Raw genomic sequence first — 57,671 nt, forward strand, 5'->3', positions numbered from 1 at the left:
ATAATTAATCACTACCTGCCCTTCTGGCTTCGCGTCTGGTAGCGAGAAATCCTGCAACTGACCTCCATACGTCGGTTCTGGGATCAGGCCATTGATGATAGCGTCTTGTTTTTGTTTCTCAGTTTCTGGCGGAACACTTAACCTGACAAGCATAGATACAGCATGATCATCTTTTGATTCAGGAGGATGTCCGCGTCCATCTTTGATATGGCAATTCTGGCATCCGTTGGTATTAAATAGCGGACCTAAGCCATCACGAGCATCTGTAGATGCCGGAGCCTGTACCCATGGATTGCGAAAAAAACTGTTCCCTACACTAAAATCCAGCCTTTTACTCAGGGGAAGGTTGCCAGCCGGTTGCGAGAACGCATTTACACCATCTTTCTTGATACTGGTTCCACCACCAGATCTCGTCTCATACCCGTTCACGTAGAAAGCCAGACTGAGAAGAGAGAAAAATAAGATACTGTTATTTTTCATATTATTTCCAATGCTAGTTAGCCCCTCAATAATTATATTGAGAGGCTTTTTATTATTGTGGTTAGCTAGGGCGTGTTGACCTTTCGTGGTTAAAGTTTGTTCGAGTCAAAAACGTTTTAATCGCGGCGAGGAGAGTGACGCCTAGTCATTCTAAGCAAACTCTCTTCAACAAAGAGTAAAACGTTTTTGGCCGAACCCTTCGGGCAGCGTTTGTTGGGTATTTTTACTGCGTTATCGGCTTCTCATGTAGGCTAGCTACACATCAAAACCTCTGCCTTGTTTAAATACCCAACAACTCGCTGCAAAAATCATCACGAAAGGTCAACACGCCCTAGGTTTGATTAAAACTCGTGATCGGCGGTATCAGGATTCAGACTGCTGATACCAACAATGCCTGCCGCTTTTTCAATGGCAGTAGTTTGCTTGACCAATGCAACAATAGATTCATTTACAAGAGCGTTACCTTCCGCATTATTTGCAGCAATCAACTGGTCAAAGTAAACACCAGATTCAGCTGAAGTAACTAGTGTACCCACCTGCGCTCGTGCCACATCCACAGCTTTCTGAATCTCTTTCGCAGCCAACTTGTCTTTCTGTGCAACAAGGACATGAATACTAGGGCCAGTTAGCAAAGTACCATCCGCTTTCAGATAGATACCTGTGTAGACATTGTAGATTCCCTGCTCATTGTAGTAATGAGAGTTGTGCGTGTTGTCAGAGAAGCAATCGTGCTCATCTTCAGTAGAGTTTGCTTCAAGAGCCACCTTCATACGCTCACCGGCAAGTTCACCAAGAGAAAGTGACCCCATACCGAACAGCATTTTTCTCAGGCTGTTCTCTGTTTTATCTGCAAGGAACTCTGTACGGTAGTTGTTAGCCACTCCTGGAGCCCACTGCTTTACTATCCACTCAAGATCTTGTATCAACAACTCTGATGCTGCCTTGAGGAACTCACGACGACGCTCACAGTTACCATTGGTACAGGCTGAACCTGTCGCAAAGTCAGTGTAAGGACGAGTACCTGCACCAGCATCGGTACCATTTAGATCCTGGCCCCACAATAGGAATTCAATTGCGTGGTAACCAGAAGCAACGTTGGCTTCTGAACCGCCCACTTCGTTAAGGTTTGCGATTAATTCAGGCGTGATTTCAGATGCATCGATTTTCTCTGCACCGACCTGAATCGTCTCATTGGCCACGATATTTGCGTTCGCGCCTTCGTTGCCAAGCTCGTATTGATAATCTTTTGATACGTAATCGATAAGGCCTTCATCAAGTGGCCATGCATTTAACTGACCTTCCCAGTCATCAACGATTGCGTTACCGAAACGAAAAACTTCAGACTGTTGGTACGGAACCCGGGAATCAAACCACGCTTGCTTTGCTTGTTGAAGTGTCTGTTGGGAAGGAGATTGAAGAAACTTTTCGAGCGACTTATCCAGCTCTTTTGCAGTGAAGAGTGCATCACTATAAACCGAGTGAGCGATATCCGTATAGTGTTCAACTACTTGTTGTTGAGTGACGGTAGAAGCGGCGAACGCCACACCACTGTTTAGCGCAATCGCCACGGTAAATGGCATTATCGCCTTGCGATAGATTGTCATTGGCTTGTCCTTGTTGAGCAAATTTATTATTTGTATATGCGTATCATTATCAATACGATTTGCAAATAATATCCATTTACATTTATTTTTCAAGCCATATACAAAAAAACCTCACATGAGTGAGGTTTTCTTAAACAGGTCGTAACAACTTATTCTATATCGAGCTTGTGCTTGCCGTGAGAGACTTTCGCTTTCAGATAATTTTCGTTACCGTGTTTAACATGAGCGGAAGTATTAACAACTTCTTCGATTTCAATACCTAAATCAGTTAAGTCATTAATCTTTTTAGGGTTGTTTGTTATTAATTTTATTTTATCCAGCCCCAGCGCTTTAAGCATAAGCGCAGCATCAGTAAAGTCACGAAGGTCGTCACCAAAACCAAGGTGGTTGTTTGCTTCATAGGTGTTCATACCTTCACTCTGCAATCGGTAGGCGTCTATCTTGTTATATAAGCCGATCCCTCTGCCTTCCTGTCGAAGGTAAAGTATGATCCCACCCTGCTCACCCATCTTGTTGATAGTTTCTTCCAACTGTTCACCACAGTCACAACGAGATGAATGAAAAACATCCCCTGTCAGACACTCAGAGTGCATACGTACCAATGGGGTTTTGTCTGACTTATCAGCAGATTGGAAGATTAAAGCAACATGTTCTTTGTCACTTTCTAGATCGGTAAATGAGAGGATTTCTGCATCTATGTTGCTTTTAGATCCAACTTTTAACCCTACTCTGGCACGTACTTCAGCCATAACTTAGCTCACTTTCTAATGTCGTACTGAGTTAGCATCTCAGTAACTTCTGAATTTATTTTAGAGAATACAACGTAGATTGGGACACAACGATAAGAATTCAATGTATCGCATAGATGAATTACTTATATAAAACATCCTGCTTGTATATCGACTGATATAGCCAACCCACATTTTGTTATAGTATAACAATAACGCTATATTTCAACCCTGCAACTCCGAGGGTTATTTAAATATCAGTAAGTTACTTTGATTTTTTCTTGACTGCTCTTGCAGCAATCAAAATACCACCCACAAGGATTAAAATGGGGAGAAACCAAAGAATATAAGTCTTAGGGGAAACAACGGGATCATACAAAACAAAATCACCAAAACGATGAGTCATATAGTCTACGACTTCTTCTTCACTTGCTCCCTCTTTCATCATCTCAAAAACCTTGAGACGAAGGTCTTTCGCGATAGGAGAGTTAGATTCAATAAGGTTTTGGTTCTGACACTGAGGACAACGCAACTGTCTTGCTAAATCAATTGAACGCTTGCGCTGATCTTCACTTTCAAACTCAAAAAGGTCTGCTTTGATTGAGATTTCTTTATTGCTGTCATAAAAAATACTGTTGTCATTGTTGTTTGTATCAGCGCTGACCAATACAGGCAAAAGCAGGAAAAAAGAGAGAACAAACTTACACATGTTAATCATTACTTCTCTCCCTGAATAAACGGCTCAAACTTTGACTCCCAGATACTCTGGTCTATAACACCACTATATCGTGTTACTATTCGCCCTTCAGGGTTTACAAGAAACGTTTCTGGTGCACCGATAACACCTAAATCCAGAGCCAACGTTCCTCTGTGATCGAACAATACGTGCTTATAGGGATTTCCAAGCTCATCCAACATCTTCAAAGCAGCTTTTCTATCGTCTCGATAATTAAGCCCTGTGATCTCAAACCCTTGGTTTTTTAAAGCCATCAGATACCCATGTTCTGATTTACACGCTGCACACCACTCTGCCCATACGTTGATTAGGGAATAATCTTCTGATTTTATGGATTCATTATCCAACGTTACGCTTTCATCTTGCAGAGACTGAAGAGAAAACACAGGAATATTCTCTCCAACCATAGTCTGGTTAGAGCTTTCCGTACCCCCTTCAAGGGCATATATAAACGCACCAAACACGACAACAATCGCAATCAAAAATCCGATTACTTTAACTTTGGAGCCTGACTTATTTTTTTGTTCTGACATTACTACTTCTGCCTTGCTGCCTGATTAGGCCTTTGCATTTGAAACAATCTTTTTCCTGATAAATAGTGAAAGTACACCACCCAACGTCATCAAAATACCACCAAGCCAAATCCATATTACATATGCTTTATATTGAATTCTTACTGCGTAACTTCCGTCAATGAGCTTTTCACCCAATGTAATATAGAGATCACCGTGCCAGTAGTTACGAATTCCGGGCTCTGTCATGTTCATCACCCGAACTTGATAATGCCTTCTCTCAGGCACAATACTCTGTTCTTCGTTAATCAGAAAATGAGCCTTCTCGGACGTATAGTTGGGTCCAACAAAAAGTTCCAGCTGGTCAAAATTCAGTTCAAAACGTCCAAACGAGACGATGCTTTCTTCACTCATCTTGGCACTGGTCTCGATGGAGTGATACGCGTTCATTCCCGCACCAATGGCTGCGACCGCCACACCAAAGTGAGCCAGCATCATTGGTGCTGCTTTTATCCATACTTTAGTGGGAAGTTTTACCAGTTGTAAAACAAGCGTCAGAACCACCAAGATAGATAACGTCCAGGTTAACCAAGGCATAAAGTGAATATCACTATACTGAGCACGATACACCGCAAATCCAAGAACGGCTGAAACTAGCGATATAATGCTCAGACCACGAATCCGGCCAGCGACATTCTTTTCATCTTTCCAACTAAACCAAGGAGCGACGGCCATTAATGCAAGTGCGACAAAAGTCAGTGGTGCAAACAAGGTATTAAAGTAAGGAGCACCTACAGAAATATTACCCAGACCAAACAACTGGAAAACCATTGGATAGAAGGTACCAAGAATGACCGTAAGCATCGCAACGGTAAAGATGATGTTTCCTAACAGAAATAGAAATTCTTTACTGGCCAGTGACTCGATATTCGCTGACTTAACTGAAGCTGATTTGTATAACAGAGAACCAAAACCGCCAATAACTAACGCAAACAGAAGCACCAGTAAAATAATGCCTCTTGTCGGATCAATGGCAAATGCATGAACAGAGGTAAGAATACCGGAACGAACAACAAAAGTGCCTAGCAAGCTTAGGGTAAAGGTGGCGAATGAAAGTGTTAACGTCCAGCGAACCAGCGTTCCTCGCTGAATCCCTGCAATAAGACTATGTAATAGAGCTGTACCTGTAAGCCATGGAAGTAACGATGCATTTTCTACCGGGTCCCAGAACCACCAACCACCCCAACCTAGTTCGTTGTATGCCCACCATGCACCAAGAACAATGCCCGCTGTAAGAAATGCCCAGGCAAACAGAGCAAACTTACGGGCATAGATAAGCCATTCAATCCTATCTTCCGAATCCCACAGCGCGGCCATCGCTAATGCAAAACTGGACGCAAATCCGATATAACCGATATAAAGCAGAGGTGGATGGAAGATTAAACCGACATCCTGAAGCATTGGGTTAAGATCTCTTCCCTCTTCAGGAATTACGCTGTTGATTTCAAATGGGTTAGAAGCGTACAGCGTGAAAAAAGCGAAAGCACAGACAAACAGCAATGCTGTCATCAATGCGTAATTCATAAATCTGACAGGCAGGCTGTTTTTCATAAAGGCGATCGCAGACGCCCAACAAGCCAACATCACTACCCAGAAAAGAAGTGAACCCTCGTGTCCGCCCCATACAGCAGCTGCCTTAAAAAAATCGGGCAGATGTGAGTTTGAATGATGCGACACATAGCTCAAGGTAAAATCATCGTAGATAAATGCCGCAGCAAGTACCCCGATAGAAACCAGTGAAAAGAGCGCACAAAAATGCGCAACACTCAATTGCACGGATATTGTTTCAGCGCGATTTCGTGAAATATCGTATACAGAAGTAATAACGGCAATAAGAGAAGAGACTGCGACAAGCAGTAGAGAAAAGTGACCGAATTCAGCTAGCATAATACCCGTTAAATTAGGGCCTTACCCGACTCTGCGAGTAAGGCCCGGTTAAATGTTTAAACTACAGTCAACTGACCAGCGTATAGGATAAACGTACGGAACATTAGTACGCCGATCAAGCCTAAACTGGTAACCAGCATGATAAATCCGGTCTTATGTCTAACTTCTGAAGGAGTGAAGGCATTTAAGGCAAGCGGAAGTAGCATACCCACACCAATTACACCTATCCAGAACCAGCTAGCCCAGAACCCTCCACCGAGCGCATTAATCGCAGCGGCTTGAGCCTGACCACCACCGAAAATCATACCGGTGAAGAAAGCGATCATGACAAACAGTTCGAACAGGACCACTGGTCGCTCGAAGCTGTGTACCCACTTCGCTGTTGCACTCTCTGCTGGCTGTTTGAAGCCAACAATGCCGAACAGCATACAAGCTGCTGCACCGGATGAAAGGCTTGAGAACAGGAACAGAATCGGCAGAATCGGGTTGTTAAGCATTGGAAAACTCTTAAGCGCGGACAACAGGAAGCCCGTGTATGCGGCAAGAGCAAATGCCTGAATCGCTAATAGCCATTCAATGCTGTTTTCATACTTCTGAAGCAGCTTAATGATGTTATCGACAAAGTTAAACTTGCCTTTTGCAATCATGTTCAGGAAATCCATGATGGTCTTTCTGAAGATGATAGCGATCCACATAAACAGGAAGATCATATAAGTCTGGAACAGAACAACACCCATAGACATTACCGAAGTAACGTTAAAGTGAATCATGATTTTCCAGAACATTAGTGGCTTAGTCAGGTGGAATACCAAGATCGTAAGACCACCAATAATACCAAATGGAGCAAGCCACGCTGTTGCTTTTAAAATACCATCTCTGGCTGGGTCACCCTCTATTACCTTGCGCTTAAGGTAGATAGAGATCATTACACAACCTGCTGACATACCCGCTAAGAACAGGTAAACCGCGATAGTCCAGTCCCATACCAAAGGGACGTCAAATGCACTCATCATGATTAAATCTCCCCTTTCTCATGTGGAACTTTGTAAAGCTTAGGATTGGTACCTAAATACGCTTTGTCACGGTAAACAACTTTGTCTTTTAGCACCGCGTTAATTTTTGATTCTGGGTCGTTTAAATCACCAAATGTCAGTGCTTTCGTCGGACAAGCTTCCACACAGCCAGGAAGTTTACCAGCAGCAAGGTTTGTATCACGACAGAAGTTACACTTATCAGCAGAGCCTTCAATAGGATGGAAGAATCGAACCTGGTAAGGACAAGCAACAATACAGTAACCACAACCTACACACTTATCTTTGTGTACGTCAACAATGCCCGTCTTTTCATCTTTGTACGCAGCACCAGTCGGACACACCATTACACAAGGGGCATTTTCACAGTGCTGACATGAGATACGATTAAATTTGTAATCTACGTTCGGAAACTCGCCCTGCGGTTCACTTCGAGTAATTTCCAATCGAGTAACACCTTCAGGCACACTGTTTACGTCACGACAAGCATCCATACAGGCTGTACAGCCAATACATTTGTTCTCGTCGTAGACCATGCCGTAGCGTTTAGCTTTTTCTTCAGGCTCATCAGCATTAACTTTAGAGCTAATAGCACAGGTAGTCGCGACACCGGTCGTAAAAATAACCGCTCCGGCACCGGTTAGAAAATTTCGTCTTGAACAGCTCATTTCTCTTCCTCCTGCTTCTCAAGTAGCTGGTTGAAGTCTGAGTGACAGTCAACACACATCTTAATTAGCGTCTTACGGTCTTCGAACTGAAGCACGTTCAAGCCAGGATCTTTAGGCTTTCTCTTTTTAACCAGGCGAGCTTGTTTGCCCCCTTTCAAGTGAACATCATGACAGTTAGAACAGGTGAGATTCAAAGCGTGTACATCATGGGTCCAGCTTGCTTCCTGAAGTTTGGTTGGTTCATGACAATCAAGGCACTCTTTATTTGCTTTGAGTACTTCATCATGACTTAGCACTTTTTTCTTCGTGCCCGGTTGAGATTGTGCAGATGCATATTTGGTAACGACATCTGCTTTACGGCGGTGTTTCGGACCAATCTTATTGTGACAATCCACACAACCAACAGATTTACCTAGAACGTTGGCAGCATCTTGTCCATGCGTTTCATGTTGAGTCTTATCTGCGCCTTTATGACACTGGAGACATTTCTTGTCTTGTCTGGAAGTTTTTAACTTGACTGTCTTTGTAGCTGGTTCCGCTTGACTGGTTGTATCACCAGCAGCAACAGCATTATTAACTGAGAAACCATAGAGACATAATATAAGAAGTGACTTCAGCATTATGGCTATGGTCAATTTATTATTGGCCATCTTTCTTTCCTACATATCAGAATAATATTTGTACTAAATAAATACTCAAATACAAATATTCGTTGGAGTTAAAATTAATTAACTCCAAACGATAATGATTCTTATTTTAGAAAGCCACAACGCTAATGAGGTCATTATATATGTCTTAGCAAATAAGCTAATGAATTAATGGCAAAATAGTGACGTATTTCACCTAATTAAAAAATGTTACTAAATATTAACTTCTTAGTCATCAATAGCCTACATGACTGTAAACACAAGACTTTTAGCTAACCCTTAAGGGGTATTTGAAATTTTTCGTGTACCAGATCACCTGTTTAAATTGATCTAAAACAATTTCCCAAATTTGATGTAATGAAAGGTTAAAAATATTAGCTAATATAAAGGGGTATCTCAAAAACTCTTATATTTGGAACTAGTCCACAACGCTAGTAAAAATAAACGGAGTAACGTGGGAATAAACAATACAAACATGGAGAAAACACCATGAAAAAACACTGGATGACGAAATCTATAGCGGTTTTGGCAGCTAGCATGATGTTTGGCGCAGCTACTAGCGTTGTTGCAGCAGATAAAATCGGCGACCCTAGGAACGAACAGTACCAGGCTAGCCACACAGATCAGTATGAAAGCTGGAAAGCGACTTCTGAAAGTTCTGAAATCGAAGATGCACTTGCACACGATCCTAATATGGTAATCATGTGGGCTGGTTACGGCTTCGCTAAGGACTATAACAAAGCTCGCGGTCACTTCTACGCAGTTGAAGATTTAAGAAACACTTTGCGTACAGGTGGTCCGGTTGATGAAAAAACAGGTCCTATGCCTATGGCATGTTGGAGCTGTAAGAGCCCAGACGTAGCACGTCTTATCGACGAGAATGGTGAAGATGGTTACTTCCAGGGTAAATGGGCACGTCTAGGTCACGAAGTGACTAATGCGATTGGTTGTGCTGACTGTCACGATACTCGTAGCGAAGAGTTCAAGAATGGTGAGCCTGCTCTAATGCTGACTCGTCCATACGTTGAGCGTGCATTCACTACTATTGGTATGCCATTTGAGGACATGGACGATGCTGACAAGGCTGGCGCAGTATGTGCTCAGTGTCACGTAGAGTACTACTTCACAGGTCCTAACAAGACTGTTAAGTTCCCTTGGGATATGGGTACTAACGTTGACGAAATGGAAAAATACTACGACGCACTTAACTTCAAAGACTGGACTCACAAAGTGTCTAAAGCGCCAATGCTTAAAGCACAGCACCCAGGCTGGGAAACATGGCGTCTTGGTATCCACGGTAAGAACGGCGTAGTTTGTGCTGACTGTCACATGCCTAAAGTTGAAAAAGCAGACGGCACTCTTTACACAGACCACAAAGTTGGCAACCCACTTGATTCGTTCGACGTAACTTGTGCACAGTGTCACTCTCAAGAGAAAGAATTCCTACAAGGCGTTGTTTCTACTCGTAAAGCTCAGGTTACTAACATGAAGCTTACTGCTGAGAAACACATCGTTGCTGCTCACTTTGAAGCAGGCGCTGCATGGGAAGCTGGTGCAACTGAAGCTGAAATGAAAGACATCCTAATGGATATCCGTCATGCTCAGTGGCGTTGGGACTACGCAATTGCATCTCACGGTGTACATATGCACGCTCCTGAAGTTGCTCTAGAAATCCTAGGTACTGCTGTAGATAAAGCAACTGACGCTCGTACTAAGCTTGTTCGTCTTCTAGCTAAGAAAGGTATTACTGAGCCAGTTCAAATTCCAGACATCTCTACTAAAGAGAAAGCACAAGCTGCTCTAGGTATGGATATGGATAAGATGAATGCAGACAAGAAGAAGTTCTTGGAAACATTAGTACCAGAGTGGGATAAGAAAGCTGACGCACGCGAAGCTACTTACAAATACTAAGCTACTATTAATTAAACTATAAAGCTTACTTACTCCGTAATCCCAAAAGCCAGCGACCCTCCCCCGCTGGCTTTTTCTCGTTTTTAATCCTGAAAATTTACAAAGTTTTGTCTTTTTTTACCTCAAACGTATTTTGAAGTTGATCTACATCACATTTTCAATTTATTCCAAGATTACCATTAAAAACACCGTTCAATTACCGAGATAACACCAATGCGTCTATTCAACCGCACTCAAATGAACCTGTTTATTAGTGAAAGTAACTCTAAACCTCACAATAAAACGAGCCACAATCCTATTGTTGCGAATCTCATTTTTTGCGCTGATGTTATCTTTGTTTGCTTTCTGGTTTTACTTACCCTTTATTTGGATGTCATCTACTTCCATAACCCTCTTGGTGAAACCTCACTAACCGAAATAAGTGAGCAACTTCTTTTGCTCTCCATTTCCATCAGATTCTTTATACACAGCCGTTCAGAGTTAAATCGTCAAGGTAGTAAGACTTGCAATCATTCATTTATCCTAGCGGGTGCATTCTTTCTGGTTTTACTTATGAGAGAACTGGATCATTGGTTTGACTTTATCAGTCATGGAGCGTGGGTATACCCCGCTCTGACCGTTGCTTTCTTAGGTATCTACAACTTCTTTAAGCATAAATCAGTGAGCTTTTATCAGTTAAATGAACTTCTTAGACACCGCTATGCGCCCGTCCTGACGCTAGGAGTGATATTTTTGCTGGTATTGAGCCGTATAGCAGGTATGAGCGCATTCTGGCATGAAGTAATGGGTGAGGATTATGTGCGGCAGGTTAAAAATATTGTTGAAGAGGGCTCAGAGCTACTAGCGTATTACATTATTGCGGTCGGAGCTTTTAAAGTGACGAAGAGTGAGCAAGTTTAAGCTCACTCACCTTTTTGTTTCTATTTCATCATATCTTTGGCACGGTTGATTGAATTAATCACCGTGCTTCTGTCTAGTCCCTGCCTTTCTGAATCCAGTATTTTTTGCCAGGTTTCAATCGCCTCTTGGTATCGAAAACTAATAAAATGATCATTTCCTATCAACATTAGCGCAGGATAATTGTACTCATCCATAGATAGGGCTTCATCCAGTAACAACTGAATGTTTTTGCTAATTCTCTGAGAATTAGCATAGTAATCCGCTGTTGCTTTAGCCGAGAAAACTGAAGCAGTTGGGCTCTCTTCTAAACGCAATACATAACTAAAACACTGGGAAGCCTCTTCAAAACGATTAGAAGAGAGATAGCCATGGCCAAGTTCATACCACAGCTCAGAGTTGTTCCTGTCTTCTCTTAGCTTGTTTTCTATCTGCTCAATCAGCTCTTTCACTGTTTTGGGCTCTGCTGCGATCTTCTCTTCCGCTTTGCTTTGAGCCTGAGCTAGCTCCTGTGACTGATCAAGGGTTGAATACCAAACAGCACAAGACAAACCTGCGACAGCAACGCCAAGTGTTAAAGGCTTTACCAGTTTATGATTTTTACTAAAATAGATATAGAAGACTGCCAATAAAACAACAGCAGAAAGAGAGAGAACTAGAATAGGCATATATCGATTAACTTTATGAAATTACTAGGCTAACAATATCATTTTAGGCAATAAAAAACCGGGCAAATTGCCCGGTTTGAGATACGTGTAAGTTATCAGAAAGAGGTATTATTCTTCTTCCGGAGTCTCACCTGAATCTGTTTCAGAATCTGCTGCTGGTGCAGAGTCGTTTGAAGCAACTTCGTCGTTGCCTTCAGTGCCTTCAACACCCTCTTCCAACTCTTCTTCTTCAACTTCTTCGATGCGCTGCAAGCCTACAACGTTTTCGTCTTCTGCTGTACGAATCAGCGTAACACCCTGGGTATTACGACCAACCTGGCTTACTTCAGAAACGCGTGTACGTACCAGAGTACCTGCATCGGTGATCATCATGAACTCATCACCTTCTTCAGTCTGGATAGCACCGACTACTTCACCGTTACGCTCAGAAACCTTGATAGACACAACGCCCTGAGTTGCACGGCCCTTAGTTGGGTATTCAGCAATCTCTGTACGCTTACCGTAACCGTTTTGAGTCACTGTCAGAATATCACCTTCGTTAGAAGGAACAATCAGAGAAACGACCTGATCATTATCTGCCAGTTTCATACCGCGAACACCTGCCGCTGTACGACCCATTGCGCGAACTAACTCTTCTTTAAAGCGAACCACTTTGCCCTGCTTCGAGAACAGCATAATGTCGCTTTCACCATCAGTGATATCAACACCGATCAGTGAATCATCATCACGCAGGTTAACCGCAATCAGACCGTTAGAACGTACGTTTGCGAACTGATCCAGTGAGGTCTTCTTAACCGTACCGTCACCAGTTGCCATAAAGATGTACTTATCTGCAGAATATTCAGATACTGGCAGAATTGCAGTAATGCGCTCATTCTCTTCCAGAGGAAGAATGTTAACGATAGGCTTACCGCGTGCTGTGCGTGTCGCTTGCGGTAATTGATATACCTTCAGACGGTATGTCTTACCACGAGTCGAGAAACAAAGAATATTGTCGTGCGTATTAGCAACTAGCAGACGTTCGATGTAATCCTCATCTTTCATCTTAGTTGCGCTCTTACCTTTACCACCACGACGCTGTGCCTCGTACTCGCTTAGTAGCTGGTACTTAACGTAGCCTTCGTGAGACAGGGTAACAACAACATCTTCCTGAGCGATAAGCTCTTCCATGTCGATATCATGAACGGCAGCCGTGATTTCAGAGCGACGCTCATCACCAAAGCCCTCGCGAACCGCTTCTAGCTCTTCACGAATCACTTCCATCAAGCGTTCTGTGCTTTCAAGAATATGCATCAACTCAGCAATTTCTTCCAGAAGTGCTTTGTATTCGTCAAGAATCTTCTCGTGTTCCAGACCAGTCAGCTTCTGTAGACGAAGATCAAGGATTGCCTGTGCCTGCTGCTCAGTCAGGAAGTACTGGCCATCACGGATACCATACTGCGCTTCCAGCCACTCTGGACGAGCTGCATCAGTGCCAGCACGCTCAAGCATTGCTGCAACATTACCCAGATCCCAGCCACGAGAAGTCAAACCTTCTTTCGCTTCTGCCGGAGTTGGAGCACGACGGATAAGTTCAATGATTTCGTCAATGTTAGCCAGAGCAAGCGCAAGACCTTCGAGGATATGTGCACGATCACGAGCTTTGCGGAGTTCAAAGATAGTACGACGAGTAACAACCTCACGACGGTGGTCAACGAAGCACTTCAGCATCTCTTTTAGGTTAAACAGTTTTGGCTGACCGTTATCCAGTGCAACCATGTTGATACCGAAAGTCGTTTGTAGCTGAGTTTGTGAATAAAGGTTGTTAAGTACAACTTCACCCACAGCATCACGCTTACACTCGATAACAATACGCATACCGTCTTTGTCAGACTCATCACGTAGCGCACTGATACCTTCTACTTTCTTATCTTTAACCAGCTCAGCAATTTTCTCGATCAAACGAGCTTTGTTCACCTGGTAAGGGATCTCAGTAACAATAATGGTCTCTTTACCATTCTTGTCCGCTTCAACCTCAGCCTTAGAACGCATGTAAATCTTACCGCGACCTGTCTTATAAGCATCAATGATGCCCTTACGGCCACTGATCAGTGCTGCCGTCGGGAAGTCAGGACCAGGGATATATTGCATCAGCTCATCAATAGTGATCTCTTCATTATTGATATAAGCCAGACAGCCATCAATCACCTCTGTCAGGTTGTGAGGTGGAATGTTGGTTGCCATACCTACTGCGATACCGGAAGAACCGTTAACCAGCAAGTTAGGAATCTTAGTAGGAAGAACCGCAGGGATTTGTTCTGTACCATCATAGTTTGGTACGTAATCCACGGTTTCTTTATCAAGGTCAGCCAGAAGTTCATGGGCAATTTTCGCCATGCGAACTTCGGTATAACGCATCGCAGCTGCCGAGTCACCATCGATAGAACCGAAGTTACCCTGGCCATCAACCAGCATATAGCGTAGTGAGAATGGCTGAGCCATACGAACGATAGTGTCGTATACAGCACTATCACCATGCGGGTGATATTTACCGATTACGTCGCCCACAACACGGGCAGATTTTTTATATGGTTTATTCCAATCATTACCTAGTACATTCATCGCGAACAAAACGCGGCGGTGTACAGGCTTTAGGCCATCACGCACATCAGGAAGAGCACGACCCACGATAACTGACATCGCATAGTCGAGATACGAGCCACGGAGCTCGTCTTCAATATTTACTGGCGTGATCTCTTTAGCTAGATCGCTCATAGAGCCATTATCCCTCTATAGTTTGATCGTAATTTCGGGAGTTACTTCCCTTTACGTACAAGGTCGAAAAATATAACACAAATTTGTCGGGTTCGGCATTACTTTCCCTCACCTTTTATCAGCTTGTGACCTCTGTGGCGCGCAAAACGCTCACAAAACATACAAACATAGTTATCCTGTTGAAAAGTGTTTACTTATTAAACATGTTTTTCTCAAACTAATTGGATGCAGCCTTCTACCTATGTGTTTATAATCGTCGAATCTAAAGGAATACAAGAAGCAAGAAAATGAGCTCAAACGCATACTCCCAAAATGTCGATCCTGCCGAAATCAAGAAGTTTGAAGAGATGGCTTCCCGTTGGTGGGATTTAGATGGTGAATTTAAACCCCTGCACCAAATTAACCCTCCTCGTCTTCAGTATGTTAAAGACTGCGTAGAGGGCCTATTTGGAAAGAAAGTACTCGATGTTGGTTGCGGCGGAGGAATACTTTCCGAAAGTATGGCGCGTGAAGGGGCTAACGTTACCGGTTTAGATATGGGTAAAGAGCCTCTTGAAGTCGCTAGACTCCATTCTTTAGAAACAGGGATTAAAGTAAATTATATTCAGATGACCATTGAGCAACATGCTTCTGAAAACCCTGAAGATTACGACGTCGTGACATGTATGGAGATGCTGGAGCACGTCCCCGATCCACTCTCTGTCATTCAATCCTGTGCAAAACTGGTGAAGCCAGGCGGACATGTTCTGTTTTCGACGTTAAACAGAAATATTCCCTCCTATTTATTCGCTATTCTTGGAGCCGAATACATTACAGGAATAGTTCCTAAAGGAACTCATGACCACAGCAAATTCATCAAGCCATCAGAATTACTAAAGCTGATTGATCACACCGAACTTACCGATAGAGGTATTACCGGAATCAACTACAATCCTCTCACCGACTCTTTCTTCCTCGGGAAACGTGTGGATGTAAACTATATCGTAAACTGCGTTAAGCCCTGCCCGCTCTAAGTTCATCATAGCCCGTTGAATAGGTAAAAGTATTATTTTTCAAACACTCGGTTTTCTAAACCCAAACAAGCGCTCTTGTATACATTGTTAGGTTTTAATTTTACAAAATGCATTATGCTGGGTGTGTGCCTAACCCAGCTTTTGGCAAATAGCCTATTAAGTAAGTAAAAGCCTGTGGGCTTATAAATCTGGCTCTCTCGGGTAGACGGATCACAAAGTACTTTTTTGGCGTGAGTCGTAGTAATCATCAACGAGCCCTCTTCCGGTACATACGCGACGGGAGAAATATTCATAATTCCAAGAGCAGTACCTATAAATGGTTCATCCGCTATTTGCTCCTCCCTTCTGTGGCTGCAACTCAGTAAATCTCTTTGTTCAACAACCATTTCGTTACAGAGCTTGAAAAAATGATCTGAAACAGCGCCTTTCTTAAAATAAATAACACCACTATTCATTTTAACGATGTAATCAATATTGAGCCGTTTTAACACATCTTCTACATCAAAATTATACCAATGACCACTTGTGACTTTGTCTCCCGCTAAATTGACATCGTACTGCTCAAAACGTTTCCAATGCCTATCCATATCGTTTTTTACTATTAAGCAATCAGAGTCTATGAACATATTCTGTTCAAATGGGGTAAATTCATTAATTCGAAGTTTATTTAAACAACCGTTATACCCTTCTATCTCGGGCATGATTATTACGTGAGAAAAGAGACATTTTACGTCGTCCGGAATAGTCGTTTTTTCATCTGTGATTAGGGCAATAGGTCTTGTTGGGTCATTCTTATGTACAGAAAGGGCAAGGTACTTCGCCATTTCGATGTATTCTTTTGCGCCAGTAGCGATTGTAATGTATCCCTGCAAATTATCTTTATCCATATTTCTTCCCTAAATATAGTTTTTCAATCAGGTATAGCCCACTGTTCTTAATTATAAACTAAACTCCATAATCCATATAATATTGTAGCTATAACGTGCAGTTTACCTAACTCCTGCCTGTCCTAGTTTTGAGAATCGAATATGGAAAATGCGTATAATAGAACACTACATCAAGTAACTGCCTAAAATTGGCACTCAACTTGTGTCTACCTATCGTTCATCTCCGCAATTAATTCAACATCTTTATCAGAGCGCCTTTCATTGCTTAAATCCAGAAGCATTAGTTGAAATCTCACAGAAAACCCACTATCTTGTACCCGCTCAACATTAAAACCCAATATGTAGTAAACTAAATGCATTGGGTAACACTATAGAATTCGAAAAAGCAACATTTATCTCTATTGAAAGTATTAAAAATGTGGCTTTAGTCAGTCTTGTAAGGGAAAGCAATAATAATGCATCGACAACTCACCGTTACAAAGCGTGATGGACGCAAAGAACATATAGATCTTGAAAAGATCCACCGAGTAATTACATGGGCAGCTGAAGGGCTGGATAACGTTTCCGTTTCTCAGGTAGAAATCAAATCTCATATCCAGTTTTACGAGGGTATGAAAACCTCTGATATCCATGAAACCATTATCAAATCAGCCGCTGATCTTATCTCTGAAGAAACTCCAGATTACCAATATCTGGCAGCCCGCCTTTCTATCTTCCATCTACGTAAGAAAGCTTATGGTCAATATGAGCCACCTGCACTTTTTGATCACGTATCAAAAATGGTAGAAACCGGTAAGTACGACAAACACCTTCTTGAAGATTACACGAAAGAAGAACTCGAGATGATGGATTCGTTTATTGATCATACTCGTGATTTAGACTTTTCGTATGCTGCTGTTAAGCAATTAGAAGGCAAATATTTCGTACAAAACCGCGTAACTAAAGAGATCTACGAGAGTGCTCAGTTCTTGTATATCATGGTTGCAGCTTGTCTGTTTGCGAGATATCCCGCGGAAACTCGCCTGGATTATATTCGCCGTTTCTATGATGCAGTATCTACCTTCAAGATTTCTCTACCAACACCAATTATGTCTGGTGTCCGTACGCCTACTCGCCAGTTTAGTTCTTGTGTTCTGATAGAATGTGACGATAGTTTAGACTCAATCAATGCGACAGCAAGCTCAATTGTGCGCTACGTATCTCAACGTGCGGGTATTGGTATTAATGCAGGTCGAATTCGTGCATTAGGTTCGGAAATTCGTGGCGGTGAAGCATTTCATACCGGCTGTATTCCTTTCTACAAGTATTTCCAGACGGCAGTTAAATGTTGCTCTCAAGGTGGTGTTCGCGGTGGTGCTGCAACTGTGTTCTATCCGATGTGGCACGGCGAAGTTCAGAACTTAATGGTACTGAAAAACAACCGAGGTGTAGAAGAGAACCGTGTCCGACATATGGATTACGGTGTACAGATCAACAAAACTATGTACTCTCGCCTGATCACTGGTGGCAATATAAGCTTATTCTCTCCTTCAGATGTTCCGGGGTTATACGACGCCTTCTTTGAAGATCAAGAGAAGTTCGAAAAACTCTATAACCAGTATGAAGCTGATGGATCCATCAAGCGTGAAACAGTGAAAGCCGTTGAGTTGTTCTCATTATTAATGCAAGAGCGCGCGTCAACTGGCCGTATCTACGTACAAAACGTTGATCACTGCAATACTCACAGCCCATTCGACCCAAGTGTTGCACCGATTCGCCAGTCTAACCTGTGTCTGGAAATCGCTCTTCCAACCTCACCACTAAACAATGTAGAAGATGACCAAGGTGAAATCGCCTTGTGCACACTATCAGCGTTCAACTTGGGTGCGATTAAATCTCTGGATGACTTTGAAGAGTTATCAGAATTGGTTGTTCGCGCATTAGATGCATTGCTTGATTATCAAGACTACCCACTACCGGCCGCGAAAAAATCATCGATGAACCGTCGTACACTGGGTGTTGGTGTGATCAACTACGCATATTATCTAGCGAAAAACGGAGTGAAATACTCTGATGGCAGTGCAAATGGCCTGACTCACCAAACCTTTGAAGCAATGCAGTACTACCTGCTCAAAGCTTCAATGGAGCTGGCGAAAGAACAAGGTGCTTGTCCTTCCTTTAACGAAACCCGTTATGCTGAAGGTATTCTGCCAATCGACACATACAAAAAAGATGTTGATCTGATTTGTAACGAAAAACTTCACTACGATTGGGAAACACTACGAGAAGAAATCAAATCTCACGGTTTGAGAAACTCGACACTAACAGCGCTTATGCCTTCTGAAACTTCGTCTCAGATCTCGAACGCGACAAACGGTATTGAGCCCCCTCGTGGCTATGTTTCTGTAAAAGCTTCTAAAGACGGTATCCTAAAACAAGTCGTTCCTGATTTTGTAAATCTAAAGGATAACTACGAGCTACTTTGGAACATTCAAGGCAACGATGGTTATCTACACCTTGTAGGTATCATGCAGAAGTTTGTTGACCAGGCGATATCTGCAAATACCAACTATGATCCAGCGGTCTATGAAACCGGTAAAGTTCCAATGAAAGTGCTGCTCAAAGATCTGCTAACCGCTTATAAGTTTGGTGTAAAGACGCTTTACTACCATAACACCCGAGATGGGGCGAGCGATGAGCAAACCGCAGCATCTGCCGATGATGATTGCAATGGCGGTGGATGTAAGATCTAGGTTACAGAGTTAAAGGTTTATATCTCGTTCCCAAGCTAATACAAGGGAGCGAGAGGACAGATTAAGGTAAATACAATGGCATATAGCACTTTCACACAAACAAAAAACGACCAGTTAAAAGAACCGATGTTCTTCGGGCAGCCAGTTAACGTTGCACGCTACGACCAACAGAAGTTCGAAATCTTTGAGAAACTGATTGAAAAGCAGCTTTCCTTCTTCTGGCGCCCGGAAGAAGTTGATGTGTCCAGTGACAGAATTGACTACAACAACTTGCCGGATCATGAAAAACATATTTTTATCAGCAATCTGAAGTATCAGACATTGCTGGATTCTATTCAAGGCCGTAGCCCAAACGTAGCACTGCTACCTCTGGTTTCGCTACCTGAGGTAGAGACGTGGATTGAGACATGGTCTTTTTCAGAGACGATTCACTCCCGCTCCTATACTCACATCATTCGAAATATTGTGAATGACCCAGGCGTTGTATTCGACGATATTGTAGAAAACGAACACATTCTCAAGCGCGCAAAGGATATTGCTCACTACTACGATGACCTTATTCAGCTAACTAACGACTATCATCGCTTCGGTGAAGGGACACACACCATCTCTGGTAAAAACGTTGAGATCAAGCTCAGCGACCTTAAGAAAAAGCTATACCTTTGCCTGATGTCAGTAAATGCGCTGGAAGCGATTCGTTTCTATGTTAGCTTTGCATGTTCATTTGCGTTTGCGGAGCGTGAGTTAATGGAAGGTAACGCAAAAATCATTAAATTAATTGCTCGAGATGAAGCGCTTCATCTTACTGGCACTCAGCATATGCTGAATCTGCTTCGCAATGGCCAGGATGACTTTAGCTTTATGCAAATTGCTGAAGAGTGCAAACAAGAGTGCTTTGACCTATTTAAAGAAGCCGCAGAACAGGAAAAAGAGTGGGCTGAGTACCTATTTAAAGATGGCTCTATGATTGGTCTTAATAAGGACATCCTTTGCCAGTACGTTGAGTACATCACCAACATCCGTATGCAAGCCGTTGGCCTTGATGCCGCTTATCCAGAAGCGACATCGAACCCAATACCATGGATAAACGCTTGGCTGTCTTCTGATAACGTTCAGGTAGCACCACAAGAAGCGGAAATTAGCTCATATCTAGTAGGTCAAATTGATAACGAGGTAGACGCTGACGACTTCGATGGTTTTGAGCTGTAAATATGAAAAAAATCCACATCAACAACATCTCTGCGATTCTTGCTGCTTCTGACAGGACTCTGTTAGAAGCGATGGAATCGGCAGGTCTGCAGCCTGAGTACCACTGCCGAGATGGTCACTGTGGCGCTTGCCGATGCACGCTGGTATCAGGTGAGATTGAAGAAGTGGGTTTTAAAATGGCTTATACCCAGCCTAACGAAATACTGCCCTGCATATGCAGGGCAAAATCAGATGTGAAACTAGAGAAAGTAAACTATCAAATTAACGCTAAATCAGCGTAATCAGTATTGTTATTGCGGCAATCTACGCTGTTAAAACATGCGAACTCGTTCACCATTTGAGTCAGCTCCAGCTCCTGGCACTTTCCCAGCACAAGCTCCGCATTTTCTTGGGTCACCTTTTTTGCACCAATCTGTTTACCGTCATCATCAACTAATGTCAGCTCATAACCTTCATTTTGGGAAGCGCTAATATCGAATGGTAAACCAACCCATAGTGAAATTACGTCGATTTTTTTGTTGCTGCTAGTCTCTCCAAGAAGAATGCGATCACCAGATACCTGATACCAAACTTCGATTTTAGAATAACACTGCATAACGACACCTCCATGGTCGACCCGCTTATTGTGCAGGCTTAATGTCAGTTTATTCCTTTTATTTATAAACGCCAGATCAAGATCTTTATATTTACAGAGTTTACAAAAAAACACCTTATATAACATAGCATTAACCAATAGATCGTTATGTTATATGTAATTGTAAAATCCCGTGAAAATTCGTTATAAAACGAGGATTCAGACAGTTTATCGACTACGACAAACCTCCCTCTCAGCCCTCTAAAAATGTAGCTTTTAGCCTTATAACAAAATAATAGTTACAAAGAGCTGGCCGGAATAAACAACTCTTTTTCACGTTGAATAAACGAGTATGACCCAAATACAGGCTTCCCTTCTAGCTTGCGACGTAACATGTCTAGCGCAACAGTAGCAACGACCTTTCTCATATCGCCTCGTTCATATTTTCGCTTCAGCGTAACAACCTGGCCCCACTCACCGTCAAGGGTAGACATCGCGATAGCAACACGATTGTTTTCTAGCTTACCAGTAGACAGACCTATGCGACTATTGGTTTTATCTTTGATAGAAGCCGCTAATGCCAGCGCTGATGCCAACGCTTCCTGTTCCACATCCCTTAAGTCTACATTCGCCGTTAGTATCCAGGATTGCTTTACGCTTTTCTCTAACAACTCGTTGCTTGTCATCCAACTGGTTAAGTAACCTCCGGTTGATATTTCTGAAATTGAAACTGACTGACCACCTTCAACCAGAGCTGCTCCCAAATTATCGAGTAGCGGTTCATCCACACTGACGACATTTTCTCCCAAATGCCCATATACCATCTTAAGAATTTGAAGTCTTTGCTCATCATTATCCGACGGTCCAAAGAGCTTAACTTCAATGAAAGGCAGTGAAGAACGATAGCCAAAACCATAACCGTCAGGAAGCGCTAACTTATCGAGTAGATCCGAAATGCCAGACTCGGAAAGACCAAAGGTGTACATTCTCGTGACTTCAAGTGAAGTCAGTGAATTGTGGGTCTGTTTAATCTCCGGAATAATCTGCGTTTCTACCATTTGCTTGAACTCCCTGGGAACTCCAGGAGTAAAGTAAAAGGTAGCGCGATTAATGGACATCTTGAATCCACATGCAGTCCCAATCGGATTATCAACAATAGATGAAGATTTGGGTAGTATCGCTTGTTTGATATTACTTTCTGGCATTTTTCTACCAGATTTTTGATACATACCTTGCAGGCGTTCTAGCCACTCTTGAAATAACATCAACTCATCTTCCGCAGCTTCTGCAGCCGCTTCTGCGGTAAGATCATCAGATGTTGGCCCCAACCCACCATTCACGATAACAAGATCAAAATTTAAGCTCAGATTAATAAATTCATTCACCAATGCGTTTTTTTGATCTCCAACCGTAGAACGCTTGGATAGAGGCAACCCTTCATCAAAGAACTTTCGCGACAACCAACTCGCATTGGTATCAACGATATCCCCATAGAGTACTTCTTCACCTGTACTCAGCATCGCTATTTTAATCATTCTCTTGCCTTATCAATATAAAGGTCACATAAAGCTAAATTACTGACTCAACCCTAGATTGTCGAGTTATCTTTAGAGTTTGCTCAGAAAGATTGCACTATTCTTAAAAAAACTAAACAGATAGGTTTCCATATGCCTGATATTGGCCGATAATCTTAAGTAAATTTTAATTGAATCAGCCCGTTAGTTCAGGGAGATCAAAGTGATAAAGCGTTCTATCGCGACAGGGCTATGCCTTGTTTCAACGTCAGCATACAGCTCAGATTTATATCAAGGTCAACATATAGAGTTTTCCTATACCTATAACTGCCAGAATAGTATTTCAGATTTAGGCGGATTGGGTACAAACCAATGCAGCAATCAAGTCGACCACTACTCCCAATCTAATCATCTTTCTTTCGATGCTAAGGAGTTGAACGAACCAGAAGAAGAACTGCCTCTTTACCTTACAGTACAAGACGGAAAAGATTGGGATTACCTGAAAGAACAAACATACACCATTCTTGGATTAAGCGTGGCAACGGTTGGCTTTATGACACTGCTGCCTGAGAGCATTACAAAGTGGGATGAAGATGACCGGGACTTAAGCAAGTTAGGCAGAAAGTGGAAAGATAATGTTTCAGCAGGCCCTGTATGGGATAAAGATGAGCATGTTCTCAATTACGTCATGCACCCGTATTTCGGTGGTGTTTACTATACCGCAGCAAGACACTCAGGATTTAACGAGTTTGAATCTTTCGTCTACTCCTGGACCATGTCTACTTTTTTCTGGGAATATGGTGTAGAAGCATTTGCAGAAGTTCCTTCATATCAGGATTTGTTCATTACACCATTCTTCGGTGCTCTTGTTGGTGAACTCATGTTTGAAGCAGAACAGGATATCGTGGCTAACGGTGGAACAGTCATGGAATCCGAAACCCTCGGAAATGTTTCACTCTTCTTCTTAAATCCGGTTGGCCATATACATTATTGGATAACTGATGCATGGGGAGATGAAACAGAGTTCAATCTCACAACGACGCCATGGTTTGGCAATCAGGAAGCCGCAAATTACGCGTTGGATGCTGGCGCAGCATACGATTATCAATTTGTGGGATTGAATCTTAGCTTAAAGTTTTAAGCTTCTTGCTCCCCTTTTCTTAAAGGGGAGAGCCTGTAAACACTTTTCACTAATTTTGAGTTCCAGATACCATTCTTCGTAGCAAGTTTTGCACTCGTTTTGTAAAAATTGACAACTGTCATACTTTTCAGATGGTTAGCTTCTACACTTAGAGTAGGACTTAAACGCACATACTATTAAAAGCTAATCAGACTATTAAGTGCTTACCCAATTAGGGAGGGTGAATATGAACAGTACTTTTATTGTTAACTTTGTCGGTAAGGCATCCCCATCTACAATCAAACAGCTCGCAGCTACGACGCACGAGAATGGCGGTAAGTGGTTAATCAGTAAAGTTAACTTTATAGAAAATCAGGTTGCGGCTGTTATTAAAATCGAACTACCAAGCGCAAATGAAGAAACAGTAAAAGCAGCTTTTCGAACTGTACCCGATCTGTTAGTACAGTTTGTAGAATCTGACAGTACCTCCCACAATAAGGACGAAATTTTTCAATTAAGGCTGGATTCAAATGACAGAGCTGGCATTGTGAACGAGATAACTCAGGTTCTTGATGGGCAGGATATTCATATCTTAGATATGGACTGTCAGCGCGTATTTATTGCGGGTGGTGGTGGTATAAGCAATAGCCTATTTACCGCTAATATGGCGATACGTTTACCGGAAGCACTTAATATTGACGATGTGACGAAAGAACTGGAATCTCTCAGCGAAGACACTCGAGTTATTCTCACCAATGAAGAAGCGATTAACTAACTCCCGGAGCTCAAACTATTGGAGAGCAAACTAGCTCTCCAATTCAATTACGCGAGATTATCAGCCCAAGCCTGAGCTGATTTATCTATGGCAGTAAAAGCCGCCAGGAAAGCGTGCTTACCTTGTCGATATGGATCATCGATATGTTCTAAACCTACCCACTTGCCAAATAAGTGTATTTTGTGACTGTCTGCCGGGTGATAATCACACAACGCTTCTTTCTGTCTAGGTTCCATAACAAGAATCAGATCGTGTTCATCAATGAGCTTTTGAGTAATTTGCTGAGCTTTATGGCCGCTAATATCAACACCAAACTCTGAAGCCACCTTAATAGCTAATGAATCTGCTTTTTTACCACTTAACCGATTCATCTTTGTTGCTAAACCAGCTGAAGCAACTTCGAAGTTTGGCAGTAGCTTTCTAAGCTTTTCTTCTCCATATGGAGAGCGACAGATGTTACCTGTACATACTACTAAAATGCTTCTCGACACGAACGTTCCTAACTATCCACTGTTTAAAAAACTATTGCTAAGTACACTAACACGAATACTTCTGTTAATTAACCGCCCACTGTGAAAGAGAGCGTTTAAAGTCGTCATAGCCAAACTCATTTAACTTCTGAACCTCGCCGTTTAAACGCTCACAATAAATAGAAGGCATCTTAAGGCCATTAAACCAGTTGAGCTTAACCATAGTGTAACCAGCGCTATCCATAACGTGTAATCTCTGGCCTATCGTTAACGGTTGTTCAAATTTGGCCACACAGAATTGGTCACCAGCAAGACACGAGCATGAACCTATAACATACTCATACTTTCCACTTTCTGATGCTTCTAATATAGAAGCAGGTTCGTCATAGATTAATGTATCGAGTCGATGAGCTTCTGTCGCTGAGTCTACGATCGCGGTTGTCATACCGTTTTCTACAATATCAACAACGGTAACGACTAAGTCTGTAGTTTTAGTGATGATGGCTTCACCGGGCTCCAGATAAAGCTGTACACGGTGTTTCTCTGAGAATGCTTTGAGTGCCATTCCCAACTTCTCAATGTCATAACCTGGCCACGTGAAGAATACACCTCCCCCAAGACTTACCCACTCTAGTTTGTTCAAGTATTCACCGAACTGCTCAGAGATTGAATCCAGCAGTGTAATAAACGCATCAACATCTTTGTTTTCACAGTTCATATGGAACATTGCACCATTGATGCTTTCAAATACGTCTGGGTTTATATGGTCTGCCTGAACACCGAGTCTTGAAAATTTACGCGCAGGGTTAGCTAAGTCTTGCCCAGCATAGCTCACTCCTGGGTTAATTCGAAGCCCGATAGAAGCTTTGCCCTCTACAAGATGACTATAAGCTGCCAACTGTGATTGCGAGTTGAAAATCATTTTGTCACATATATCTTCAACTTCTTTAACATCGTCTTCGCTGTAACCCACACTGTAAGCATGAGTCTCGCCCCCGAAGGTTTCGTATCCAAGTTTTACTTCGTATGGACCACTACTGGTTGTGCCATCAAGATATGGTTTAATGATGTCGAACACACCCCAAGTGGAGAAACATTTGAGAGCCAAGACCAGTTTCACACCTGACACTTCTTTTAGGTGTCTGGCTATTTCCAAGTTCCTAATTAGCTTTTCTTCGTTGATCAGGAAATAAGGGGTTTTTAGGTTTTGAGTGTTTGTTTTGTTAATCATTTTCAGCTCTGATAGGCATTCCCACGCAGAGCGTGGGAACGAGAGGGATCCTGTGTTTCCGCGCGAAACGAGGAAACGAGTAAGACATTTGCTACTTCAGCACCTTAATATTCGGTTGTCCTACTTCCAGCTCTTGTACGTGCCAATCCAGACCAATCTCTGGCATAGTTTCCAAGAACGGGTCCGGGTCTAGTTGTTCCATATTGAACACACCAGCTTCTGCCCATTTACCACGGAAGTATTGAAGAGCCGCAGTAATTGCTGGAACACCTGTGGTATAGGAAATGGCCTGATGCTCTACATCTTCATATGCAACTTCGTGATCCGCATTGTTGTAGATAAACACACTACGCTCTTTGCCATCTTTCTTACCCTGAACCCAAGTACCGATACAGGTTTTACCTGTATAACCCGGAGCCAAAGAAGTTGGGTCTGGCAGTAGTGCTTTAAGGACGTGCAAAGGCTGAACGACCGTACCGTCATGCAAAGTCAGTGGCTCTGGGCTTAACAGGCCGATATCACGCATGCAGTTAAAGTAGTTCAGGTATTTGTCACCAAAGCCCATCCAGAACTCGATACGTTTGGCTGGGATAAACTCCTGCATAGAACGTACTTCGTCGTGCGCCATAGAGTATACTTTGTGTTTACCAACTAACGGGAAATCAAACTCGAACATACGTGAATGGCATGGTACTTGTTTCCAATCACCCTCTTCCCAGTAGAAAGAGTCCCCTTGAATCTCAAGCATGTTGGTTTCTGGATCAAAGTTTGTCGCAAACTTTTTACCGTGATCCCCAGCATTAACATCCATTACATCGATAGTATCAATCTCATCAAACAGATGCTTAACCGCATAAGCGGCAAAAACGCTAACTACGCCTGGATCAAAACCTGCACCCAGAATGCCTGTGATGCCAGCCTCTTTAAACTTGTCGCGGAATCCCCATTGCCAATCGTATGCTTGAGGTACTTGCTGCCCTTCTGAACACAAGTCAACAGCCACTGACGTATCAAGGTAAGAAACTTTCGCCTGCAAACACGCTTCCATAATGGTGATGTTTACCCATGGAGGACCTGCATTAATAACTAAATCCGGTTTCACTTCTTTAATCAGGGCAACCAAAGCGTCCACATCGTCAGCGTTTACTTCTCGTGCTTCGAGCTTTTTTGATGGAACTTTCAGGTTATTTTTGTTTCGGATTGACTCTAGAATCTTTTCGCACTTGCTGATTGTGCGAGAAGCCAGAGTGATATCACCTAACACATCATTGTTCTGTGCCGCTTTGTGAGCAACAACCCAGCCAACACCACCAGCGCCAATTTGTAATACAGACATAGAATATTCCTTATGCTTGTTGCGCCAGCTCTTGTGCTAGCGAATCAATTTTGTTCAATAAGTTTTCAAAGTCCGACAGAGTCAGACAAGGATTCAAAATAGTAAATTTCAGTGCGGAGTTACCATCGACCGTGGTTTCACCAAGAACAGCAATACCACGAGTGAGTGCATCTAAACGAACTTTTTGGTTTAACGCATCCAGATCGCCGACTTTTTCTAGTTTCACTCTGAATAACACCGTTGAAAGAGATGGGTTTGCCAACAACTCAAAACTTGGATGTTCGCTTACTAGTCCTGCGACTTGCTGAGTTTGTTCAAGTAAGTGGTCGTACATATCACCAAGCACTTTAGGTCCGACATTTTGCATCGTCATAAAGACTTTCAAAGCGTCAAATCGTTTGGTCGTCGCAATAGACTTATCTACCAGATTCGGCAACTCATCATGCTCACGATTTAGGTAATCCGCATGGTGCAGCAAGTACTTAAAGTTCGCTTTATCTTTAATGAGCACAGCGCCACAACTGATGGTCTGATAAAAGAGCTTGTGGAAATCAACGCTTACTGAGCTGGCTCGTTCGATACCTTTTAAGCGTTTTTTTGCGCTACTGAGGATAAGCGCACCACCGTAAGCACCATCGACATGGAGCCAAAGCTGCTTTTGCTCTGCAATATCTGCCAGTGAATCGATATCATCAATCGCACCGTGATCGGTCGTACCTGCTGTCGCAACCAATGCAAATGGGATTAACCCTTGCTGTTTTGCTTTCTCTATCGTTGACTTAAGCGCATCGATTTTCATTCTGCCATCTTCATGAGTATCGACACACAGCACCGCACGCTCACCGAGCCCCATAATCGACGCCGTTTTTTGGACGGTGAAGTGAGACTTATCGGAGCAGATAATTCTAAGTTTAGACCAGTAATCTGGCAGACCATCTTTCTGTATTGAATGACCATCGATCTTGTCAGCAATCCAATCGCGAGCTAATAGCAAACCCATCTGGTTGGATTGAGTGCCACCACTGGTAAAGATACCATCAGAACGCTCACCAAGCTGATAAACGCCACATAACCAATCAACCACCCTCTGCTCGACATAAGTTGCGGCAGAAGCTTGATCCCAGGAATCCATTGACTGGTTGAGAACGGCAATTATCGCTTCCGCGACGATCGCCGGCATTAGAGGAGGTGTATGCAGGTGAGCAATACAGTCTGGGTACTGAGTAATAATTGAGTTCTTTGCGACAAGTCCTGTAGCTGTGTTAACAACGGCCTTCAGGTCCTGATTACCGCTATCAAGATCAATGGCAGTAATTGTTTGCTCCAGCGTAGAAGGAACCATACCTGAGTATGGTTTATTGATATCTTCAAACAGTGCCTTTAGGCTCGCATTAGTATGCGTCATTACCTGCACATACTCATCTGCACCATTTTCACCCGTGTGGATAAAATGCTTTTTCCAGTTTTCGTTGTTCGTTGACATCAGTTCTTACCACCTGAAACAACGATTGCCTCTTCTAGCGTGCGCAAAGCAAAATCAATCTGCTCCAGAGAAATAATCAGAGGTGGCAGAAAACGAATAACCGCGCCTTCACGGCCACCTTTTTCAACTATCAAACCACGTTCAAGGGCTGCACGCTGGATGTTTAACGTCAGTTCAGAGTCTGCCTCAGGCTCACCAAAACGGTTGGTTTCACCTGTTGGCTTTTTGATTTCAACACCTAACATCAAACCTTTTCCGCGAACTTCCGCAATGCAATCCACACGCTCCTGAATCTTTTCCAGGCCCATACGCAGATAATTGCCTGCGATATTGGCGTGTTCTACCAGGTTATCACGCTCAATGATTTCTAATGCTTTTGCACCCGAAACCATTGCCAACTGGTTGCCACGGAAAGTGCCCGTGTGTTCCCCTGCTTTCCAAGTATCAACACCTTTATTAAATACAAGCAGAGACATTGGCATACCGCCGCCGATGGCTTTTGAAAGACAAAGAATATCCGGTGTTATACCCGACTCTTCGAATGCAAAGTTAAAGCCTGTTTTACCGACACCACACTGAATTTCATCAAAGATAAGCAGGATGCCGTGTTCATTACAGATACGACGCAACTCTCTTAGCCAGAATGCTGGAGCTGGAATTACTCCGCCCTCGCCTTGAACGGGCTCTACGATGATCGCGGCTGGTTTCATGATTCCCGCTTCATCGTCATGTAGAAGACGCTCTATATAGCGAATGCTCTGCTGAGCCCCTTCATCACCACCCATACCAAACGGACAACGCAAGTTATAAGGAAAAGGCATAAAGTGAACATCTGACATCAAGCCAGTGCGGCGAGCTTTTGTGTTCAGGTTGCCCATCATGCCCATGGTACCGTTGGTCATGCCATGGTATGCGCCACGGAAAGCAAACATGGTGTTACGCCCTGTAGTTTGCTTAGCCAACTTGATTGCAGCTTCTACAGCATCAGCACCGGATGGGCCACAAAACTGAATTGCAGAGTTTTGAGCAAATTCTTCAGGCAGGAATGATTTCACCTGCTTGATATAGCGATCTTTTACTTCTGTCGTAATATCTAGGGTCTGATAAGGAAGCCCTGAATCTAGCTGCTCTTTTAGTGCCTGATTAATCTCGGGATGGTTGTAACCAAGGGCGAGTGTACCCGCACCTGCCAGACAGTCCAAAAATAGTTGACCTCTGGTATCTTCTACCAGTGCTCCGTATGCACGTTTTATAGCAAGCGGCAGACGACGCGGATAAGAGCGAACTTCCGATTCATGTTCTTGTTGATCGACCAATAACTGATCCAAAGATAGATCGTAAACATCGTTTAATTCTGGGATTTCGATGCCGAATGGATTGATAGTTTTATCAGTTTCTAGTTCTAAAACTGTGCTCATGTTGTGACCTTAAAATGCAAGTAACGGCAAATCTGTATTCAATTTCTATATGAAAAGAATCAGTAAAACACCTATATTCAGATAGCCAGAAGGCAAATATAGGAAAAGGATTAGCGTACGCTAATAAAAAGGATTTTTAGCAGATCAAGGTTCAGTGATAACACTGCAATTAGGAAGAGCTAAGCTGATTTTGAAATGTGAATGAGTTGAAAACAATGTTGGGTTTCCTTATCAAAGTATCCCGTCTACTAAACACCTATAACATTTAGTACCTACCCTACGAAAAGTCACCAGCCTTAAGGACTTTTCGCGTATCCCCCAGAGCTGAGCCCGAGATTGCGCGCGAGTTTACCCAAAAACGTGAACTCTGGCAAATAATTTCAGTTCTCAGTTAATCAATCAATGTCTAACAGTTATAGAAGTCTTTGTACCAATGAATAAATTCAGCCACCCCCTCTTCAATTGTCACTTTTGCGGTGTAACCGGTAGCCTCAAACAAGTCTCGAGTATCGGCATAAGTTTGGTATACATCACCCGGCTGCATCTCACGAAAGTTTTTCTTAGCAACCATACCTAATTCTTTTTCAATGGCTTCTATAAAGTGCATCAAGTTGATTGGCGATCCATGTCCAATATTATAGATAGCATAAGGTGCCGAACTCCGGGATGGATTACCCGCCTCGACGGTCCAGTCGGTATTTCGCTGTGGAACAACATCTGCAATTCTCACTACACCTTCCACAATATCGTCAACATGAGTAAAGTCTCGCCACATATCCCCGTTGTTGTTTATATCTATTTGTTCGCCTTTAATTATCTTACTGGTAAAAATAAACGGAGCCATATCAGGCCTTCCCCAAGAGCCATATACGGTGAAAAACCTTACTCCGGTTGTGGGAATGTCATAGAGGTGTGAGTAGCTGTGCGACATCAACTCATTAGATTTTTTGGTCGCAGCATACAGAGATATAGGATGATCAACAGAGTCAGAGGTAGAAAATGGTGTCTTTGTATTCAGGCCGTAAACCGAACTCGACGAAGCGTAAACAAGGTGCTTCACTTTCTGCTGGCGACAACCTTCTAAAATATTGAGATGTCCAACCAAATTTGAGTCGGCATAAGCATGTGGATTTTCTAACGAATAACGAACCCCTGCTTGTGCAGCGAGGTGGATAACCCGGTCAAATTTTTCTTCCTTAAACAGCTCTTCGATGGCCGCTCTATCACTGATATCTATTGGACGAAAAGTAAAATTTGGGCATTCTACCCTCTTTAAACGCGCTTCTTTTAATCTAACGTCGTAGTAATCATTGAGATTGTCTATCCCAATAACTTCGTGTCCCTGAGCAGTGAGTTTATCTACTACTGCACTTCCAATAAATCCGGCCGCACCCGTTACTAAATATTTCATTCAACTTACCGTCTCATATCTTGCAGAACAAATTAAGCACTTCAGCTTTCGCCTTCTCGAAGCAACTGTTTGAGCCAACTCTTATCTAATAACTTATTGTGTTGACTCTCGTCTTCCTCTGGGTTTGATAATACCTTTCGCTTCTCTCTGATTAACCGGTCGAGGTGCTTAACCGTCAGGGTCTTCTTATGAATAACATCATCTAAAATCATTGTAACGTCAGTCAGTGTTCGTAATATCCTATCGTCATCCGGAACATATCCACTTTGCTGGTCGATAGCTCTTTCTTTAGTTACCGGTTTCGCGCTTCTTGATTGCAGGCCGCCCGATAATTCCGTCCCCATTTCTTCAATAACAGATTCTGCATGCGCAAGAGATATAGCATCAACATTTTCCATAAACGCAAAAAGGAAAAGCCTATCCATGAAAATATTAATTTTTCGCGGAATACCCCCCGTATATTCCGCTACCTTCTTAAATACTTTTGCTTCAATTGCAGGATGCTCTGACCAACCGACCTGGCTCAACCGATGAGTAATATAGTTCTCAGTATCTTCTTTGCTAAGAGGTTTCAGATGGCATGACGCAATGATTCGCTGCCTGAACTGCTCCATTTCTGGTAACTCTATAATTGGTTTCAATTCCTCTTGCCCTAAAAGAAAACTCTGAATTAATGGCCTATCATCAACTTGGAAATTAGATAGCATTCTTAACTCTTCGATGGTTTCCGCAGACAAATTTTGGGCTTCATCGATAATCAACAGCGCCCTTTTTCCTTGCCGATACAAACTCATTAGAAAGTTTCCAAGTCGCTTTAATATATCCGCTTTCCCAAGCCCTTCGACGTCTAAACCAAACTCCGCTGCGACTAACTGCACCAACTCTTCTGGCGAAAGTTTTGTTGTTGCGATTTGCGCGGCAAAAATAGATTCGTCTATGGAGGCGAGTAAGCTTCGCGCTATTGTCGTTTTTCCTGTACCAATCGGGCCAGTTACAACAATGAAGCCTTCTCCCAGCTCTAAACCATAACGCAAGTAAGATATCGCTTTCCCATGATGAGAGCTCTCAAAGAAAAACTGCGGATCAGGACTTAATCTGAACGGTTTACCCGAAAGCCCAAAATAAGTTTCATACATACTAAAAATCTTTCCTTAAGCTTAGATTTACTCTGTTCTCTTTATATTCCGAACTGAGATTAGTCGACGTTCGGTTACTGTGAGCCAGGGTAATATCAACAGACAACTCTTCAATAGGCTCGACTTCTAATCCAAGATCCCAAATTCGATAGTGATCTTTTGTTGCTGACTGCCCTTCTCGTCCAAACTTGTAGTAGTCGTATTTAAAACTAGACGATAAGGTCGCTTTTCTCGTTAGATTATGTTCAACAGAAAATGTACTGCCATAGGAGTCAGTGTCAGCGTTCTGAGACAAATCACTGATTGCTTCTTGCTCTCTTCCCCTCAGCTCTAAAGTGAAGGTATTACGCCTTAACTCCAAGCTTGATTCCCATGTCAGAGTTTTGTTTACTGTTAACTCTTCCACTCTGTTCCCATCGACCAAAGTTCTTCTATTATAGCCAGAGATTTCCTCTACATAGGTAATTGAGTTTGTTAGCCTTTTATTTTTATGCCGGAAAGAAAAATCATACGCGTCACCATAAAAGCGCTTAGTATATTCAAATGATAAGGCGGTTCTTGGTGTCGGGATAAGATAAATCTCTCCACTCCAAAAATCTTCTCCATCGCCTTTCAGGTCAAATTCATAAGCCAGTTCAATAAAAGAGCGACGATGCCAGTAATAACGAACACCCGGACCTAAAGTTGTCGTATCTGCGCTGTCAATGTTACTTTGTCCAATGTAGTCTTCTAAGTTAAAGCCTATAAATGGACTAACTCCTTTCATTTGCTGTAGTCCAAATTTATGTTCTAACTCATGAATTTGCGTTCTACTATTATCACTCCTACCTATGTTTGTTGTATATGAGTAATCTGTGGTCCAGAATATCTTTTTAATGGCCTTTCCATTATCAAAACTTAGCTCCGCAGAATACTCATTGTTATCGCCGATATTGTCTTCATTTAAGGTGACGTCAGAGTCGATTCGCGCGCTAAGATCCACAACACCCCTAGGGTTACTTTGGTAAGATAAGCCAACACCAAAATTTTTTGTCTCAATCGTATCACTAGTTACTATGTCATTGTTTGCATTGTCCCTGATGCTGCGCGCGATGTTATCTATAGAGGCATTTGCATCTGCTCTGAACTGAGTCTGAGAAAAAAGGCCTTTATCCGCAGTAAAACTCAGCTCGTTATACGTGGCGTTGTCTACTGAATCATGAGAATAGAATAGCTTTCTGATTTGATAATCTAATGACAAGTTTCCATCATTGCCCTCGGACTTAACCTCAAGCCCGGCCGCTAGTGTTGCGATTTCGCTGCTTTCTTTATTTTCAGCAACCAAATCAACATTGTCTGTATATGTAAACTCACTTAGCGCAAAAGGAGTCAATTCCAACTCAGCTGAAAATGCTGGAAAACTAGCCAATACATAAAATGATGAAAGAAAAACGCTTCTACTTTTTACCCTTAGAACCATAGCCGTATCCATAGCCATACCCATATCCGTATCCATAACCACTACCAGTGTTATGGACCGCCTTATTTATGACGAACCCGACTGCCATATCCTCATTCAGTAATGAGACCGCTTGCTCGACATCCGTCATTTTTGTTTTATTTTGTTCCACAACAAGAACAGCCTGACCAATTAGATTCGATAATGTTACGGTTTCAACCACCCCTATAAGTGGTGGGCAATCTAATACGATCATCCTGTCCGGGTATCTGTTGGATAACTCTTCCATTAGCGCTTGCATTCTGTCGCTGGACAAAAGCTCGTAACTGAGGTGGTGGGACATTCCGGCTGGAAGAATACGTAAATCTTCAATAGATGTGGGATAAATAATATCCGCTATGTTCTCTACGTCACCCAACAAGTAATCGATCAACCCAGGTTTTTCATCGAGTTCAAGCGTTTCCGCCACGCTTGGATTAAGTACATCAGCATCGATTAACAAAACCGTTTTATCTTTTTCCGAGGCGATACTTAATGCCAGGTTAATCGCGACAAAAGTTTTTCCTTCATTTGGTTTGGAGCTGGAAACCATGACAGAATTTCCGTTCTGGATGAACTCAGATCTTTCACCAAATGCATTTTTAATCAACTTATGTTTTATGGCTCGAAACTCATCTTTTACCTGACGCTCTCTGGGATCGCTTCCACCTGAGATCATGCCCAAAGACCGCAGCTTGTTCTTCTTTATCTGCAAAACACGTCTGTCATCTTGAATATTTAATGGTGCAGGTGCAATGTTAGCATCAGGTGGTACAGAAACCTTCTCTCTAACCTCTACTTCTTCCGCCACATTTGGCCTGTCAACCAACTTATTCATAGCTTTAACAATAGTACTCACAGTAAAAACATCCCTTGTAACTTAGTAACGCCGTCAAGTAGCTTGTGTTGAACAGCAGGTATTGTGTTAAATGCCATAACAGCAACAAATAGCATCACCAAAACACTATTCCCAAAAACAAACCATTTGGTTTTTCGTTTCTCCCAAGATGCAAGTCCTGAGCTCTCAGTCGCAGAAACGACACCAAGAACTGGATAATCAACCAGTTGATATAACTGCCTTGTTGACGAAACTACTGGAGAAATCTGACTGACTAAAAATGAGGCCCCTAACCCAGCGCCTAATCCAAGAACTAACACCGCAGACAAAAGTAGCGGGCGCATTGGCCCAGATGGTGTAGAAGGAACCCTGGGTGCATCGATAATCCTAAATTTAATATCATCAGAAGAGTCACCTACACTTTGTGATATTAGCGCGCTTTCTCTTCTTGATAGCAGTTGGTTGTACTTCTCTTTTGTGATGTTGTAATTACGAGTCAGCGCAGTGAGTTTTGCTTCTACATCAGGCACCTTATCAAGTTTGTCCTGAAGCTCGGCAATCTTACTTTCATATCTCTGAACCCTCACTCGTAACGATGCAACCTCACTTTCCAGTTGACTTGTTGCCAGCTTGAGATCTTTATACACCAGGTTGTTTGCAAGTACTTCGCTAACAGAGTAGGACTTCAGTGTTTTTGACCTTAAGTTTTGCAACTCTTCTAGCTGACGACGAGTTTCGACAACATCTGGATGTTTATCTGTAAACCTAAATAACAACTCATCAAGGCGTTGTTGCAGACTATTTATGCGTTCATCATATTCTGTTCTGACTTTTGAAACTTGATCCGAGGCGCGAGCTTCCTCTCTTAACAGTTGCGTCCTTGAAGATTCTGCTCTGGTCTCAGCCTCGCTTAACGCTAATTGCGCATCTTCCAGATATGTTCTGCTGCTTTCTAACTGCGAATAATAGCCCCTATCACTACCAGGCATTATTCCTCGGTGCTCCCGCTTAAAGTCCGCGAGTTTTTTTTCTGCTTCACTTAAACGAGCTTCGTACTCATCAATTTGTCCAGTGATAATTTGACTGGCCTGATCGGTATCGAGTCTTTTCTCACTCAGCGTATTCTCAACAAAAACGTTGAGTGTCGCCTGAACCACATCTTTTGCATATCTGGGCTCCGAACCTGCATAGCTGATGGTATATAAGTTCTCTCTACCCGCTGATTTAATTTTAATGTTCGACTGAAGGTCACCAATAATAGCTTCGTATTCTTGACTATTTGTCGCCCTTACATCTGCATCGATATCTCTGGCGATCGTCTCTAAGTTTGGACGACTCAGTAGAGTTTTCGCCATCAGCTCTAACTCCCTGGTTGGATCTGTCTGAATAGCTAATCCACGCAGCAGTGGCTGAAGTATCGATCGAGTATCAGCGTAAATTCTGGCTTCAGAGGTATATTGGTTTGGCAATGTTGTTATGTACAGCCATCCCAGTGGGCAAACAATCCAACTGACTATCAGTATATACCGCCTTTTTAACCAGACTCCTCGTATATACTGAATAATCTCCTCTAACATTTCCTGCATAATCTTTGTTACTCCAATTAATACCAAGCTTCTGGAATAATGATTATGTCTCCAGGCAATATGTCGACATTCGCATCGATTTCGCCATCAGTGATCAACCTATCTATGTTTAAACCAAACTGCTTTTGTTGGCCGTTGACCACTCTAATCAAGGTTGCATCGTCACCGTTTGCAAACTCGGTTAACCCACCTACCGCAATCATTACATCCAACAAAGTCATGTTCTCGGTGTAACTAATGGCCTGAGGTTCTGAAGCCTCTCCAATGACACGGACCTGCTCGCTAAATGGCCCGGTAAATCCTCCTACTATTACAGATACAATGGGATCCCTAAGGTATTCGGATAACACGGATTCTATTTCTCGCGCCAACTCAGTTGGTGTTCTGCCTGATGCTTCGATATCCTCAACTAAAGAAGTAGTTATCATTCCATCTGGTCTCACCGTATAAGTGCCGGAAACTTCTGGGTTACCCCATACAAATATTTGCAATGAGTCACCTGGACCTATCAAATAGTAGTAGTCATCAATATTTTGCGTCAGCGATGGATGAACTGTTGCAGAAGGCAATTGAGGCAGAGAATTTGAACAAGCGGTGATTAAAGCCACCCCCAAAAGTAGCAATACTTTAGTTAGCCTGTCGAATAGTAGTCTAGTTCTTTCCATAGTTTCCACCGTAAGCGTTATCGAATCATCCATAATTGAATCTGACTATAGCTACCACAAAATCTAAACTAATGAGGTAGTAACAAAAAATCATCAAATAATAGTATAGCACTCAATCTGTACTATAAAACTGTAACCTTAATACAATATTTATTTATTATACAATATATTAAATTAAGACAACGAACGAGAATTCTTATAAGTTAGAATGTCCAAAAATATAAACTTTCCGCTTAGACAAAGCATCTTATCCTAGTATATTATCAATTCATGAGAGGGAGATCGACGGTAAAGAAAATCGGATGCATAAGTTGTTTATATGCACCTGTTTTATTATATTCCAATTCATTCAAATGAAACCAAATAGTTGTTACATTACAATGAGTTAAACATATTGACACTTACCGTTACTTTTGCATTAAGTTCAATTTAGATTTATTTGAATGCACAACCAATAGAGTATTCTATCTAAATTTATCTTTAATCGCATGGAATAAGAGATTGATAGCTATGGCTGGATCACATTTTAGCGAACTAAAACCAAGCAGCATTATAATTATTGTCGTAGACCTAATTGCAATAATTTCAACTTTTTTAGTTGGTGTATCATTATTAAGATTTAATCAACAAATTGACGCACCTACCTATGTCAGCTTTTCAACTTACGTACACTTAGTTGTATTTTTGCCTATAATGCTACTTTCTACTCTCGCTGTCGGCTTATATAACGAAAAATTAAGAGAAACCTTTACAGGGATTGCAGTGCGAATACTTGTAAGTACAGCAGTGTCATACCTCCTATCAAAAGCGATATACCAAATAATTGTTCTAGATGAACTCCCTCTTTATTTCTTGGAGGCGTTCTATGTATCTATTTTCGTTGTAACAGTATTAACTCGATTTGCAGCTAGCAAAACTCCATATAAACAGGTAGGTTCACGGAGAACTTTAGTATTAGGGGCAGGCACACGAGCAAGCATTATTGAGAAATGCATGAGACGCCAGTCCGATAGAGTCGGAATTACCATCGTAGGCTTTGTCCCTATGAGTGGAGATTCAGAAGATGCATTGAAACGTGAAAAGAAAATAGCCGTAGAAAACTCTCTTGAGTCTTTTGTTGTAAAGCACGACATACATGAAATCGTTATCGCAACAGACGAAAGAAGAAACGTATTACCAAATGACTCGTTGTTTAACTGTAAGAGAGTCGGCATTAAAATTACTGATATCATAGACTTTGTAGAAAGAGAAACCGGACAGGTTGCCGTCAACCATATCTACCCGTCCTGGATAATCTATGGGCACAATAACTCATCTAACTCAGCTAAAAGATCATTCGAATGGGCATTTAACTCACTTATAGCTTTAGCAATCTTTTTAATTACCTGGCCATTCATGTTAGCTACCTACTTCATGATAAAACTAGAGGATGGACTCGCTGCTCCGGTACTTTATTCTCAGACAAGAACTGGCCTTCATGGCAAGTTGTTCAAAATCTACAAATTCAGAAGTATGAAAACTGACGCCGAGAAATATGGTGCGCAGTGGGCATCTGAAAAAGATCCAAGAGTAACAAAAGTCGGTAATTTTATTCGAAAATACAGAATCGATGAGCTACCTCAGTTATTTAATGTGGTACGAGGCGATATGGGTTTCGTTGGCCCAAGACCAGAACGCCCACAATTCATTGAAAAATTTGAAGAATCCATTCCATATTACAATCATAGACTCAACGTAAAACCTGGGTTAACTGGCTGGGCGCAGCTGAAATACCCTTATGGCGCAAGCGAAGAAGATGCAGTAGAAAAGTTAAAATTTGATCTCTATTACATAAAAAACCGAGGTTTCATATTTGATTTGCTAATCTTATTAAGAACGGCAGAGATAATCCTTTTTGGTAAAGGTAGATAACTCAACAAACTGAATAATAAAGGCGCTAAGGAATGGAGCCAATAAGTTGTAATGCAATGACAGTCGATGTGGAAGATTACTTTCATGTCGCTGCTTTTTCGGGAAAAATAGACGTATCAGAATGGGGAAATAAGTACCCACCAAGAGTTGAACAAAACACTCATCGAGTCCTGGAGCTGTTCGATACTCACAACACTAAAGCCACATTTTTTATGTTGGGCTGGGTTGCTGAGTCATTTCCACATTTGTGCCGTGAGATTGTTAATAACGGGCATGAACTCGCTAGCCACGGATATGCTCATCAGAAAGCAAACTCTCAATCTCGAAACGAATTTAAACAAGATGTACACCGGAGCAAATCCTTTTTAGAGGATACGACTGGTACACAGGTTATTGGTTATCGTGCCCCCAGTTTTTCAATAGACCCTAGTAACGAGTGGGCGTTTGAGGTGCTTTCCGAGCTTGGTTTTATTTATAGCAGTAGCACTTACCCTGTCAAACATGACCTTTACGGTGCACCTGATTGGCCAAAGTTTATCTATCGCAGAATAGAAGGGATTTATGAGATTCCTATCCCTACAAACTGCACCGCTGGGGCAAATTTACCCATAGGAGGCGGAGGCTTTTTTCGACTCTACCCTTATTTATTAAGCAGGTATCTTATAAATAGTTATTTGAAACAGTCTGGTAAGCCTTATAGCTTCTATTTTCACCCTTGGGAAATAGATAAAAATCAACCAAGAATGAAAGGTGTGCCATTGAAATCTTCATTCAGACACTACCTTAATCTAGGTCGAATGGAAAACAGGCTTAAACGATTATTGGGTCATTACCAATGGGACACAATGAGTAACGTTTACCAATTAAATGGATCGAATAAATGACAGCAGCATTAAAGATCAGAAAGATAAATGATCAGGATTTCTCGGCATGGGATGATTATGTCGATGCTCATTTCCAAGGTAGTTTTTTTCATCTCACTGGATGGATAAAGGTAATAAAAGACTCGTTTAACCACAAACAACACTATTTAATGGCTACTCAGGATGACAAGGTTGTTGGTGTCTTGCCTTTAGTCGAGCAAAAAAGTCGCATATTCGGTCATGCGTTGGTTTCTACTCCATTTTGTGTCTATGGTGGGGTGCTCTCAGACAACGATGATATCGCTCAGTCACTTGAACAAGAGGCCTATGATCTAGGCTGTTCTTTGAACGTGGATTACATAGAACTCCGCGATCGTCAACCACGAGCTACCAATGGTGTATGGCAGTCTCATTGTCATCACACAACATTCTCGTGCCTGCTAGGGGATGACTCGGAACAGATATTGACTTCTGTAAAAAGAAAACAAAGAGCTGTAATAAGACACTCCCTGAAGAATGGGCTAAATTGGGACAATCAAGACAACCCTGAACTCTGTTATGACGTTTATGCTGAGAGTGTAAGAAACTTAGGAACACCAGTATTCAACAAAAAACTATTTACCTCCTTAAAGGATGTGTTCGGTGACAAATGCGAAACTCTCGTCGTCAAAGATGATGAAGGTAGGCCAGTGTCAAGCGTACTCAGCTTTTATTATAAAGACGAAGTACTGCCCTATTACGGAGGAGGTATTTTTGATGCCAGAGCATTAAAAAGCAATGACTTCATGTATTACCAACTTATGTGTTTAGCGAAACAGAAAGGAAAGCGTCGTTTTGATTTTGGCCGTAGTAAAAACGATTCTGGCTCCTATAAATATAAGAAAAACTGGGGAATGGAGGAAGAGAAGCTGCACTACAGAATCGCTTTAATTGATAGTAAAGAGTTACCAAACCTATCCCCAAACAACCCTAAATATAAGTTTTTTATAAATGTGTGGCAAAAAATGCCACTGGGCCTCAGCCGAATAGTCGGTCCACATTTATCTAAGTATCTTGGTTAACGCACATGAAAGAAAAGTTACTCTATTTATGCCATCGCATTCCTTTTCCTGCGAATAAAGGAGATAAAATCACGACGTGCAATATCCTCAAGTTTCTTAGTCAGCACTATGACGTTTATTTGGGTTGCTTTATTGATGACCCATATGACGAGAAGTACAAAGATGATGTACGAGACTTATGCAAAGAGGCCTTCTTCGTCGATTTAAGTCCTGCGAAAGCCAAAATCAAAGGATTAAGCGCTTTTATTACCGGAAAACCTATCACTCTGCCTCATTATCACAGTAGAAAAATGCAGCAGTGGGTAAATAGTATCGTCCATAAAGAAAGCATTCAAAAGGCCTTCATCTACTCAGGCTGTATGGCTCAATATGTGCTTACAAAAGATACGCCAGAGCTTCATAAGGTAATGCAGTTTGCTGACATAGACTCAGATAAATGGCGTCAATACAGTGACAAAACCAAAGGAATAATGAGTTGGGTATATCGACGAGAATACCGAACTCTAGAAAAATATGAGAAGCATGTCGCCAAAAAGTTTGCCGTAAGCTGTTTTATCTCGGATAAAGAGACTGAAATGTTTCGAAGCATGCTAAATGGTAATGCTAACAGCAAGATCCAGACACTAAGCAATGGCATAGACGTTGACTTTTTTTCACCAACTTCGAGACACTCTCTTGAAGAAAATTACCCTTTGGACAAGGAAAACTACATCGTTTTCACAGGAGCGATGGGATATTGGGCGAACGCTGATGCCGTTCAGTGGTTCACTGATAATGTATGGCCGTTAGTTTACAAAAAACTTCCTAATAGCAAATTCTATATCGTAGGCTCTTCACCCTCAAAACAGGTTTCCAACCTAAACGAAGTACCAGGCGTAGTTATTACGGGCCGTGTAGAAGATGTTCGTCCATACCTTTCACACGCCAAAGCAGCGGTAGCGCCTATGCAAATCGCTCGCGGAATTCAAAACAAGATTTTGGAAGCCATGGCTATGGAACTCCCGGTAGCGGCGACAAAACTGGGAATAGAAGGTATAGAGAAGTACCCAGATAATCATATATTTATATCAGACGACCCCGAGCATTTTGCGGAGTGGGTAGTTGAAAAGCTCACTCATACTAGTCATGCGAAAGAATCGAGGGATTGGTTAAAATTAAATTACAGTTGGGACGCTAAACTCTCGCCATTATTAAGCTATCTGGAAGCGCCGTATGATTAAAGCCTCGCTTCTTAGGTTCGGCCTTCCAATACTCACGTGGACTTATGTTTTTTTTGAGTCCATTACAGGGATGGTAGCCGTATGGGGTCAGTCGAAGACTTATGAACATAGTTTTTTGATTGTTCCTATATGCCTCTGGCTAGTGTGGCAAGAAAAACACCGCTTCAACCTCCGAAACCTATCGATATCCTGGCCACCTTTATTTCTATTAACCTTCCCATGCTTACTATGGATAATAGGAAGGGTTGCTGATATCGCTTTATTTGAGCATGTTGCCGCAGTGACAAGTCTTCAACTGATTCTGTGGGCGATGCTGGGAAATAAAGTCGCTAAGTCTTTCTACTTTCCAATAATTTATCTGTTTTTTTGTATACCGTTTGGTGAAGAACTGGTCCCATACCTACAATCGATCACTGCGGATATCTCAGTAGCTCTGGTTCGATTTAGTGGTATTCCTATCTATAGAGAAGGCATGTATCTGACGATCCCCAATGGGTTATTTGAAGTAGCCGAAGCGTGCTCTGGAATAAGGTTCCTGATTTCAAGCATCGCTCTTGGGACTCTATTTGCCTATATGTTCTTCTCCGCTCCTTGGAAGATGGCTCTATTTATTGCTTTCTCATGCATACTACCGATTATCGCTAACGGATTTAGAGCATACGGTATCATTGTTATTGGATATTACAGTGATATGAAATACGCTACAGGCGCTGATCACCTGATTTACGGTTGGTTCTTTTTCAGCTTCATTACCATCATTAGCTTCTCAATAGCCTATTTTTTTAAAGAGAAACACTTACACACCAACACAGATGCAAAACTACCCGGATTTGTTATCGAGCCCAGCAACAATGCCATTATTGCGTCTCTATTTACATTAGCGTTACTAATTGGGGTAAAAGTTTGGAGCGATTCAATCATTACTACAGAGCAGACTGTAAACCATACTCTCGATTTTCCTGAACAAACTATTCCCGGAAAAAGCTCTGAGTGGGGTGTATCCTTTCCACACGCTAAAATAAAACAAAAAAGGGTTACCTCCGATGGTAAAACCGAACTTTTTGCTGCCAGATACTCGTTAAATCAAAAAAAAGGAGAGCTCATTAGCTATATCAACAGGTTATACGACAAAAACATGTGGACATTAGATGGTCGCAAGTCTATTCAAATAACAACACCTCATAACCGTAGTTTTGATGCCACCTACCTCAATGTCACGAACAGCAGGGGCGAAAAACTCGCAATTCTGTATTGGTATTGTATTAACGAGTATTGCTCGACGGATAAGCTGAAGCTAAAGCTCGAAAGAGCTTCGACACTGATATCGGGAACGGCTGGCTATGCTGATGTTCGTGCTATAGCGAGCAGGGACTCATCTGAGATAGATTTAGCTCGGGTAGCATCAGAATGGATATCAGCCGATAGGATAAGGAAGTAAATATACGATGTGCGGTATCTCAGGGATATACAATTTAAGACAGGCTCCTTCTGTCGACTTGGAATTACTTAAAACTATCAATAGAGTACAGAGTCATCGAGGGCCCGATGATGAAGGCTATTACATCGAGCCTGATATCGGTCTGGCCCACAGACGTTTATCCATCATAGATTTGGCTGGCGGACACCAGCCTGTATTTAATGAAGATAAATCTGTTTGCGTGGTATTTAACGGCGAAATCTATAACTTTCAGACTTTGGTTAACGAACTAGTAGCGTTGGGGCATCAGTTCTCAACGCTTTCAGATACAGAAGTTATTGTACATGCATGGGAAGCATGGGGAGTAGAATGTCTGGAAAAGTTCCAAGGGATGTTTACTTTTGCACTATGGGATATAAATCAACGACAGCTATTTATTGCCCGCGACCGATTAGGTAAGAAGCCTCTGTACTATACCGAGACACAATCTGGTCAGTTGGTATTTGGTTCTGAGCTAAAAGTACTTTTAGCACACCCTGAGGTAAATAAAACGCTTCGTCAAGAAATGGCAGAAGAGTTCTTAATGTATGGTTATGTGCCTGATCCCTATACCGCATACAAAGATATCTATAAGCTCAATCCGGGACACTACTTACTGCTTACTGCCAACAGTAGTGCTAATCCAGTTCAGTACTGGGATCTTACCTTTCCTGAAGCTCAAATATCTTTTGAGCAAGCGCAGGAAGAGCTCATAGAAAATCTCAAACAAGCGGTAAAAATACGAATGCTTGCAGATGTTCCGTTAGGCGCATTTCTTTCCGGTGGCGTCGATTCCAGCGCCATCGTTGCAATTATGGCACAGTTGCAGGACGACCCGATAAACACTTGTGCAATCGGTTTTAATGAAAAAGAATACGATGAGACCAGTTACGCATCTCAAATTGCAACCCGGTACAAAACCAATCACGTCAATCAGATTGTTTCGTCTGATGATTACAGCCTTATTAGTAACCTAATTAATGTTTATGACGAGCCTTTCGCAGATAGCTCTGCCCTACCAACATACCGTGTTTGTCAATTAGCCAGACAGTCTGTCAAAGTTGCACTTTCCGGAGACGGTGGTGATGAAATCTTCGCTGGCTACCGCCGGCATCGCTTACAACTTGCAGAACACAGATTGCGCCAAAAACTCCCGCACTCGATAAGAAAACCTTTATTTGGCACATTAGCTCAGGTATATCCAAAAGCAGACTGGGCACCTAAGTTCCTGAGGGGGAAAACAACCTTCCAGTCTTTGTCCATGAATGCTGTGGAAGCTTATGGAAACACCATGTCACGTTTACGTTCAGAACAAAGACACTCACTGTTTAAAGCCGGATATCTTAAAGAACTTAACGGCTATACCGGGCTGGAAATCGTTAAAAAATATGCGGAGCAAGCTAGTACTGACGATCCGCTGAAAATGATCCAGTATCTGGATATAAAAACATGGTTATCAGGGGATATTCTGACAAAAGTGGACAGGGCGAGCATGGCAAACTCTCTCGAAGTAAGAGCACCACTACTGGATCATAAGTTCATTGAGTGGGCATTTTCAATACAAAGCAGCAGCAACATCCACGGAAGTCAGGGAAAGTATGCTTTTAAAAAAGCGCTTGAACCTCACGTTAACAAGGACATTCTTTATAGGCCAAAGATGGGCTTTAGTATTCCTATTTCTCAATGGTTTCGAGGTCCTCTACTGGAAAACTTACGTTCTGAAGTCCTTTCTGAAAAAATGTTAGACAGCGGGTATTTTGAGGCACGAGAACTAGAGAAGCTTGTTAGTAGTCATGCGAAGGGAACCAGCGATCACGGAGATTCGTTATGGTGTTTGTTGATGTTTGCTCAGTTTTTGAATAAGCAGTAGGAGCCTCGATGAAAGTATTAACTGTTTCAACCCTGTTTCCTTATGAAAACAACCCCAAACACGGAGTTTTCATTGAAACTCGTCTGCGCCACTTGAGACTTCACTACCCGGATGTAGAAGCAAAGGTCATCGCTCCTATCCCCTACTTCCCATCAAAACATCCACTGTTTGGCAGCTATGCTGAGTATGCTAAAGCACCCTATTATGAGAAAAGACATGATATAGATGTCTACCACCCACGCTACATAGTCATACCTAAAATCGGGATGACTATGACACCTGCAACGCTTGCTAAAGCAATATACAAACAAGCTAAACAGCTAATAGAAGATGGTTATGATTTTGATCTTATCGATGGGCACTACTTTTACCCTGATGGCGTTGCCATCGAAATGGCTGCTAAAAAGCTAGGTAAGCCTTTTACGGTTACTGCCAGAGGTACGGATATCAACCTGATACCTCAATTTGAAAAACCTAAACGACAGATTCAGCATGTGCTAAGCCAAAGTAGTCACAGCATGGCAGTATGTGAGGCGTTGAGACAAGAAATGATCAACCTTGGAGGTAAGCCTGAAGAGGTCACTACTTTAAGAAATGGTGTTGATCTTGAGTTGTTTTCGCTCAGTGATAAGAGTCAGCAACTCGAACATAGAAGTCATCTTGCACTCCCAAATGATCGGCCTATTGTTATTTCCGTTGGTCACCTTATTGAAAGAAAAGGACACCATTTGGTTATTGAAGCTTTGACACATGTCCCGGACGCCCTACTCTTAATTGCAGGAAACGGACCGGAAGAACATAAACTCAAAGACATGGTCAATCAACTAAAACTCACTGCCAGAGTTCGTTTTCTGGGAAGCCTTAGCCAGACTGAGTTGTGTCTATATTACGGTGCATCAGATGCGCTCGTTCTGGCTTCCAGCCGTGAAGGATGGGCTAATGTGCTGCTTGAAGCAATGGCATGTGGCACTCCCGTTGTCGCTACCAACATTTGGGGTACTCCAGAAGTCGTAAAAGATAAACAGGCTGGCGAGTTGGTATCAAGAGAACCGTTGGACATCGCCAGAGGTATCAACTATTTGCTAAGTAACCTTCCGGAAAGGGAGGAAACCCGTACTTATGCAGAGCAATTTGATTGGTTAACAACCTCGACAGGCCAGTACGAGATATTTACAAAGTTGCTCAACAATACCGCGGATAAGGTTTATTAGGATATGAAAATTCTGTATCACCACAGGATCGCTTCCAAAGATGGTCAGTATGTCCATATAGAAGAGATAATCAAAGCGCTAGAGTTGCTTGGTCACGAGATAGTATTAGTCGCGCCTAAAGTTGCTGAGAATGCCGATTTCGGTAGTGACGGTGGGTGGGTTTCTAAGTTACGAGCAAGTTTACCAAGATTCATGTCGGAGTTATTAGAGTTTGTTTACTCCTTTCACGTATTTATCAAACTATGTAAAGCGATTATTAAACACCGACCGGACGCAATATATGAAAGGTACAACTTATTTTTACCTGCAGGAATATGGGCCAAACAGCTATTTGGATTGAAGCTCCTTCTGGAAGTAAACTCGCCGCTTTATAACGAAAGGAAAGAATACGGCGGTATTTCGTTAAATCGTTTGGCAAAATGGTCAGAATATTATACTTGGCGGAATGCAGACCACGTTTTGCCCGTCACCCATGTATTAGCTGAGTATATAAAACAAGCTGGTGTTCCCGAAGGCAGAATATCAGTAGTGCCCAATGGGATCGATCCAAACCGATTCCACGCAAGAAACGACAGTACTCGTGATAAGCGCTTTAGTAATAAGCTCGTTATTGGTTTTGTTGGTTTTTGTCGCGAATGGCATCGCCTGGACGAAGTACTCGCATTGTTAGCAAATGAGAGCAACAACGAACTGATGTTTCTCATTGTTGGTGACGGTCCTGTATCCGAACAACTCCAACATCAGGCCCGAAAGCTGAACATTGACAGCCAGTTCCATATTACCGGCCTGGTTGAAAGAGATGATATGCCCTACTGGCTTGATCAAATTGATATTGCACTCCAACCAGCCGTGACTCCTTGGTCATCTCCTTTAAAACTCATTGAATACCTGGCAAAAGGAAAAGCCATAGTTGCACCAGATGCCCCAAATATAAAGGAGTTGCTTAAAGATAATGTTAATGCCGTATTGTTTGATAGCGATAGTACTGAAAGTATGATCAGTTGTATAAAATCGATAGTGGATACCGATGCACTGCGAATTGAAATTCAACAAGGAGCATTAAATACCATCGTGTCCAAAAAGCTTACATGGACAAACAATGCCGAACGAATCGTAGCATTATTTGAGATTGAATCTCCATCTTATAATCAGACATAAAAGCTACATGTCAAAGTTGCAATATTCTGGCTAATTTCAGGTACAACGATGAAAAGAAAGAGAATACATATCTGTCATCTGGTCTACAGTTTCAATACTGGTGGACTGGAGCGCGTTATCGCCAACATGATAAATAAGCTTGACGGAGAGCGTTTTGAGCACACCATAATATCGTTGACTGATGTCGGAAGCTTTATAAATGAAATCGACGGTGACGTGAACTACATACCTATGCATAAACGTCAGGGAAACGACTTCTCACTCTACTTGAAACTGTATAAGTTATTTATCCAACTTAAACCAGATGTGTTGCATTCTTATAATCTCGCGACAATTGAGTATCAATTTATAGGCTTATTGGCTCGAATACCTAAAAGAGTACATGCGGAACATGGTCGCGACAGCTATGACCCAAAAGGCGACGTAAGGAAATATCAGCTTATAAGAAGGGTTTGTGCGTACGCTATTCACAATATTGTCACGGTTTCGTCTGAGCTCGAACAGTGGCTGCTAAATACGGTTAAAATACCTCCTCAAAAAACATCACTTATAGGCAATGGTGTAGACACTGTTTTTTATAACAGGAGTCATGTTCAAGCTTCAGCTGAAAACTATTACGATGACAAGTTTGTGTTTGGCCATGTTGCTCGTTTGCACCCTATAAAAAATCAACAGTTCATACTCGAAGCATTTGAAAAAGCCTGTTCATATTCAGAACCCTTTAAGCAAAACTGCGCTCTTGTTTTTGTTGGAGATGGCCCTGATTGTAATAAACTGAAAAAGTATGTAGCTGATAGCAAGTTGCTGAAAAAAAAGGTTGTTTTTGAAGGGAACAGATCTAACGTAAGAGACTATTATTTTAACTTCGATGTTTTTGTTATGGCATCCATCAATGAAGGGGTTCCAATGACACTATTGGAAGCTATGTCTATGGAAGTACCTCATTTGATAATTCCAGTTGGAGGAATAAACGACGTCACTATAGCGAATAAAACAGGGCTTATTGTTAGCTCACACGATACCACCCAGTATTCAGAGAAACTAATAGAAGCCTTCGAAGATAAACAGACATTAAGAATCATGGCTAAGTGTGCTCGCTCACTTGTAGTGAACAAGTTTAGCGAAAACAATTGTATTCAATCGTACACCGAACTCTACACGCGGTAAGGGAAGACCAGTGATTGAGAACTTATTATTTGTACTTTGCTTGGTTACATTGTGTTATGTAGTCATCACTGCAATTAAAGAAAATAAAGATGAGAAGGGAGAATAAATGCGCGATCTCGTTTTCATTGCAGTGTTCTTAGTTTTAATCTTTTTTTCATTCAGGCATGCCTTTACTAACCTGGCACTCTGGCTTTGGGCCGGTTTATTTGTACCAACTAACTGGATCCACGGAATTGGAACATCAATAAGTTACAACTCTGTTTTTGCCCTCTTAACTATGATTTCTTATCTGTTTCAAAGGAACAAAGCTAAAATAGGTGGCGATGGCTTGTTTTTGTTAGTTGTTATTTTCTTTATCCATACCTCCATAACCAGTTTATTATCATCAAACACACCTATGATAGTAGAAAATAGTTGGACAAACTTTGCCAAAGGCATTTTATTGTTCATATTTACTTCGCTAATTATACGTAGCAAAAGTGAGTTTAAACTCATTATTTGGGTGATAACACTGTCTGTCGGGTTTCAAGGTTGTGTAGAAGCGCTAAAATTCTTGGCTTCTGGTGGTGGGCATCGCATTTTTGGTCCACTTGGACACCTACACGAAGATAACAACCATTTTGCTGCTGTTTTAACTATGGTGCTGCCACTCATCATATTTCTAACATCAATTACTGAGAAAAAAGTCGTCAAATTATCTCTACGTATCATTCTTGTTCTTTGTGTACTTGCTATTCTAGGCACCCACTCCCGTGGAGGCCTGATAGCAATCTCGACAACCAGTATTTATTTTTGGTTCCAAAGCAAAAGTAAAATGAAAATCATGTTTGGTGCTGTTTTGGTCATTGCACTGGCCGTGTCGTTTTTACCGCAAAACTGGTACAACAGAATGAACACTATTGAAACAGCAGCAACGTCAGATGGTTCTTTTATAGGCAGAATAATCTCATGGAAAATGCACACCTTGATCGCTATGGATAAACCGTTGACAGGCGGTGGTTTTAAAGCAATGGAAAACTCATATATTTTTGGTAGTTATGTAAGTGATATAGATAAGCTTGATTTTATATATACACCGGATCCTGTCAGAGCAAAGGCTGCTCACAGTATCTACTTTCAAGTATTAGGTGATCACGGATTCCTTGGTTTGATTCTGTTCGGGTTTATTATATTACTGTCGTTTAAGCGGTTAAGGTTTATAAGGAATCACTATCGTTCAATTCAGAGTTTCAATAGCTGGCAATACAATCTGGCAAATATGCTACAAGTTTCTCTCTTATCATATTGTGTAGCAGGCGCGGCCCTCTCGCTAGCTTATGCTGAAATATTTTATGCGTTAGTTGGGCTTACTATATGTCTCTACATTAACACAAAAGACCAAATCGTTGAGGATACTAAGGTTAGTACCGCTGAATACTCGCGTTAACCGTTGATTGAACTGAAAACAGAGCAAGTTAAAAGAACACATATACTCAAGTGTTATACCCAAACTTTGCTCTGAGCATTTTTATCACAGGCAAATAAAAGTTCTTATAAACAAAGTCGATTTCACCATATCGGCTTTTCAACTTAGTTATCATTACGCTAATCACCGCTAAATAAGCTACAGCACCTAACATAATCAAAAAGATCAGGTTCAATATCTCGTTTCCGAATACTTGGTAATTATCAACGAAGTATATTGTTGTCAGCATAAACCCTGAAGATAAGACAGCTGGCATGCATATAGTAATAATTGATTTCACAGAGACAGGTATTATTGTTCTTAAAACGATTAACAAGGCAGCAAGAATACAGAAAGCGACGATGACTCTCAAAATGACAAACTGCTCAAATGCTAGGTAGGTAAAGGCGTACATGGAACATATGACAACAATGGCAACGGAAGTCTCATAGAAAAACATCTTCTTCAGCTTTCCTGTTAGAGTAAAGACATCCGTTAAAATGTCATTCAGTAAAGTAGCAATAGACATTATAAGAAACAGTTGAAATATAGGAACAACTTCTAGCCACTGCTCACCGAAAACTACTGGTACTATCGTATCTGCCAGATATACACCACCAAAAACGATTGGTATGTAAATTAAACTCAGCACCAGTATAAACTTGTTTAACTTGTCTATTAGCAGTGATGTATTGTCCAAATAGTCAGATAAACTTGGATAAATTAGCCTTTGAACTGGTGCAATTAAAAACTGCAACGCTGTTGAGGATGACTCCATTGAGAAGTTGTAGACACCCAACTCCGGTACTGAATAATAACGACTTACCATAATTTTATCGGTCGCAGTTTTAACATAAGCTGCGACACCTTTTAATAAAAGCCACTTGGTAAATGTCCATTGAGCTAAGAGGTTAAAGGAGACCTTAGGCTTGTACTCACTGACAAAGTAACTTCCTCCTGCATATAGGCCACGAGCTACAATTTCGGCAATAATTACCGCCCAATAGCTATTGTAAACAACTGCAATAAAAATCGAGGTTGATGAAGAAATCGTTTTTGTAACCACGTCTAAATAGAATAGTTTGGAAAAGTCAAGATTTTTTATTTTGATATTAATAGCGGGGTTGACTAGTCCGATAAAAACAGATGCCAAACACATGGCTTTCATTGCGTCAGCCAACTCAGGTATGTTCATAAACAGAGCCAGATAATCTGACAGGAAAAAAATAACGCCAGCTATAAATAGTTTAGAAAAAACACTGATGGTCCATGCAGCATCCAAGTCCTCTTCAGTTATATTCTTTTTTCTCATTAAATATATGCCGCTATCTATATTGGAAATAGCGGCGAAGAAACCTTGAACAACAAAACAACCTGCGATTACACCGAAATCATATTTATCCAAGCAGCGAGCTAACACGATTAGTGTTGCCATTCCTAAAAGTCTGGAGTACCAGGACATTGCAAACATCCAGGCGGAACCTTTTATTACTTTTTTGGCTTTGGTTTCACCTGTTTTAACCATTAAACTTATCTCTATTCATTGGCAAAATCCTTTGCCAATACTACTTCACCACCAAGGTCGTTCGTAAACCACCTTACATACTCTACAGCAACGTGACAAAACTCGTTGTACTCTTCAACATTACTTACATAAGGTGTCGATCCTATAATCAAGCTTGGAGAGTGAAATGACATCACAAACTCATGCTGATTAATATCTATTTGGCTCAACGTGACTTTTTTCATCTGTTCCAGAGTAAAGCCTTCAGGGGATAAGTAATATTGCTTAACTCTTAAGATCTTTAAAATCAGCCTTCCGAAAACCTTTTTCTGTATTAGCGAAAACAGTTCTGGATTCTTATTCAGATAAGACTGCAATATGGAAATCTTGGATATGATAGAGCTGGTTCTGGGTAAATGAGTTATCCCATTTCTCATAAACCTGGCATTTGAATACATACTAAAATCGGGTCCAGACTGATTAGTTAGATCACTGTACGCACTAATACTCAGATCTACTTTGTATCCAAGCTCTTTTAAAATTCCATTTGTATTAGTCCCTATTCCATAACGTCCGGCAAGATAAGAACTGGGAAGTAAACCACTAACAGAACCTATCGTCTCTGTTAAGGTTTTTAACTTAGCCTGCTCCAGTTCATAGGGAAGATTGCAAGGATATGAATCGTACTCTGTAGACTCTTCATTCTCGTCTGCATATGGTGGAGTAACCCAGGGGTGTAAATGCGATGCAAACTCAACCAATTCATCTTGTTTCTTATATGTATCTACTACTTTTTCTCCTGATACACTTTTGATGAAAGGGTAATCCATCGCAATCGTTACTTTAGCACCAGTATCAATTAACGTGTCCATTATTTGAATAAGCTCTCTGTCATGAGATACTTTTGTATTCGCCCTGTAGAAACCATTCTTCCAGTCGAACTCTTCTTCCGCATGTATGACTATGGCTAGCTTGTTAGTCGGCATTTATACTCCGGACTGTCTCTCTAATAATTTATTTTTTATACATCTCAACATATTGCCTATCTGATATAGTAACCGGGATTTCTCGATCGAAAACACGATTTGCCTTGATTCCACGTTAGCAAAAGTTCGTTTGTATCTGGCATCTCCTCCCATAAAGTCATAACACGCCACTCCCGTTTTATGAGCAGAATCAATCAGCAAATAATGAGATACAATGCCTGGTTTTATATGCTTGCTGTTGTTGTGATAATTTATGCCACTTAAGTAAAAATAAACTCGATTTTGATAACTTATGTTGTAAACCACAGCAATCGTCTCACTACCGCATTGAACTCTCGTCAGTTCCACAGAGTCTTTTGCTCTGTCAATAAACTTTGTATGAAACTCGTTAAAGCTCTTATTATGAAAGCCGCTCTGATGCCCCCACCTTAACTTATGATATTCAGCCGCAACCTTCAGTAAACCCAGTTTTTCATCTTGTTTTGTAGCCTGAACTAAACTGATGTCACCTTCCAACCTGTATTTTTTTAAACTTCGGTTTATCTGATATCTAGCATTTCTGGATATAGATTGATGAATTGTCTTGCTAGTGCTGTTAAGTTTGTCAAAATCAACCAGGTAACTAGGTGCGCTCCAGATATCTCTTTTAAAGAAACCTGAACTCTCAACGCTCTTGAAGTCTCGCTCGTTGCTGGCTCCGATAACTAATTTATCCCACTTCCCCATCCAGCTTAATGTGCAATTGATCATTTGCAGGCGAATTTTGTCCCTATGCTCATCAACTAACAAAAAATCATTACACTCAATCCATATCTGATCATATTCTGTTACTCCCGTCCGGTGCAGATGGTGAATCCGGCGAAAGTGTTTTTCTCGAATATTAGCCGGCTGGGTAACCAATATACCCAAGCCAACAACCCTTTCTGATTCCTTAGCAACAACAACGGTATGATCCTTTACAAAACAATCCAACCAGGTGCTTATCCATGCCCAACTTAAAAAAAAGCCATGTTCGGAACAAAGCTCCAGCTTAACCCAGGATTCTTCGAGCCACTTTCTACTGGGATTCTCGTAAAATTTACAACTTATGGCACCTTTCAATATAACCACCCATTGCTATTTATCAGATAGTTTAATTGTTCCTGAGAGCAGCAATATTACTAGAATTAAAGAACGGAACTCTTTGAATAATATACGTTATGCCTTAATTAGGAAAGTAAGTTTATGTTTACAGTGAATATTCAACTTTAAAACAAGCCCCGTAGATCATTTTAACAATTTTGCAAGCTTGAATAGCTTTTATTTGCAACTTATCTCAAAAAGGAGAATTATAAAATCTATTTATTATATTGCTAACTTTCTCCGCCGACCTTAATTTAGTCTAAGCAACGAGAAATATTAACTATTTACCATACTTCTTATCTATGCTGAATTAGAAAACTAGCCTACAATATTTGTAATAATCATCGGTTTGGCTCCTATACAGCTTCTGTTGTAACAATGGTCAGGGAAGAATATGTCATATAAATTAAGAAAATCCATTCAGCGTTGCATGCTACTCGCTGTAACATCTTCCGTATTTGTCTGCGGATCAGCTTACTCGAATAAATATATTACAAACGCGCAAGAGTATCTGAATGAAAATAATATTAATGCCGCCATCATAGAACTTAAGAATGCAATTCAAAGCTCTCCCAAGGACGCCCAGCCAAGACTTATGCTGGGTATAGTTTATTTAGAACAAGGAAATTTTGTCAGTGCCAGCAAAGAGTTTGAAAGAGCCCTTAGTCTGGAAGGCAACCGAGATGAAGTTCTTCCATTGTTGGTCCGCTCTAAGTTAAATCAGGGATTAAGTCAGCAAGCCATCGACCTGATTGATATATCTAAAATCAGTTCACCTTATGCTAAAGCCGAGCTTTTATCACTCAAGTCAATCGCTCAATTGAACCTTGGTAAGATACAAGATGCAGAGCATAGCCTTCAGCTGGCAAAAGATACAAGTTATGACACTCTGTATACACAGCTAGGCAGAGCCAAAATCGATGCTTCTAAAAACCATATAGATTCGGCATTAAGAACGGTTAATGAAATTCTAACCAGTGAAAAAAACAACAGTGATGTATGGCTGTTTAAGGGGCACCTTGAAGCAGCAAAAAAAGAGTATGAACAAGCGGTAAGCAGTTATAAAAAAGCTTATGAGCTCGCTCCAAACGCCCTGCACTACACACTATTTATTGCTCGAACCCTTGTTCTTTCACGCAAGTATAGCGAAGCAGAGCCTCACATAGACAATATATTGTCTATCGCTCCAAATAACGTATTGGGTAATGAACTCAAAGCAGTAATCGAGTACGAAAATCAGGATTTCAATCAGGCAAAAGAACACTCAGAAAGAGCAATACACAATGGCGCAAGTCAGATTTCTACCTATGTCATTGCAGGGGTCTCTGCTTATCAACTAGGGTTGCTAGAACAATCAAAACAACGGTTTGAGCAAATAAGTGATAAATTGCCCCACGACCATTACGTAAATAAGTTGTATATTGCGACTTTGTTGAAACTGGGGTATGTAGAAAGCGCGCTACAGTTACTAGAAGACTACGCTGTGGAGTCCGAGCAAGACGGGCAGTATCTGTCATCCGTAAGCGCTCAACTTTCTGAACTTGGCAGAACAGAAGAAGCACTTAAGTTAGCCCAAAAAGCTGCAGAAACAGGAAATGCCGGCAGTGAAGTTATGCTTGGGCTCATTAAGCTATCAGGAGATGATAAATCAGGGTTGAATGATATTAAGGCAGCACTTGACGAAAAAACAAACTCCAGAAAAGCTGAACTTACTCTGGCATTCTACAGTATCAAGCTGAAAGACTACGACGAAGCATACAAGGTCGCAGAAAAGTGGCTCAAGATAAATTCAGAGGACACACTTGCAATACAAGTTAAGGGCCTAGTTAATCAGGCAAAACAGAACTATACCTTAGCAGAGTCTGCTTTTCGAAAAGTTGTCCAGCTAGAACCTAATAACATCAAAGCGAGAACCTCACTTGCTCAAGTAATGGCAAGTCAAAAAAAATGGCAGGATTCATATAAACATGCCTACGAAGCAAAAAAGCAAATGCCAAATGACGAAGCGGCCTATACGGTGCTTCTTGTTGCTGCATCTCAGACAAAACGCTTATCAGACTTAATCGAGTTGTTAAACTCTCAGATAGAAGCTAATAATGATATCGCGCTGATTCACCAGAAGGCTCGAGCTTTAGCTGTAGACAAGAAAGAGCAGCAAGCCGTGGAACTACTGGAATCCATAGCAGAATCAAATAAGACGCCTCGAACCTGGAAGCTTATTGGTGATATCTATTTTCAACAAACTAAATGGGTTGATGCTGAGAAAGCTTACACTAAGCTGGTAGATAAAGATCCAATAGACGTAAATGGTCATATTAGGCTTGTACATATAAGCGAAATGACTCATAAGTTGAGAAAAGGTGTCTCCAGAGCAAACAAAGCTGAAGAAATTTTTCCTAACGATGTTCGCTTCCCGTTAATGAAAGCTGGCCTCTTATATAAGCTAAGAGATTTTGATTCAAGTCAGGCAGTACTAGATAGCCTTGATAACAGCGTAAAACAATCTTTGTATGCTTTAAAGCTTCAAGGCAGACTTTTTATTGCACATAAAGACTACAGCAGCGCAGTTCCTGTTTATGAGTTGATGTTCGAGAAAAATCCCGATGTTAAATCGGCAGATCAGCTCTCTTCTGTTCTTTACTTAAATGGTCAGGGGCCGGAAGCTTTAGCCTTTCTTGAGAAGCTTATAGAGCAATATCCAAGTACTGCTAAGCCTTTAAACATCAAAGTAGCAGACTTGTTGTCCAAAATGGCTCCTGAAAAAGCTATCGCTAAGTACCAGGCAATCCTTGAGAAAGAACCCAATAACCTAATTGCCCTGAATAATATTGCAGCGCTTTATCAGCAAAAGGATCAGTTTTCTAATGCACAGGTATACGCAGACAAAGCGTATGAGATCGCCCCTGCTAACCCAGCCATATCAGACACTTACGCATACAACCTACTAAACACAGGTGATATTAAAAAAGCGATGGAAATCTTAGAAAAAGCGCACGATAAGGTACCTAGTCACGCTGAAATTGCGCTGCATTTTGCACAAAGCCTTATCGCAAACAATCTGAAAAACAAAGCAGCCAGTGTTTTATTAGATATCAATACCGATGAGCCTAGACTGCTGGTGCTGAAAAAAGAGCTGGAAGACAAACTTAACTAAGGAGTATTCATGCATGCGCATATAAATAGGTATGCGCGTGCTTAATTTGTATGAACAAGTTTCCCTACCTGACACTACTCGTATTA

General features: G+C 41.6%; 46 protein-coding genes and 1 pseudogene (2 of these 47 only partly in view). 20 read left to right on the plus strand and 27 right to left on the minus strand.

Annotated features, from left to right (window positions below; all coding sequences use genetic code 11):
- From SNR28_RS18910 to SNR28_RS18950, 9 genes are all read right to left on the minus strand, one after another.
- Nucleotides 1–480 carry the beginning of a di-heme oxidoredictase family protein gene (locus SNR28_RS18910; RefSeq protein WP_375750097.1) on the minus strand. Its footprint begins 906 nt before the window's first position, so 480 of the gene's 1,386 nt are visible here — the first part of the coding sequence; its start codon is at nt 478–480; the stop codon falls past the left edge of the window.
- Between the two features lie 341 nt (nt 481–821).
- Nucleotides 822–2,084 carry an imelysin family protein gene (locus SNR28_RS18915; RefSeq protein WP_375750098.1) on the minus strand — a complete coding sequence of 421 codons (1,263 nt, stop codon included), beginning with the start codon at nt 2,082–2,084 and terminating at the stop codon, nt 822–824.
- Nucleotides 2,085–2,233: 149 nt separating this feature from the next.
- Nucleotides 2,234–2,833, minus strand: a complete 600-nt coding sequence (ribA, locus tag SNR28_RS18920; protein ID WP_375750099.1) for a GTP cyclohydrolase II — start codon at nt 2,831–2,833, stop codon at nt 2,234–2,236.
- Nucleotides 2,834–3,077: 244 nt separating this feature from the next.
- Nucleotides 3,078–3,530 (minus strand): cytochrome c-type biogenesis protein, encoded by a 453-nt coding sequence (locus tag SNR28_RS18925; protein ID WP_375750100.1) that lies wholly within the window; start codon nt 3,528–3,530, stop codon nt 3,078–3,080.
- Complete coding sequence (locus tag SNR28_RS18930; protein ID WP_375750101.1) at nt 3,530–4,081, minus strand: DsbE family thiol:disulfide interchange protein; 552 nt, start codon at nt 4,079–4,081, stop codon at nt 3,530–3,532. Before SNR28_RS18930 ends, SNR28_RS18925 begins: the two co-directional genes overlap by 1 nt.
- Nucleotides 4,082–4,105: 24 nt before the next feature.
- Nucleotides 4,106–6,007, minus strand: a complete 1,902-nt coding sequence (locus tag SNR28_RS18935) for a heme lyase CcmF/NrfE family subunit (protein WP_375750102.1) — start codon at nt 6,005–6,007, stop codon at nt 4,106–4,108.
- 56 nt (nt 6,008–6,063) lie between these two features.
- Nucleotides 6,064–7,017, minus strand: coding sequence for a cytochrome c nitrite reductase subunit NrfD (gene nrfD, locus SNR28_RS18940; protein WP_375754119.1), 954 nt, complete (start codon nt 7,015–7,017; stop codon nt 6,064–6,066).
- Nucleotides 7,018–7,022: 5 nt separating this feature from the next.
- A complete protein-coding gene (gene nrfC, locus SNR28_RS18945; protein ID WP_375750103.1) occupies nt 7,023–7,706 on the minus strand; it encodes a cytochrome c nitrite reductase Fe-S protein in 684 nt (227 codons plus the stop codon).
- The gene (locus SNR28_RS18950) at nt 7,703–8,356 is read right to left on the minus strand and encodes a multiheme c-type cytochrome (protein WP_375750104.1); all 654 of its coding nucleotides are present in this window, start codon (nt 8,354–8,356) and stop codon (nt 7,703–7,705) included. Before SNR28_RS18950 ends, nrfC begins: the two co-directional genes overlap by 4 nt.
- A gap of 534 nt (nt 8,357–8,890) precedes the next feature.
- On the opposite strand from SNR28_RS18950, the gene nrfA reads away from it, so the two are divergent.
- Both nrfA and SNR28_RS18960 read left to right on the plus strand, forming a co-directional pair.
- Nucleotides 8,891–10,264 (plus strand): ammonia-forming nitrite reductase cytochrome c552 subunit, encoded by a 1,374-nt coding sequence (gene nrfA / locus SNR28_RS18955; protein WP_375754120.1) that lies wholly within the window; start codon nt 8,891–8,893, stop codon nt 10,262–10,264.
- 213 nt (nt 10,265–10,477) lie between these two features.
- On the plus strand, nt 10,478–11,164 hold the full coding sequence (locus SNR28_RS18960; protein WP_375750105.1) for a hypothetical protein: 687 nt from the start codon (nt 10,478–10,480) through the stop codon (nt 11,162–11,164).
- A 20-nt stretch (nt 11,165–11,184) separates the two neighbouring features.
- On the opposite strand, the gene SNR28_RS18965 is transcribed toward SNR28_RS18960, so the two are convergent.
- Both SNR28_RS18965 and gyrA read right to left on the minus strand, forming a co-directional pair.
- Entirely contained in the window at nt 11,185–11,829 is a 645-nt protein-coding gene (locus SNR28_RS18965) for a cytochrome C heme lyase (RefSeq protein WP_375750106.1), read from the minus strand.
- 108 nt (nt 11,830–11,937) lie between these two features.
- Complete coding sequence (gene gyrA, locus SNR28_RS18970) at nt 11,938–14,583, minus strand: DNA topoisomerase (ATP-hydrolyzing) subunit A (RefSeq protein WP_375750107.1); 2,646 nt, start codon at nt 14,581–14,583, stop codon at nt 11,938–11,940.
- Nucleotides 14,584–14,870: 287 nt separating this feature from the next.
- Here gyrA and ubiG point away from each other — a divergent pair, with 287 nt between their 5' ends.
- Nucleotides 14,871–15,596 (plus strand): bifunctional 2-polyprenyl-6-hydroxyphenol methylase/3-demethylubiquinol 3-O-methyltransferase UbiG, encoded by a 726-nt coding sequence (gene ubiG, locus SNR28_RS18975; RefSeq protein WP_375750108.1) that lies wholly within the window; start codon nt 14,871–14,873, stop codon nt 15,594–15,596.
- A gap of 32 nt (nt 15,597–15,628) precedes the next feature.
- On the opposite strand, the gene SNR28_RS18980 is transcribed toward ubiG, so the two are convergent.
- Complete coding sequence (locus SNR28_RS18980) at nt 15,629–16,483, minus strand: hypothetical protein (protein ID WP_375750109.1); 855 nt, start codon at nt 16,481–16,483, stop codon at nt 15,629–15,631.
- 455 nt (nt 16,484–16,938) lie between these two features.
- Between SNR28_RS18980 and nrdA the strand changes: the two genes are divergently transcribed.
- The 3 genes from nrdA (at nt 16,939) to SNR28_RS18995 (ending at nt 20,705) form a co-directional block, all read left to right on the plus strand.
- Nucleotides 16,939–19,215: a class 1a ribonucleoside-diphosphate reductase subunit alpha gene (nrdA, locus tag SNR28_RS18985; protein ID WP_375750110.1), complete on the plus strand. Its 2,277-nt coding sequence runs from the start codon at nt 16,939–16,941 to the stop codon at nt 19,213–19,215.
- Nucleotides 19,216–19,290: 75 nt separating this feature from the next.
- Nucleotides 19,291–20,424, plus strand: coding sequence for a class Ia ribonucleoside-diphosphate reductase subunit beta (nrdB, locus tag SNR28_RS18990; protein WP_375750111.1), 1,134 nt, complete (start codon nt 19,291–19,293; stop codon nt 20,422–20,424).
- 2 nt (nt 20,425–20,426) lie between these two features.
- On the plus strand, nt 20,427–20,705 hold the full coding sequence (locus SNR28_RS18995) for a 2Fe-2S iron-sulfur cluster-binding protein (protein ID WP_375750112.1): 279 nt from the start codon (nt 20,427–20,429) through the stop codon (nt 20,703–20,705).
- On the opposite strand, the gene SNR28_RS19000 is transcribed toward SNR28_RS18995, so the two are convergent.
- Nucleotides 20,681–21,019, minus strand: coding sequence for a hypothetical protein (locus tag SNR28_RS19000; protein ID WP_375750113.1), 339 nt, complete (start codon nt 21,017–21,019; stop codon nt 20,681–20,683). The genes SNR28_RS18995 and SNR28_RS19000 overlap by 25 nt on opposite strands.
- Nucleotides 21,020–21,297: 278 nt before the next feature.
- The gene (locus tag SNR28_RS19005) at nt 21,298–22,533 is read right to left on the minus strand and encodes a CinA family nicotinamide mononucleotide deamidase-related protein (protein WP_375750114.1); all 1,236 of its coding nucleotides are present in this window, start codon (nt 22,531–22,533) and stop codon (nt 21,298–21,300) included.
- A 202-nt stretch (nt 22,534–22,735) separates the two neighbouring features.
- Between SNR28_RS19005 and SNR28_RS19010 the strand changes: the two genes are divergently transcribed.
- Both SNR28_RS19010 and SNR28_RS19015 read left to right on the plus strand, forming a co-directional pair.
- Nucleotides 22,736–23,653 (plus strand): DUF3943 domain-containing protein, encoded by a 918-nt coding sequence (locus SNR28_RS19010; protein ID WP_375750115.1) that lies wholly within the window; start codon nt 22,736–22,738, stop codon nt 23,651–23,653.
- Nucleotides 23,654–23,879: 226 nt separating this feature from the next.
- The gene (locus tag SNR28_RS19015) at nt 23,880–24,407 is read left to right on the plus strand and encodes a glycine cleavage system protein R (protein WP_375750116.1); all 528 of its coding nucleotides are present in this window, start codon (nt 23,880–23,882) and stop codon (nt 24,405–24,407) included.
- 47 nt (nt 24,408–24,454) lie between these two features.
- Here the strand turns inward: SNR28_RS19015 and SNR28_RS19020 are convergent, their stop codons facing one another.
- From SNR28_RS19020 to SNR28_RS19065, 10 genes and pseudogenes are all read right to left on the minus strand, one after another.
- Nucleotides 24,455–24,898, minus strand: a complete 444-nt coding sequence (locus tag SNR28_RS19020) for a low molecular weight protein-tyrosine-phosphatase (RefSeq protein ID WP_375750117.1) — start codon at nt 24,896–24,898, stop codon at nt 24,455–24,457.
- 64 nt (nt 24,899–24,962) lie between these two features.
- Nucleotides 24,963–26,108: a carboxynorspermidine decarboxylase gene (gene nspC / locus SNR28_RS19025; RefSeq protein ID WP_375750118.1), complete on the minus strand. Its 1,146-nt coding sequence runs from the start codon at nt 26,106–26,108 to the stop codon at nt 24,963–24,965.
- Nucleotides 26,109–26,199: 91 nt separating this feature from the next.
- Nucleotides 26,200–27,444, minus strand: a complete 1,245-nt coding sequence (locus SNR28_RS19030) for a carboxynorspermidine synthase (protein WP_375750119.1) — start codon at nt 27,442–27,444, stop codon at nt 26,200–26,202.
- Nucleotides 27,445–27,454: 10 nt separating this feature from the next.
- A pseudogene (locus SNR28_RS19035) lies at nt 27,455–30,345 on the minus strand (pyridoxal phosphate-dependent class III aminotransferase).
- Between the two features lie 406 nt (nt 30,346–30,751).
- Nucleotides 30,752–31,756 (minus strand): NAD-dependent epimerase, encoded by a 1,005-nt coding sequence (locus SNR28_RS19040; protein ID WP_375750120.1) that lies wholly within the window; start codon nt 31,754–31,756, stop codon nt 30,752–30,754.
- A gap of 41 nt (nt 31,757–31,797) precedes the next feature.
- Nucleotides 31,798–32,892 (minus strand): XrtA/PEP-CTERM system-associated ATPase, encoded by a 1,095-nt coding sequence (locus SNR28_RS19045; RefSeq protein ID WP_375750121.1) that lies wholly within the window; start codon nt 32,890–32,892, stop codon nt 31,798–31,800.
- Nucleotide 32,893: 1 nt separating this feature from the next.
- Nucleotides 32,894–34,387 carry a TIGR03016 family PEP-CTERM system-associated outer membrane protein gene (locus tag SNR28_RS19050; RefSeq protein WP_375750122.1) on the minus strand — a complete coding sequence of 498 codons (1,494 nt, stop codon included), beginning with the start codon at nt 34,385–34,387 and terminating at the stop codon, nt 32,894–32,896.
- Entirely contained in the window at nt 34,329–35,207 is an 879-nt protein-coding gene (locus tag SNR28_RS19055) for an XrtA-associated tyrosine autokinase (RefSeq protein ID WP_375750123.1), read from the minus strand. Before SNR28_RS19055 ends, SNR28_RS19050 begins: the two co-directional genes overlap by 59 nt.
- Nucleotides 35,208–35,224: 17 nt before the next feature.
- Nucleotides 35,225–36,793 (minus strand): XrtA system polysaccharide chain length determinant, encoded by a 1,569-nt coding sequence (locus SNR28_RS19060; protein ID WP_375750124.1) that lies wholly within the window; start codon nt 36,791–36,793, stop codon nt 35,225–35,227.
- 17 nt (nt 36,794–36,810) lie between these two features.
- Nucleotides 36,811–37,458 (minus strand): XrtA/PEP-CTERM system exopolysaccharide export protein, encoded by a 648-nt coding sequence (locus SNR28_RS19065; protein ID WP_375750125.1) that lies wholly within the window; start codon nt 37,456–37,458, stop codon nt 36,811–36,813.
- A gap of 510 nt (nt 37,459–37,968) precedes the next feature.
- On the opposite strand from SNR28_RS19065, the gene SNR28_RS19070 reads away from it, so the two are divergent.
- The 10 genes from SNR28_RS19070 to SNR28_RS19115 all read left to right on the plus strand — a co-directional run bounded on the left by SNR28_RS19070 (nt 37,969) and on the right by SNR28_RS19115 (nt 50,801).
- Complete coding sequence (locus tag SNR28_RS19070; RefSeq protein ID WP_375750126.1) at nt 37,969–39,369, plus strand: TIGR03013 family XrtA/PEP-CTERM system glycosyltransferase; 1,401 nt, start codon at nt 37,969–37,971, stop codon at nt 39,367–39,369.
- Nucleotides 39,370–39,425: 56 nt separating this feature from the next.
- Entirely contained in the window at nt 39,426–40,253 is an 828-nt protein-coding gene (locus tag SNR28_RS19075) for an XrtA system polysaccharide deacetylase (RefSeq protein WP_375754121.1), read from the plus strand.
- Nucleotides 40,250–41,293, plus strand: a complete 1,044-nt coding sequence (locus SNR28_RS19080; RefSeq protein ID WP_375750127.1) for a FemAB family XrtA/PEP-CTERM system-associated protein — start codon at nt 40,250–40,252, stop codon at nt 41,291–41,293. The genes SNR28_RS19075 and SNR28_RS19080 overlap by 4 nt, the downstream gene beginning before the upstream one ends.
- Before the next feature lie 5 nt (nt 41,294–41,298).
- Nucleotides 41,299–42,513 carry a TIGR03087 family PEP-CTERM/XrtA system glycosyltransferase gene (locus SNR28_RS19085; protein ID WP_375750128.1) on the plus strand — a complete coding sequence of 405 codons (1,215 nt, stop codon included), beginning with the start codon at nt 41,299–41,301 and terminating at the stop codon, nt 42,511–42,513.
- Nucleotides 42,506–43,951 (plus strand): exosortase A, encoded by a 1,446-nt coding sequence (gene xrtA / locus SNR28_RS19090; protein WP_375750129.1) that lies wholly within the window; start codon nt 42,506–42,508, stop codon nt 43,949–43,951. Before SNR28_RS19085 ends, xrtA begins: the two co-directional genes overlap by 8 nt.
- A gap of 7 nt (nt 43,952–43,958) precedes the next feature.
- Nucleotides 43,959–45,839 (plus strand): XrtA/PEP-CTERM system amidotransferase, encoded by a 1,881-nt coding sequence (locus SNR28_RS19095; RefSeq protein ID WP_375750130.1) that lies wholly within the window; start codon nt 43,959–43,961, stop codon nt 45,837–45,839.
- Nucleotides 45,840–45,847: 8 nt separating this feature from the next.
- Nucleotides 45,848–47,050 carry a glycosyltransferase family 4 protein gene (locus SNR28_RS19100; protein WP_375750131.1) on the plus strand — a complete coding sequence of 401 codons (1,203 nt, stop codon included), beginning with the start codon at nt 45,848–45,850 and terminating at the stop codon, nt 47,048–47,050.
- 3 nt (nt 47,051–47,053) lie between these two features.
- Nucleotides 47,054–48,208, plus strand: coding sequence for a glycosyltransferase family 4 protein (locus SNR28_RS19105; RefSeq protein WP_375750132.1), 1,155 nt, complete (start codon nt 47,054–47,056; stop codon nt 48,206–48,208).
- Nucleotides 48,209–48,256: 48 nt separating this feature from the next.
- Nucleotides 48,257–49,375 (plus strand): glycosyltransferase, encoded by a 1,119-nt coding sequence (locus SNR28_RS19110; RefSeq protein WP_375750133.1) that lies wholly within the window; start codon nt 48,257–48,259, stop codon nt 49,373–49,375.
- Nucleotides 49,376–49,481: 106 nt separating this feature from the next.
- On the plus strand, nt 49,482–50,801 hold the full coding sequence (locus tag SNR28_RS19115; RefSeq protein ID WP_375750134.1) for a putative O-glycosylation ligase, exosortase A system-associated: 1,320 nt from the start codon (nt 49,482–49,484) through the stop codon (nt 50,799–50,801).
- Nucleotides 50,802–50,847: 46 nt separating this feature from the next.
- On the opposite strand, the gene SNR28_RS19120 is transcribed toward SNR28_RS19115, so the two are convergent.
- Genes SNR28_RS19120 through SNR28_RS19130 form a run of 3 tightly spaced genes read right to left on the minus strand, consistent with a single transcriptional unit; the run spans nt 50,848 to nt 54,410 of the window.
- Entirely contained in the window at nt 50,848–52,344 is a 1,497-nt protein-coding gene (locus SNR28_RS19120; RefSeq protein ID WP_375750135.1) for an oligosaccharide flippase family protein, read from the minus strand.
- A gap of 11 nt (nt 52,345–52,355) precedes the next feature.
- Complete coding sequence (locus SNR28_RS19125) at nt 52,356–53,309, minus strand: hypothetical protein (protein WP_375750136.1); 954 nt, start codon at nt 53,307–53,309, stop codon at nt 52,356–52,358.
- The gene (locus SNR28_RS19130; RefSeq protein ID WP_375750137.1) at nt 53,310–54,410 is read right to left on the minus strand and encodes a GNAT family N-acetyltransferase; all 1,101 of its coding nucleotides are present in this window, start codon (nt 54,408–54,410) and stop codon (nt 53,310–53,312) included.
- 415 nt (nt 54,411–54,825) lie between these two features.
- Between SNR28_RS19130 and prsT the strand changes: the two genes are divergently transcribed.
- Together prsT and SNR28_RS19140 are read left to right on the plus strand one after the other, a co-directional pair.
- Nucleotides 54,826–57,585: an XrtA/PEP-CTERM system TPR-repeat protein PrsT gene (gene prsT / locus SNR28_RS19135; protein WP_375750138.1), complete on the plus strand. Its 2,760-nt coding sequence runs from the start codon at nt 54,826–54,828 to the stop codon at nt 57,583–57,585.
- 50 nt (nt 57,586–57,635) lie between these two features.
- A protein-coding gene (locus SNR28_RS19140) for a serine protease (RefSeq protein ID WP_375750139.1) crosses the window boundary here: on the plus strand, nt 57,636–57,671 show its beginning. It continues 723 nt past the right edge of the window; 36 of the gene's 759 nt are visible here — the first part of the coding sequence; the start codon lies at nt 57,636–57,638; the stop codon falls past the right edge of the window.

Source organism: Vibrio iocasae (assembly GCF_042245395.1).
GTDB classification, from domain to species: domain Bacteria; phylum Pseudomonadota; class Gammaproteobacteria; order Enterobacterales; family Vibrionaceae; genus Vibrio; species Vibrio iocasae.

Coding starts and splice junctions, on each gene's coding strand:
- SNR28_RS18950 (WP_375750104.1), bottom strand. CDS start 8,356: ATGGCCAATAATAAATTGACCATAGCCATAATGCTGAAGTCACTTCTT.
- SNR28_RS18965 (WP_375750106.1), bottom strand. CDS start 11,829: ATGCCTATTCTAGTTCTCTCTCTTTCTGCTGTTGTTTTATTGGCAGTC.
- gyrA (WP_375750107.1), bottom strand. CDS start 14,583: ATGAGCGATCTAGCTAAAGAGATCACGCCAGTAAATATTGAAGACGAG.
- ubiG (WP_375750108.1), top strand. CDS start 14,871: ATGAGCTCAAACGCATACTCCCAAAATGTCGATCCTGCCGAAATCAAG.
- nrfD (WP_375754119.1), bottom strand. CDS start 7,017: ATGAGTGCATTTGACGTCCCTTTGGTATGGGACTGGACTATCGCGGTT.
- SNR28_RS19000 (WP_375750113.1), bottom strand. CDS start 21,019: ATGCAGTGTTATTCTAAAATCGAAGTTTGGTATCAGGTATCTGGTGAT.
- prsT (WP_375750138.1), top strand. CDS start 54,826: ATGTCATATAAATTAAGAAAATCCATTCAGCGTTGCATGCTACTCGCT.
- nrdB (WP_375750111.1), top strand. CDS start 19,291: ATGGCATATAGCACTTTCACACAAACAAAAAACGACCAGTTAAAAGAA.
- SNR28_RS18925 (WP_375750100.1), bottom strand. CDS start 3,530: ATGATTAACATGTGTAAGTTTGTTCTCTCTTTTTTCCTGCTTTTGCCT.
- SNR28_RS19080 (WP_375750127.1), top strand. CDS start 40,250: ATGACAGCAGCATTAAAGATCAGAAAGATAAATGATCAGGATTTCTCG.
- SNR28_RS19015 (WP_375750116.1), top strand. CDS start 23,880: ATGAACAGTACTTTTATTGTTAACTTTGTCGGTAAGGCATCCCCATCT.
- xrtA (WP_375750129.1), top strand. CDS start 42,506: ATGATTAAAGCCTCGCTTCTTAGGTTCGGCCTTCCAATACTCACGTGG.
- SNR28_RS18980 (WP_375750109.1), bottom strand. CDS start 16,483: ATGGATAAAGATAATTTGCAGGGATACATTACAATCGCTACTGGCGCA.
- SNR28_RS19030 (WP_375750119.1), bottom strand. CDS start 27,444: ATGTCTGTATTACAAATTGGCGCTGGTGGTGTTGGCTGGGTTGTTGCT.
- SNR28_RS18960 (WP_375750105.1), top strand. CDS start 10,478: ATGCGTCTATTCAACCGCACTCAAATGAACCTGTTTATTAGTGAAAGT.
- SNR28_RS19065 (WP_375750125.1), bottom strand. CDS start 37,458: ATGGAAAGAACTAGACTACTATTCGACAGGCTAACTAAAGTATTGCTA.
- SNR28_RS19045 (WP_375750121.1), bottom strand. CDS start 32,892: ATGTATGAAACTTATTTTGGGCTTTCGGGTAAACCGTTCAGATTAAGT.
- SNR28_RS19005 (WP_375750114.1), bottom strand. CDS start 22,533: ATGATTAAAATAGCGATGCTGAGTACAGGTGAAGAAGTACTCTATGGG.
- SNR28_RS19085 (WP_375750128.1), top strand. CDS start 41,299: ATGAAAGAAAAGTTACTCTATTTATGCCATCGCATTCCTTTTCCTGCG.
- SNR28_RS19120 (WP_375750135.1), bottom strand. CDS start 52,344: ATGGTTAAAACAGGTGAAACCAAAGCCAAAAAAGTAATAAAAGGTTCC.
- nspC (WP_375750118.1), bottom strand. CDS start 26,108: ATGATTAACAAAACAAACACTCAAAACCTAAAAACCCCTTATTTCCTG.
- SNR28_RS19060 (WP_375750124.1), bottom strand. CDS start 36,793: ATGCAGGAAATGTTAGAGGAGATTATTCAGTATATACGAGGAGTCTGG.
- SNR28_RS19100 (WP_375750131.1), top strand. CDS start 45,848: ATGAAAGTATTAACTGTTTCAACCCTGTTTCCTTATGAAAACAACCCC.
- SNR28_RS19115 (WP_375750134.1), top strand. CDS start 49,482: ATGCGCGATCTCGTTTTCATTGCAGTGTTCTTAGTTTTAATCTTTTTT.
- SNR28_RS19125 (WP_375750136.1), bottom strand. CDS start 53,309: ATGCCGACTAACAAGCTAGCCATAGTCATACATGCGGAAGAAGAGTTC.
- SNR28_RS18995 (WP_375750112.1), top strand. CDS start 20,427: ATGAAAAAAATCCACATCAACAACATCTCTGCGATTCTTGCTGCTTCT.
- SNR28_RS18915 (WP_375750098.1), bottom strand. CDS start 2,084: ATGACAATCTATCGCAAGGCGATAATGCCATTTACCGTGGCGATTGCG.
- nrdA (WP_375750110.1), top strand. CDS start 16,939: ATGCATCGACAACTCACCGTTACAAAGCGTGATGGACGCAAAGAACAT.
- nrfC (WP_375750103.1), bottom strand. CDS start 7,706: ATGAGCTGTTCAAGACGAAATTTTCTAACCGGTGCCGGAGCGGTTATT.
- SNR28_RS19055 (WP_375750123.1), bottom strand. CDS start 35,207: ATGAATAAGTTGGTTGACAGGCCAAATGTGGCGGAAGAAGTAGAGGTT.
- SNR28_RS18935 (WP_375750102.1), bottom strand. CDS start 6,007: ATGCTAGCTGAATTCGGTCACTTTTCTCTACTGCTTGTCGCAGTCTCT.
- SNR28_RS19075 (WP_375754121.1), top strand. CDS start 39,426: ATGACAGTCGATGTGGAAGATTACTTTCATGTCGCTGCTTTTTCGGGA.
- SNR28_RS19105 (WP_375750132.1), top strand. CDS start 47,054: ATGAAAATTCTGTATCACCACAGGATCGCTTCCAAAGATGGTCAGTAT.
- SNR28_RS19040 (WP_375750120.1), bottom strand. CDS start 31,756: ATGAAATATTTAGTAACGGGTGCGGCCGGATTTATTGGAAGTGCAGTA.
- SNR28_RS19095 (WP_375750130.1), top strand. CDS start 43,959: ATGTGCGGTATCTCAGGGATATACAATTTAAGACAGGCTCCTTCTGTC.
- SNR28_RS19110 (WP_375750133.1), top strand. CDS start 48,257: ATGAAAAGAAAGAGAATACATATCTGTCATCTGGTCTACAGTTTCAAT.
- ribA (WP_375750099.1), bottom strand. CDS start 2,833: ATGGCTGAAGTACGTGCCAGAGTAGGGTTAAAAGTTGGATCTAAAAGC.
- SNR28_RS19050 (WP_375750122.1), bottom strand. CDS start 34,387: ATGGATACGGATATGGGTATGGCTATGGATACGGCTATGGTTCTAAGG.
- SNR28_RS18930 (WP_375750101.1), bottom strand. CDS start 4,081: ATGTCAGAACAAAAAAATAAGTCAGGCTCCAAAGTTAAAGTAATCGGA.
- SNR28_RS19070 (WP_375750126.1), top strand. CDS start 37,969: ATGGCTGGATCACATTTTAGCGAACTAAAACCAAGCAGCATTATAATT.
- nrfA (WP_375754120.1), top strand. CDS start 8,891: ATGATGTTTGGCGCAGCTACTAGCGTTGTTGCAGCAGATAAAATCGGC.